This window comes from Halorubrum sp. LN27 (assembly GCF_016635065.1).
Classification (GTDB): Archaea; Halobacteriota; Halobacteria; order Halobacteriales; family Haloferacaceae; genus Halorubrum; species Halorubrum salipaludis.
This window is the reverse complement of sequence record NZ_JAEPET010000001.1, coordinates 2,677,686-2,732,992: the sequence shown is the minus strand read 5'-3', so window position 1 is coordinate 2,732,992 and position 55,307 is coordinate 2,677,686. Positions and strand designations below refer to the sequence as shown.

General features: G+C 69.1%; 57 protein-coding genes and 1 pseudogene (2 of these 58 cut by a window edge). 25 read left to right on the top strand and 33 right to left on the bottom strand.

The window, feature by feature from the left end:
* On the bottom strand, positions 1–882 hold the 5' portion of the coding sequence (locus JIN95_RS13445; RefSeq protein ID WP_095635782.1) for a succinylglutamate desuccinylase/aspartoacylase family protein. Its footprint begins 195 nt before the window's first position; the window shows 882 of its 1,077 coding nt (coding positions 1–882); the start codon lies at positions 880–882; its stop codon lies off the left edge, out of view.
* A gap of 78 nt (positions 883–960) precedes the next feature.
* On the opposite strand from JIN95_RS13445, the gene JIN95_RS13440 reads away from it, so the two are divergent.
* Together JIN95_RS13440 and JIN95_RS13435 are read left to right on the top strand one after the other, a co-directional pair.
* On the top strand, positions 961–1,899 hold the full coding sequence (locus JIN95_RS13440; RefSeq protein WP_200531806.1) for a hypothetical protein: 939 nt from the start codon (positions 961–963) through the stop codon (positions 1,897–1,899).
* 354 nt (positions 1,900–2,253) lie between these two features.
* On the top strand, positions 2,254–2,787 hold the full coding sequence (locus tag JIN95_RS13435) for an SRPBCC family protein (RefSeq protein ID WP_321169267.1): 534 nt from the start codon (positions 2,254–2,256) through the stop codon (positions 2,785–2,787).
* Positions 2,788–2,834: 47 nt separating this feature from the next.
* Here JIN95_RS13435 and JIN95_RS13430 read toward each other — a convergent pair whose 3' ends face one another.
* Both JIN95_RS13430 and JIN95_RS13425 read right to left on the bottom strand, forming a co-directional pair.
* Positions 2,835–3,317, bottom strand: coding sequence for a VOC family protein (locus JIN95_RS13430; protein WP_200531804.1), 483 nt, complete (start codon positions 3,315–3,317; stop codon positions 2,835–2,837).
* Between the two features lie 121 nt (positions 3,318–3,438).
* Entirely contained in the window at positions 3,439–3,888 is a 450-nt protein-coding gene (locus JIN95_RS13425) for a DoxX family membrane protein (RefSeq protein ID WP_095635785.1), read from the bottom strand.
* Between the two features lie 69 nt (positions 3,889–3,957).
* Between JIN95_RS13425 and JIN95_RS13420 the strand changes: the two genes are divergently transcribed.
* A complete protein-coding gene (locus JIN95_RS13420; protein WP_095635786.1) occupies positions 3,958–4,383 on the top strand; it encodes a helix-turn-helix domain-containing protein in 426 nt (141 codons plus the stop codon).
* Between the two features lie 4 nt (positions 4,384–4,387).
* Here JIN95_RS13420 and JIN95_RS13415 read toward each other — a convergent pair whose 3' ends face one another.
* Positions 4,388–4,600: a hypothetical protein gene (locus JIN95_RS13415; protein ID WP_095635787.1), complete on the bottom strand. Its 213-nt coding sequence runs from the start codon at positions 4,598–4,600 to the stop codon at positions 4,388–4,390.
* Positions 4,601–4,719: 119 nt separating this feature from the next.
* On the opposite strand from JIN95_RS13415, the gene JIN95_RS13410 reads away from it, so the two are divergent.
* Complete coding sequence (locus JIN95_RS13410) at positions 4,720–5,181, top strand: hypothetical protein (RefSeq protein ID WP_200531803.1); 462 nt, start codon at positions 4,720–4,722, stop codon at positions 5,179–5,181.
* 17 nt (positions 5,182–5,198) lie between these two features.
* On the opposite strand, the gene JIN95_RS13405 is transcribed toward JIN95_RS13410, so the two are convergent.
* Entirely contained in the window at positions 5,199–5,477 is a 279-nt protein-coding gene (locus JIN95_RS13405; protein ID WP_095635788.1) for an acylphosphatase, read from the bottom strand.
* A gap of 115 nt (positions 5,478–5,592) precedes the next feature.
* On the opposite strand from JIN95_RS13405, the gene JIN95_RS13400 reads away from it, so the two are divergent.
* The 5 genes from JIN95_RS13400 (at position 5,593) to JIN95_RS13380 (ending at position 12,583) form a co-directional block, all read left to right on the top strand.
* Positions 5,593–7,092 (top strand): phosphomannomutase, encoded by a 1,500-nt coding sequence (locus tag JIN95_RS13400; protein ID WP_200531802.1) that lies wholly within the window; start codon positions 5,593–5,595, stop codon positions 7,090–7,092.
* 197 nt (positions 7,093–7,289) lie between these two features.
* Positions 7,290–8,462, top strand: a complete 1,173-nt coding sequence (locus tag JIN95_RS13395; RefSeq protein WP_200531801.1) for a BMP family ABC transporter substrate-binding protein — start codon at positions 7,290–7,292, stop codon at positions 8,460–8,462.
* Positions 8,463–8,587: 125 nt separating this feature from the next.
* Positions 8,588–10,195 (top strand): ABC transporter ATP-binding protein, encoded by a 1,608-nt coding sequence (locus JIN95_RS13390; protein ID WP_095635791.1) that lies wholly within the window; start codon positions 8,588–8,590, stop codon positions 10,193–10,195.
* Complete coding sequence (locus JIN95_RS13385; RefSeq protein WP_200531800.1) at positions 10,192–11,538, top strand: ABC transporter permease; 1,347 nt, start codon at positions 10,192–10,194, stop codon at positions 11,536–11,538. Before JIN95_RS13390 ends, JIN95_RS13385 begins: the two co-directional genes overlap by 4 nt.
* Positions 11,531–12,583: an ABC transporter permease gene (locus tag JIN95_RS13380; protein WP_095635793.1), complete on the top strand. Its 1,053-nt coding sequence runs from the start codon at positions 11,531–11,533 to the stop codon at positions 12,581–12,583. The genes JIN95_RS13385 and JIN95_RS13380 overlap by 8 nt, the downstream gene beginning before the upstream one ends.
* Positions 12,584–12,614: 31 nt before the next feature.
* Here the strand turns inward: JIN95_RS13380 and JIN95_RS13375 are convergent, their stop codons facing one another.
* Positions 12,615–12,932 carry a hypothetical protein gene (locus tag JIN95_RS13375; RefSeq protein ID WP_095635794.1) on the bottom strand — a complete coding sequence of 106 codons (318 nt, stop codon included), beginning with the start codon at positions 12,930–12,932 and terminating at the stop codon, positions 12,615–12,617.
* 152 nt (positions 12,933–13,084) lie between these two features.
* On the opposite strand from JIN95_RS13375, the gene JIN95_RS13370 reads away from it, so the two are divergent.
* Positions 13,085–14,455, top strand: a complete 1,371-nt coding sequence (locus JIN95_RS13370; RefSeq protein WP_200531799.1) for a geranylgeranyl reductase family protein — start codon at positions 13,085–13,087, stop codon at positions 14,453–14,455.
* A 195-nt stretch (positions 14,456–14,650) separates the two neighbouring features.
* Here the strand turns inward: JIN95_RS13370 and JIN95_RS13365 are convergent, their stop codons facing one another.
* From JIN95_RS13365 to JIN95_RS13335, 7 genes are all read right to left on the bottom strand, one after another.
* Positions 14,651–15,205, bottom strand: coding sequence for a J domain-containing protein (locus JIN95_RS13365; protein WP_200531798.1), 555 nt, complete (start codon positions 15,203–15,205; stop codon positions 14,651–14,653).
* Positions 15,202–15,504, bottom strand: coding sequence for an HNH endonuclease (locus JIN95_RS13360; protein ID WP_200532159.1), 303 nt, complete (start codon positions 15,502–15,504; stop codon positions 15,202–15,204). Before JIN95_RS13360 ends, JIN95_RS13365 begins: the two co-directional genes overlap by 4 nt.
* Positions 15,505–16,503: 999 nt before the next feature.
* Positions 16,504–17,781 (bottom strand): amidohydrolase, encoded by a 1,278-nt coding sequence (locus JIN95_RS13355; RefSeq protein WP_200531797.1) that lies wholly within the window; start codon positions 17,779–17,781, stop codon positions 16,504–16,506.
* 86 nt (positions 17,782–17,867) lie between these two features.
* Positions 17,868–18,152, bottom strand: a complete 285-nt coding sequence (locus tag JIN95_RS13350) for a DUF6360 family protein (RefSeq protein ID WP_200531796.1) — start codon at positions 18,150–18,152, stop codon at positions 17,868–17,870.
* Between the two features lie 82 nt (positions 18,153–18,234).
* Positions 18,235–18,657, bottom strand: a complete 423-nt coding sequence (locus tag JIN95_RS13345; RefSeq protein ID WP_200531795.1) for a universal stress protein — start codon at positions 18,655–18,657, stop codon at positions 18,235–18,237.
* Positions 18,658–18,698: 41 nt separating this feature from the next.
* A complete protein-coding gene (locus JIN95_RS13340; protein WP_158224022.1) occupies positions 18,699–18,839 on the bottom strand; it encodes a hypothetical protein in 141 nt (46 codons plus the stop codon).
* Positions 18,832–20,637, bottom strand: a complete 1,806-nt coding sequence (locus JIN95_RS13335) for a ferredoxin--nitrite reductase (RefSeq protein ID WP_095635799.1) — start codon at positions 20,635–20,637, stop codon at positions 18,832–18,834. Before JIN95_RS13335 ends, JIN95_RS13340 begins: the two co-directional genes overlap by 8 nt.
* 756 nt (positions 20,638–21,393) lie before the next feature.
* Here JIN95_RS13335 and nasA (JIN95_RS13330) point away from each other — a divergent pair.
* From nasA (JIN95_RS13330) to JIN95_RS13320, 3 genes are all read left to right on the top strand, one after another.
* Positions 21,394–23,508 carry an assimilatory nitrate reductase NasA gene (gene nasA, locus JIN95_RS13330; protein ID WP_200531794.1) on the top strand — a complete coding sequence of 705 codons (2,115 nt, stop codon included), beginning with the start codon at positions 21,394–21,396 and terminating at the stop codon, positions 23,506–23,508.
* A 219-nt stretch (positions 23,509–23,727) separates the two neighbouring features.
* The gene (gene nasA / locus JIN95_RS13325) at positions 23,728–25,902 is read left to right on the top strand and encodes an assimilatory nitrate reductase NasA (RefSeq protein ID WP_200531793.1); all 2,175 of its coding nucleotides are present in this window, start codon (positions 23,728–23,730) and stop codon (positions 25,900–25,902) included.
* A 547-nt stretch (positions 25,903–26,449) separates the two neighbouring features.
* On the top strand, positions 26,450–27,799 hold the full coding sequence (locus JIN95_RS13320; RefSeq protein WP_321169266.1) for an MFS transporter: 1,350 nt from the start codon (positions 26,450–26,452) through the stop codon (positions 27,797–27,799).
* A 26-nt stretch (positions 27,800–27,825) separates the two neighbouring features.
* Here the strand turns inward: JIN95_RS13320 and JIN95_RS13315 are convergent, their stop codons facing one another.
* Positions 27,826–28,158 carry an uS10/mL48 family ribosomal protein gene (locus JIN95_RS13315; RefSeq protein WP_200531792.1) on the bottom strand — a complete coding sequence of 111 codons (333 nt, stop codon included), beginning with the start codon at positions 28,156–28,158 and terminating at the stop codon, positions 27,826–27,828.
* Between the two features lie 203 nt (positions 28,159–28,361).
* Between JIN95_RS13315 and JIN95_RS13310 the strand changes: the two genes are divergently transcribed.
* Both JIN95_RS13310 and JIN95_RS13305 read left to right on the top strand, forming a co-directional pair.
* A complete protein-coding gene (locus tag JIN95_RS13310) occupies positions 28,362–28,808 on the top strand; it encodes an NUDIX domain-containing protein (protein WP_200531791.1) in 447 nt (148 codons plus the stop codon).
* Between the two features lie 54 nt (positions 28,809–28,862).
* Positions 28,863–29,882, top strand: a complete 1,020-nt coding sequence (locus JIN95_RS13305; protein WP_200531790.1) for a DUF5787 family protein — start codon at positions 28,863–28,865, stop codon at positions 29,880–29,882.
* A 6-nt stretch (positions 29,883–29,888) separates the two neighbouring features.
* On the opposite strand, the gene JIN95_RS13300 is transcribed toward JIN95_RS13305, so the two are convergent.
* Complete coding sequence (locus JIN95_RS13300) at positions 29,889–32,966, bottom strand: FAD-binding and (Fe-S)-binding domain-containing protein (protein WP_200531789.1); 3,078 nt, start codon at positions 32,964–32,966, stop codon at positions 29,889–29,891.
* Positions 32,967–33,142: 176 nt separating this feature from the next.
* On the opposite strand from JIN95_RS13300, the gene JIN95_RS13295 reads away from it, so the two are divergent.
* From JIN95_RS13295 to JIN95_RS13285, 3 genes are all read left to right on the top strand, one after another.
* Positions 33,143–33,736, top strand: coding sequence for an LUD domain-containing protein (locus JIN95_RS13295; protein ID WP_200531788.1), 594 nt, complete (start codon positions 33,143–33,145; stop codon positions 33,734–33,736).
* The gene (locus JIN95_RS13290; protein ID WP_095635807.1) at positions 33,729–35,963 is read left to right on the top strand and encodes an LUD domain-containing protein; all 2,235 of its coding nucleotides are present in this window, start codon (positions 33,729–33,731) and stop codon (positions 35,961–35,963) included. Before JIN95_RS13295 ends, JIN95_RS13290 begins: the two co-directional genes overlap by 8 nt.
* A gap of 123 nt (positions 35,964–36,086) precedes the next feature.
* The gene (locus tag JIN95_RS13285) at positions 36,087–36,389 is read left to right on the top strand and encodes a PRC-barrel domain-containing protein (RefSeq protein ID WP_095635808.1); all 303 of its coding nucleotides are present in this window, start codon (positions 36,087–36,089) and stop codon (positions 36,387–36,389) included.
* A gap of 28 nt (positions 36,390–36,417) precedes the next feature.
* Here JIN95_RS13285 and JIN95_RS13280 read toward each other — a convergent pair whose 3' ends face one another.
* The 12 genes and pseudogenes from JIN95_RS13280 to JIN95_RS13230 form a co-directional block, all read right to left on the bottom strand.
* On the bottom strand, positions 36,418–36,741 hold the full coding sequence (locus JIN95_RS13280; RefSeq protein ID WP_200531787.1) for a hypothetical protein: 324 nt from the start codon (positions 36,739–36,741) through the stop codon (positions 36,418–36,420).
* 104 nt (positions 36,742–36,845) lie between these two features.
* Positions 36,846–37,262, bottom strand: coding sequence for a hypothetical protein (locus tag JIN95_RS13275; RefSeq protein WP_095635810.1), 417 nt, complete (start codon positions 37,260–37,262; stop codon positions 36,846–36,848).
* A gap of 22 nt (positions 37,263–37,284) precedes the next feature.
* Positions 37,285–37,977 carry a hypothetical protein gene (locus tag JIN95_RS13270; RefSeq protein WP_095636237.1) on the bottom strand — a complete coding sequence of 231 codons (693 nt, stop codon included), beginning with the start codon at positions 37,975–37,977 and terminating at the stop codon, positions 37,285–37,287.
* 91 nt (positions 37,978–38,068) lie between these two features.
* Complete coding sequence (locus JIN95_RS16495; RefSeq protein WP_200531786.1) at positions 38,069–38,665, bottom strand: amphi-Trp domain-containing protein; 597 nt, start codon at positions 38,663–38,665, stop codon at positions 38,069–38,071.
* Positions 38,666–38,722: 57 nt separating this feature from the next.
* Entirely contained in the window at positions 38,723–39,175 is a 453-nt protein-coding gene (locus JIN95_RS13260) for a DUF5804 family protein (protein ID WP_200531785.1), read from the bottom strand.
* A 73-nt stretch (positions 39,176–39,248) separates the two neighbouring features.
* Positions 39,249–39,479: an HU family DNA-binding protein gene (locus tag JIN95_RS16505; RefSeq protein WP_343124414.1), complete on the bottom strand. Its 231-nt coding sequence runs from the start codon at positions 39,477–39,479 to the stop codon at positions 39,249–39,251.
* 204 nt (positions 39,480–39,683) lie between these two features.
* Positions 39,684–39,872: pseudogene (locus JIN95_RS16500) on the bottom strand (HU family DNA-binding protein); the annotation flags it as partial.
* A gap of 232 nt (positions 39,873–40,104) precedes the next feature.
* Positions 40,105–41,307 carry a methionine adenosyltransferase gene (locus JIN95_RS13250; protein WP_200531784.1) on the bottom strand — a complete coding sequence of 401 codons (1,203 nt, stop codon included), beginning with the start codon at positions 41,305–41,307 and terminating at the stop codon, positions 40,105–40,107.
* 93 nt (positions 41,308–41,400) lie between these two features.
* Complete coding sequence (locus JIN95_RS13245; protein WP_095635813.1) at positions 41,401–42,522, bottom strand: aminotransferase class I/II-fold pyridoxal phosphate-dependent enzyme; 1,122 nt, start codon at positions 42,520–42,522, stop codon at positions 41,401–41,403.
* A 25-nt stretch (positions 42,523–42,547) separates the two neighbouring features.
* Positions 42,548–43,714 carry a DUF5821 family protein gene (locus tag JIN95_RS13240; RefSeq protein ID WP_234699209.1) on the bottom strand — a complete coding sequence of 389 codons (1,167 nt, stop codon included), beginning with the start codon at positions 43,712–43,714 and terminating at the stop codon, positions 42,548–42,550.
* Between the two features lie 45 nt (positions 43,715–43,759).
* Positions 43,760–44,500, bottom strand: coding sequence for a methyltransferase domain-containing protein (locus JIN95_RS13235; RefSeq protein ID WP_200531783.1), 741 nt, complete (start codon positions 44,498–44,500; stop codon positions 43,760–43,762).
* A 10-nt stretch (positions 44,501–44,510) separates the two neighbouring features.
* Positions 44,511–44,921 carry a nascent polypeptide-associated complex protein gene (locus tag JIN95_RS13230; RefSeq protein WP_200531782.1) on the bottom strand — a complete coding sequence of 137 codons (411 nt, stop codon included), beginning with the start codon at positions 44,919–44,921 and terminating at the stop codon, positions 44,511–44,513.
* Positions 44,922–45,070: 149 nt separating this feature from the next.
* Between JIN95_RS13230 and JIN95_RS13225 the strand changes: the two genes are divergently transcribed.
* Positions 45,071–45,844 (top strand): creatininase family protein, encoded by a 774-nt coding sequence (locus JIN95_RS13225; RefSeq protein ID WP_200531781.1) that lies wholly within the window; start codon positions 45,071–45,073, stop codon positions 45,842–45,844.
* Positions 45,845–45,865: 21 nt separating this feature from the next.
* Here JIN95_RS13225 and JIN95_RS13220 read toward each other — a convergent pair whose 3' ends face one another.
* Positions 45,866–46,573 carry a 6-hydroxymethylpterin diphosphokinase MptE-like protein gene (locus JIN95_RS13220; protein ID WP_200531780.1) on the bottom strand — a complete coding sequence of 236 codons (708 nt, stop codon included), beginning with the start codon at positions 46,571–46,573 and terminating at the stop codon, positions 45,866–45,868.
* A 174-nt stretch (positions 46,574–46,747) separates the two neighbouring features.
* The gene (gene folP / locus JIN95_RS13215; protein WP_200531779.1) at positions 46,748–47,974 is read right to left on the bottom strand and encodes a dihydropteroate synthase; all 1,227 of its coding nucleotides are present in this window, start codon (positions 47,972–47,974) and stop codon (positions 46,748–46,750) included.
* Positions 47,975–48,147: 173 nt separating this feature from the next.
* Between folP and JIN95_RS13210 the strand changes: the two genes are divergently transcribed.
* Positions 48,148–48,378 (top strand): hypothetical protein, encoded by a 231-nt coding sequence (locus tag JIN95_RS13210; protein ID WP_095635819.1) that lies wholly within the window; start codon positions 48,148–48,150, stop codon positions 48,376–48,378.
* A gap of 6 nt (positions 48,379–48,384) precedes the next feature.
* On the opposite strand, the gene JIN95_RS13205 is transcribed toward JIN95_RS13210, so the two are convergent.
* On the bottom strand, positions 48,385–48,984 hold the full coding sequence (locus tag JIN95_RS13205; protein ID WP_200531778.1) for a DUF192 domain-containing protein: 600 nt from the start codon (positions 48,982–48,984) through the stop codon (positions 48,385–48,387).
* Positions 48,985–49,080: 96 nt separating this feature from the next.
* Between JIN95_RS13205 and JIN95_RS13200 the strand changes: the two genes are divergently transcribed.
* The 5 genes from JIN95_RS13200 to JIN95_RS13180 all read left to right on the top strand — a co-directional run bounded on the left by JIN95_RS13200 (position 49,081) and on the right by JIN95_RS13180 (position 53,066).
* Complete coding sequence (locus JIN95_RS13200) at positions 49,081–49,665, top strand: hypothetical protein (RefSeq protein WP_095635821.1); 585 nt, start codon at positions 49,081–49,083, stop codon at positions 49,663–49,665.
* Positions 49,662–50,528, top strand: a complete 867-nt coding sequence (locus tag JIN95_RS13195) for a TrmJ/YjtD family RNA methyltransferase (protein ID WP_200531777.1) — start codon at positions 49,662–49,664, stop codon at positions 50,526–50,528. Before JIN95_RS13200 ends, JIN95_RS13195 begins: the two co-directional genes overlap by 4 nt.
* A gap of 107 nt (positions 50,529–50,635) precedes the next feature.
* Positions 50,636–51,277: an AzlC family ABC transporter permease gene (locus JIN95_RS13190; protein ID WP_233138850.1), complete on the top strand. Its 642-nt coding sequence runs from the start codon at positions 50,636–50,638 to the stop codon at positions 51,275–51,277.
* Positions 51,274–51,627, top strand: a complete 354-nt coding sequence (locus JIN95_RS13185) for an AzlD domain-containing protein (RefSeq protein ID WP_095635824.1) — start codon at positions 51,274–51,276, stop codon at positions 51,625–51,627. Before JIN95_RS13190 ends, JIN95_RS13185 begins: the two co-directional genes overlap by 4 nt.
* 800 nt (positions 51,628–52,427) lie before the next feature.
* Entirely contained in the window at positions 52,428–53,066 is a 639-nt protein-coding gene (locus JIN95_RS13180; RefSeq protein WP_200530785.1) for an IS6 family transposase, read from the top strand.
* 110 nt (positions 53,067–53,176) lie between these two features.
* Here the strand turns inward: JIN95_RS13180 and JIN95_RS13175 are convergent, their stop codons facing one another.
* From JIN95_RS13175 to pyrB, 3 genes are all read right to left on the bottom strand, one after another.
* Positions 53,177–54,037 (bottom strand): hypothetical protein, encoded by an 861-nt coding sequence (locus tag JIN95_RS13175; protein WP_200531775.1) that lies wholly within the window; start codon positions 54,035–54,037, stop codon positions 53,177–53,179.
* 378 nt (positions 54,038–54,415) lie between these two features.
* Positions 54,416–54,874, bottom strand: a complete 459-nt coding sequence (pyrI, locus tag JIN95_RS13170; RefSeq protein ID WP_050026268.1) for an aspartate carbamoyltransferase regulatory subunit — start codon at positions 54,872–54,874, stop codon at positions 54,416–54,418.
* A protein-coding gene (gene pyrB / locus JIN95_RS13165) for an aspartate carbamoyltransferase (RefSeq protein ID WP_095635827.1) crosses the window boundary here: on the bottom strand, positions 54,871–55,307 show its final stretch. The gene runs 505 nt beyond the window's last position; 437 of the gene's 942 nt are visible here — the last part of the coding sequence; its start codon lies off the right edge, out of view — the gene reads right to left on this strand; its stop codon occupies positions 54,871–54,873. The genes pyrI and pyrB overlap by 4 nt, the downstream gene beginning before the upstream one ends.

Here is a 55,307-nt window from a genome sequence, read left to right as displayed (position 1 = left end):
CGTCTTGAAGTGGTTCGTGATCGTACAGATCGTCTCGCCCTCGTAGACCAACGGGTACGGGCCCCACTCCATCTCGACGAGCCCGCCGGTGTCGGCGCGGAGCCACCGCTTCGTACTGTCTGCGGCGGTCGACTGATACCACCCCGGCCAGTGGACGGCCTCGCCGGGCGTGATCTCGTACTCGGCGAGGACGCTCTCGACGCCCTGTAACGCCTTCTCGATGAGCACCGGTTGGAACCGGTGGGCGCGCCCCATCTCGACCGTGACCGTCGGGATCCCGTCCGCGGTCGCAGTCGACCGGAGCGACCCCTCGTCGCCGGTCCCGTACAGCACCACGTTCGTCGCGAACGCCCGCGCGAGCCGCCGGACGCCGGGATTGTCGAGGTCGGCCCGGGCGTGGTAGATCGTCGTCCGGTTCTGCGTCGACGTGTGGAAGTCGAGCCCCAGGTCGCACTGCGCGACGAACCGCCGGTAGATCCGGTTGGCCATCCGCTCGGTGGTGTTCGAGCGCTCCTTTCCGGGGAACGACCGGTTCATGTCTTGGTCGTAGATGGGCGTGTCGCGGCGCTGCGCCTCGTAGGCCGGAACGTTACACACGTGGAGACAGACCAAGGTCCCGTGGAGGTCGCCGGGCGAGTAGCGGTCGGCGACCTCCTGGACCACCTTGACCCCGTTGAGCTCGTCGCCGTGAATGCCGGCGCTCAAGAAGAGGTTCGGGCCGCCGCCCTCCCCGTTGACGATCGTCACCGGCATCTCGATCGGGTCGCCGAGGTACGTCTCGCCGACCTCGTACCGGATCCGCCGCTTCTCGCCGGGCTCGACCTCGGCGTCGTACCGGAACGGCTCCGGTTCGGATCGCGCTTTCGGGTGCGGATCGCTCATACGTCGCCGTCGCGCGTCGGGACCAAAACCGTTCGGCCGCCGGTAGCCTTACGGCGTCCCTTCGAGAACACTCTCCGCATGAGCGACCGACGGGGGAGTACTGAGGGGCGCGACGACGCGCCGGACGGGGCCGGCGGCGCCGCGGCGTCCGATCACCCGGGCGAGCGGGTCGAGGACGCCGCCACCGAGGGTCCGGCCGGAACTGTCGGGAACGCTCCCATCGATCCCGCCGTCGCCGCGACCACCCGCGAGGAGCTGCGCACCACGTTCGACTACCAGGTCGAGCGGCTCCGCGAGATCGACAACAAGGCGATCGAGATCCTGAAGGCGAACCTGCTGCTCATCGGGATCGTCGTCACCGGCGGCTCCATCGTCGTCCAGACGACGGTGGACCTGGCCGCCTTCTTGAACCCCTTCACCGTGGTCGGTGGGCTCCTCCTGCTCGCGTCGACCGGGCTGGCCGCGGTCACCTACACCGCGTCGGACCTCCGCGGCGGGCTGGACCTCAAGGCCGTCGACGCCGTGGTCACCGCCGAACGGAACGGGGGGTCGGACTCTTCCGACGCCCCGGAGTTCGACGAGCGGCTCCTCCGGAGCTACGCCGAGTGGATCGATTACAACGCCCGGGTCACCGCCGTCAACGACCTGCTGGCGACGGTGACGGTCCTGCTGATCTTCGTCGCCTTCGTCTACGTGATCGCGGGGGTCGTCGTGGGGGCGGCGGGGCTCACGCCGGTCGAGTCGTGGACCTCGTTCCTCGTTCTCACGGCCTTCTCGGTCGCGTTCACGTGGGTCTCCGCCCACATGGACCACCTCGGTCCCGAGACCACCCATCCGGCGGCGTCGTTCGCCGGGATCCCGCTCTCGAAGGGCGGAGACAGGCGGCAGGCGTGGTCGTCGCTGCGCGCCATGCTCGGTCGGGCCCCCACCGAGGAGGAGGAACTCGGAATCGCACCGACCGAGACGGGTCTCGACGCGGATGGAGCGAGCCGCGACGACGCGGACTCGGAGCGGTAGTGAGAACCGGGGGCGGACGGTGCGGGGACCGATCGACGGTCCCGAGAAAACGCGATACCGGTCGGTACGCGAGCCGGGAAAGCAGAGAGAAACCCGCGCTTACTCGCCGGGCGTTACTCCTCTTCTTCCTCTTCTTCGACGGGGCCTCGTCCTCGTTCCCAGACGGCTTTCGCCGATGTGTCGTTCGGTGCCGTGTGCGAGACGTCTTTCATGGTGTCGCGATCGTTTGCCATCTTGACGCAGGATAGCGAGGATCCCCGTATTAACCCTTCGTGGAAAGAGATAATGAGACCTGATACCATTTAAGGAATTAATATGTGTCGGCTTAACTGCGACGAGACCGTTGGACGGATCGTGACTTTCCCGCCTCGTCTCGGATGCGAATCGGACGGACGTTTTGATCTCGGCGCGTGCGACGTGGGGTCGCCGTCGACGGTGGTTCGCGAGGGCGCGACGCTCGCCGTGGGCCGCGACGTCGCGGTCGCCCCGGCGGTCGCCGCCGAGCGCCTCCGCGACACCCGCGCGTGGCCCGACTGGGGACCGGCGATAGACGCGGTGGAGAGCGACGACCGGTACGTGACTCGCGGGACGACGGGACGCGTTCGCGTCGCCGGCGGGTGGGTCCCGTTCCGCGTGACCGCGTGCAACGATCGCCGCTGGGACTGGCGGGTCGCCGGGACCCCGGCGACCGGTCACCGCGTCGACCGCTACGCCGGCGAGCCCGACCGCAGCCGCGTCGTCGTCGAGGTGCCGCTGGTCGCGGCGTGGTACGTCCCCGTCTGTCGGCGAGCGCTCGACCGGTTCGCGGCGCTGGTCGAGGAGCGGGGGAGCGAGGAGTCAGGCGAGGGGTCGGGCGGGCGCGCAGCCGGCACCGATGTCGACGGCTGACGGACCCGTTCGCGGCCGACGCTGACGCTTCGGGTCCACGCCGCCGCTCAGCTCTCGTACCCCTCCGCGAACGGGTCGATCTCCTCGCTGCCGGGCTCCTCCTCGTCGAGGGTGAACCCCGGCCCCGCCGTCGCCAGCTCGAAGACGAGCCCGTCGGGGTCGCTGAAGTAGATGCTCTTGAAGTACGTGCGGTCCTTCACCTCGGAGACCCGCACGCCCTTCTCGCGGAGGTGCTCCTGCCACTCGCGGAGCGTCTCCTCGTCTTCGACGCCGAACGCGAAGTGGTGGCTCGCGCCCGGTCCCGGCGCCCCCTGCGAGTTCGGGTACTCGAAGTAGGTGACGTTGGTCCCCGGCTCGCCCGTCGGCGTGGGCGAGAAGTAGTAGTGGGGCGTCCCCGGGTCGTCGTAGTTCTGCGTCCGCTTGACCGTGTGCCAGCCGAGCACGTCCTCGTAGAACGCGACGGTCTCGTCCATGTCGGTGCAGATGTTCGTCACGTGGTGCAGCCCGGTGGTGGGTGGCGCGTCAGTCATTGTCTGTGAGATTGGTTGTCGGGCGGAAAGTTAGTGGTACGGGTCCTCGGGGCGTCGACGTTCGAGACGACGAGTCGGTCCGAGTCGAGGATACGAGTCGAGGGTCGTCAGTCGCGCCGGCTCAGAACAGCCCGAGGCCGGCCGCGTAGGGCCACGCGGTGCCGCCGACGGCCAGCAGCGCGAGCGCGGCGCCGGCGCCGTAGACGTTCTTGAGGAAGCTCGTCATCTCGCTCTGCTTCTCCTCCGGGTCGTCGACCGACCAGAAGTCGTGCATCGTCACGGCCGAGACGAGCAGGAAGGCGGCGAGGGCGCCGGCGGCGAGGACGGGGAACGCGCCGGCGGCGACGCCGAGCCCGCCGAGCACTAAGACGAGCCCGGAGGCGATCACGGAGAAGCGCGGCGCCGGGAGCCCCTTGAACTCGGCGTAGCCGGCCATGGTCTCGAGGTCCATGAAGTGGTTCAGTCCCATGAACGCGAGCGTGGCGCCGAACAGCAGGCGACCGAGCAGGAAGAGTTCGCCCGCGAACGGGGCGTCGAACTGAAGCGGTATCGTTGCGATTTCAGCTAACATCGTGTAACCACATGTACGGACGTAACCTATTTATCGCTTCCCGGACAATAGGGTAAGCAGGTAACACCCATGTCATCGCAGGATCTCGCCGGGTCGCCCCCGGCGGAAACGGCCGACGCGGAGTCCGGCACGGACGCGTCCACCGCCTCCGACGCCGCTTCGACCACAGACGCCTCCTCGGCCCCCGAGACGCCGTGTCCCGTCGTCGACTCGATCGAACAGATCGGCTCGAAGTGGCGCCTCGTCGTCCTCCACGAGCTGTTGAGCGGCGAGTCGCGGTTCAACGAGCTGAAACGCGAGACCGACGCCAACGCCCGAACCCTCTCGCGCGTGCTCGACGACCTCCAGGAGACCGGCTTCGTCGACCGACGGCTGGAGGAGGACTCGCCGGTGGCGACCTACTACAGCCTGACGGCCAAAGGCGAGTCGCTCGCGCCCGTCTTCGAAGAGATCGACGACTGGGCCCACGAGTGGCTCGCCGAGTGTAACGCGTAGGCGGTCACTCCCCGTCCGGGAGCGCCCGTCTGAACGCCGGCCAGAACGGAACGAGAAGCGCTCCCGAGACGACCGCGAGCGCCGGCACCGCCCACTCGATCGGCAGCCACACGCTCACGAGTACGGCCGTGAGACCGAAGGCGGCGACGAGGTAGACGGCCACCAGCACCTCGACGGAGCGAAATCGGTGGGAGACGGGAGAGGGGATGGGAACCATGACTGAGAGGGCGATGCGTTTCGGATCGGGACCCTCGAGGATACGTTTTGTGCCTCCGGCGGGTCGACGAATCCGATCCCACCGAAACCGACACGGCCCTCCGACCCCTACGGATCCCCGTGTACGCCGGACTGAAGAACACCCCCTGTTGCCTGTGTGGCCGCGACGACACTCACACACGGATCGCGGTGCCGCCGCGGGCGCTCACCCTCATGAAGAACGGCGGCCCGATCTCGTGGCGCGACGTGGTGGGCACGGTGACGCTCCGCTTCTGCGCGGACGACTGGGAGCTCGTGAGCGACCTCGCGATCGAGATGGACGTGCACCCGCTCTCGCGGTGTAACGCGGCGCACGTCTCCTTGGACCTCCGCGAGGACCACGAGGCGCTGCTGTCGGCGGTGAAAGGCGAGACCGACCAGACGGAACTCGAGGCGCGGCTCGAACGGGAGGCGGAGGCGACGCTCGACGCCGTCGACGACCCCTACACCGAGGAGCGCGACGTGGTCGAAGCGATCGTGGTGTTGCGCGCGCTAGAGGAGCTCGACGTGCGGGACCCGCCGGGCGATCCGGTCGCTCCCTGACCCCGCCGCGACCCCGGCTACCACCTGACCTCGAACCCGTCGAGCCCCTCCGGCGCCTCGTAGGTGGCGTCGACGTCGTCGACGTCGGCCGCCTTGCTCCCCGTCTCGCACCACGCGACCATCTCACGGACCGCCTCCTCCGGCCCCTCGAAGACGGCCTCGACGCGCCCGTCGTCGAGGTTGCGCACCCAGCCGTCGACGCCCGCCTCCCGAGCGGTGTCGCGCGTCGTCGCGCGGTAGTAGACGCCCTGCACGCGCCCCGAGACGTACACGTGTGCTCGCGTTCGGTCGGTCATCGGTGAGGGGTGCGGCCGCCGTCCTGTTAAGCGTCGCGGGGGATCGAGCCGCGACCGACCGTCCCGGCGACCCGCAACCGACGACTTCTAACGACCGCCGACCGACACCTGCGGTATGGACTTGTTCGGAACCGCGGGGATCCGCGGCAGCGCCGAGGGACGGGTCACGCCGGAGCTCGCGCTGTCCGTCGGGCGAGCCGTCGCGGCGGAGGTACGGTCGGCCGAGGAGGGAGCCGAGGGCGGGGCAGCGCCGACCGCCGAGGTCGTCCTCGCTCGCGACGGGCGCGTGACCGGCCCGGCGATCGCGGCCGCGATGGAGTCGGGGCTCGCCTCCGGCGGCGTCAGGGTGCTCCGCGCCGGCCGGCTCCCGACGCCGGCGCTCGCGCACGCCTCGCAGGGCCGGTACGGCGTGATGCTCACGGCCTCGCACAACCCGCCGGCCGACAACGGGATCAAGCTGTTCCGGGACGGCAGCGAGTTCGACCGGGAGGCGGAGCGCGCCGTCGAGGAGCGCGTCGCGGGCGAGGAGCCGCCCGCGGCGTGGGACGAGTGGACCGAGACGGAGCGCGTCGACACCCTCGGCGGCTACCTCGACGCGGTCCGCGCGTACGCGGAGGGGTTCGGCGACGACCTCGACGGTCTCCGGGTCGCGGTCGACTGCGGGAACGGGATGTCCGCGCCCGCGACGCCGACCGTCCTGCGGGAGCTGGGCGCCGAGGTCGTCACGCTCAACGGGAACGTCGACGGCCACTTCCCCGGCCGCGGGAGCAAGCCGACGCCCGAGACCCTCCGCGACCTCCGAGCGTTCGTCGCCGACGCCAACGAGGGCGTGGAGGAGCCGGGACGCCCCGACGCCGGCGGCGGGGGCGACGAGGGCGCCGGCGACGCCGAGGGGTTCGCCTTCGGGATCGGCCACGACGGTGACTCGGACCGCATCGTGATCGTCGACGCCGACGGCGACGTGGTCCACGAGGACACCGTCCTCGCGCTGCTCGCCGAGCGCTACACCCGCGAGAGCGACGCCGCCGACCCGGTGGTCGTGACGACGCCGAACGCCTCCGGCCGGATCGACGAGCGCGTCCGCGAGGCCGGCGGCCGGGTCGAGCGCGTCCGCCTCGGCGCGCTCCACGAGGGGATCGCGGCGGTGCGCGCGGAGGCGGCGGACGGCGACGACGGAATCGATTCCGACACCAGCGTCGTCTTCGCCGCGGAACCGTGGAAGCACATCCATGTCCGCTTCGGCGAGTGGATCGACGGGGTGGCGTCGGCCGCTGTGATCGCCCGGCTCGTCGCCGAGTCGGGTCTCGACGCGCTCCGCGAGCCGATCACGGAGCGCCCGTACCGCAAGGTCAGCGTCGACTGCCCGGACGCGGCCAAGCCCGGCGTGATGGACCGGCTGGGAACGACCCTGCCCGACGCCTTCCCGGACGCGACCGTCGACACCGACCACGGGGTCCGGCTGGAGTTCCCGGACGCCTCGTGGACGCTCGTCCGCCCCTCCGGGACGGAGCCGTACGTGCGGGTGTACGCCGAGAGCGACGAGGTCGACGAGCTGATCGCGGGCGTCGAGGCGGTCGTCGAGGACGCGGTGGCCGCGGTCGGCGGCGACGAGTAGCCCTCCGCTCAGCGGTCCGCGAGACCGGATCGCCCGCGATCCGCCTGATCGTTCCTGATACACCACGAACATGGGTACGATCTCCGGGCGATCGCGGCGAATAGGCGACGCGCTTTCCGCGGGATCGCGCGAACGTGCAACACTCAGGCGGGGAGAGCGACGAATTTATGCCGCGTAGCCGCCCCGTTGTAGGTGACATGGCATCCGACTTCGATCGGCGGCGGTTCCTCAAGGCGGCGAGCGCGGCGGGCCTCGTGGGCCTCGCCGGCTGTAGCGGCGGACCGAGCGACGACGGCTCCGACGGGTCTGACGGCTCCGACGGCTCCGACGGCGACGATGGCTCCGACGGTTCGGACGGTTCGGACGGTTCGGACGGGTCCGACGGGTCCGACGGCGACGACGTGCCCGCGACGGTCGGCATCGTCTACTCCGACGGCGGCCTCGGCGACAACTCCTTCAACGACGCTGCACAGCAGGGGCTCCTCGACGCGGAAGAGGAGTTCGGCATCGCGTACGACGAGTCGCAGCCGTCCGACACGGGCGAGTTCGGTCAGTACCAGCAGCGGTACGCGAGCTCGACGGACCCGGACTACGACCTGGTCTCCTGTATCGGGTTCAACCAGACGGACGCGCTCGCGGAGAACGCGCCGCAGTTCCCGGACGAGGACTTCATGCTCGTCGACTCCGTGGTCGAGGAGCCGAACGTGGCGAGCTACCTGTTCCGCGAGCACGAGGGGTCGTTCCTGATGGGCGTGCTCGCCGCGCGGCTGACCGAGATGGAGTTCTCGGCGGGCGCGGGGTCGACGGCCTCCGACTCGACGAACCTCGGGTTCGTCGGCGGCGTCGACAGCCCGGTCATCCGCCGGTTCCAGGCCGGCTTCGAGGCCGGCGTCGACTACGCCTCCGACGACGTCGACGTCATCACGAGCTACGTCGGCAGCTACGCCGACCCCTCGGGCGGTCAGGAGGCCGCGCTGTCGATGTACCAGAGCGGCGCCGACGTCGTGTACCACGCCTCGGGCGCCACGGGCGTCGGCGTCTTCCAGGCGGCACAGGAGGAGGGCCGGTTCGCGCTCGGCGTCGACCTCGACCAGTCGATCACCGAGCCCGAGTTCTCCGACGTGATCCTGGCGTCGATGGTGAAGCGCGTCGACACCGCCGTCTACGAGTCGATCTCGAACGTCATCGACGGCGAGCACCAGGGCGGCGAGACGGTCGCGCTCGGTCTGGAGTCGAACGGCGTCGAGTGCGTCTACGGCGACGAGATCGGCGGCGAGGTCCCGGACGAGGTCGTGACCGCGGTCTCCGACGCCCGCGACGCGATCATCGCCGGCGACATCGACGTGCCGGAGACCACCGACGGGAACTGAGCCGGCGCTCGGAGCCGCACCGCCGCGGTTCTCCGTGCTCTCGTCGTCCGGATTCGCCCGCCGATCGCCCGCGCCTCGCGGCAAAATCCGCGCTCTTTTAGGCTCCGACGCGGAGTTACGGGTGAATGAACCCGGCGGTCCACATGGACGGCATCACGAAGCGATTCCCCGGGGTCGTCGCGAACGACGACGTGGATCTCGCGGTGGAGCGGGGGAGCGTCCACGCCCTGCTCGGCGAGAACGGGGCCGGCAAGACCACGCTGATGAACGTGTTGTACGGTCTCTACGAGCCGACCGAGGGAACCGTGTTCCTCGACGGCGAGCCGCAGTCGTTCCGCTCGCCGCGGGACGCGATCGACGCGGGCGTCGGCATGATCCACCAGCACTTCATGCTCGTCGACCCGATGACGGTGTGGGAGAACGTCGTCCTTGGTAACGAGCCGAAGACGTGGGGCGGGCTCCGCGTCGACAGGGAGGCCGCCCGCGAGGCGGTCGTCGACCTGAGCGAGCGCTACGGCTTCGACGTGGACCCCGATGCGCGGATCGAGGACGTCTCGGTGGGCGTCCAACAGCGCGTCGAAATCCTGAAGGCGCTGTACCGCGGCGCCGACGTGCTCATCCTCGACGAGCCGACTGCGGTGTTGACGCCCCAGGAGGTCGAGGACCTCTACGGCGTCTTCGAGGAGCTCACCGATCAGGGAAAGACGATCATCTTCATCTCGCACAAGCTCGGCGAGGCGCTGTCGGCCGCCGACGAGATCACGGTCCTCCGCGACGGCGTCAACGTCGGCACGGTCGCGTCCGAGGACGTGACCCGCGAGGAGCTCGCGGAGATGATGGTCGGCCGCGAGGTACTGATGGAGCCGGCGACGACGCCGCAGGAGCCGGGCGAGCGCGTGCTGGAGGCGACGGACGTGCGCGCAGAGGACGACCGCGGCGTCGAGGCGGTGTCGGGGATCTCCTTCGAGGTCCGCGCGGGCGAGGTGTTCGGCATCGCGGGCGTCGACGGTAACGGCCAGTCGCAGCTCGTGGAGGCGATCACCGGGATGCGAGAGCCGACCGACGGGTCGATAACCTACCTCGGGGAGCCGATGGCCGGCGAGAGCCGCCGGGAGCACATCGACCGCGGGATGGCGTTCATCCCCGAGGACCGACAGGAACGGGGACTGGTGATGTCGTACGACCTGACCGAGAACGGCATCCTCGGGAGCCAGCACGACCCGCCGTTCGCCGAGGGCGGCCGGCTCGACTGGCGCGCCTCCCGCGACCACGCCGAGTCCGTGATCGAGCAGTACGACGTGCGACCGCCGAACGCCGACGCCGAGGCGGAGTCGCTCTCCGGCGGCAACCAACAGAAGTTCATCGTGGGACGGGAGTTCGAGCGCGACCCGGAGCTGGTCGTGGCGATGCATCCGACCCGGGGGGTCGACATCGGGTCCACGGAGTTCCTCCACGACCGCCTCCTCGAGCTGCGCGCCGAGGGGAAGGCGGTCCTCCTGGTCTCCTCGAAGCTGGACGAGGTACAGGGGCTCTCCGACCGGCTCGCCGTGATCCACGACGGGGAGTTCACCGGCGTCGTCGACCCCGCCACGGTGACCGAAGAGGAGATCGGGCTGCTGATGGCCGGCGAGACGCTCGACGGCGACTCCGTCGAGGGGGCCGCGGTCCACGACGCCGTGGGGGAAGCGGAGGCCGCCGGAACAGATGACGGCGACGCGGGGGTGGACGCGTGAGCCGATCCGACGCCGGGTCCGACGACGCGGGCGAGTCCGATCGGCTCCCCTCGATCGCCCGCCGCGTCGTCGCGCCGTTCGTCGACCGGACGGTCGCTGAGCGCCTCGTGATAAGCGTCGCTGCGATCCTGCTCTCGATCGTCGTCGGGTTCGCCATCGTGCTCGTCTCCGGCCGCGTCGCGCAGTGTGGCACCGCGGCGTGGACGATGCCGCTCACCGGGATCGGATTCTGTTACGACCCGGTCGAGGTGTACCTCGTCCTGTTCAACGGCGCGCTGGGGTACCCCTTCGCGGTCGGCGAGCCGGGGCTGTTCAATCCCAACTGGACCCCGTTCAACCTCTCGCTCGGGCTGACGCTCTCGGAGACGACGCTTCTGATCTTCACCGGGCTCTCCGTCGCGGTCGCGTTCCGCGCCGGGCTGTTCAACATCGGGACGCAGGGGCAGCTCGTGGTCGGGGCGCTGGCGACCGCGCTGACAGTGCTCGCCGCGGCGCCGTTCCTCCCGGAGGGCCCCGTCGCGGGCGTGGCGCTGATCGTCGTCGGCACCCTCGCCGGCGCGGTCGGCGGCGGGTTCTGGGGCGCGATCCCCGGCGCGCTGAAGGCGTACGCCGACGCCAACGAGGTGATCACGACGATCATGCTCAACTTCATTGCGGCGAACATCGCGTACGTCCTCGTGCTGGAGGTGTTCCGCGCCGAGGGGTCGTCGGTCGTCGCCACCGAGTACGTCCCCGAGCACGCTCGGTTCCTCCCGTGGTTCTTCCCGGAGTCGAGCGACTTCGCGCTGCTGGCGCTGCTCGTCGGGTTCGGCTTCATCGGCGGGCTCTACTACCTCGTCGAGCACACCTCGTTCGGCTACGACCTGCGCACCAGCGGGGTGCAGGCGGCCGCCGCCGAGTACGGCGGCGTGAACGCGAAGGCGACGACCGTGCGGGCGATGACGCTCTCGGGCGCGATCGGGGGCGTCGGCGGCGCGGTGTGGGTGCTGATGTCCGAGGGCCGGTGGCTCGAGTCCGTCCCAGCGCTCGGCTTCGACGGGATCACCGTCTCCATCCTCGCCGGGAACAACCCACTCGGCGTGTTGCCGGCGGCGTTCCTCTTCGGACTGCTGAAGGGCGGCGCCTTGGAGATCGGCTTCCGGACCGACGTGCCGACGGAGCTCGTCGGCGTGTTGCGCGGGCTGATCATCCTGTTCGTGGCCATGCCGGAGTTCTTCCGGATGGCCGGCCGGTACGCCGGCCTCGGCTCTCGGGGTCCGAAGGGTCCCGACGCCGGCGGGTCCGGAGAGACGGAGCCGGCGGACGACGCGGCCGCGGTCGAAGGGGGTGAGGCCGATGCGTAATCCGCTCGCCGACGTCTCGATACCGGTCCTCGACGACTTGGTCGAGTCCGACTACGTGCGGTCGCTGATCGTGGGCACGGTCGGCGTGCTCGGCGCGCTACTGGTGTTGGGGACGCTGTTCCCCGACTCCGTCGCGGGCGACCTCTCGGGGATCGTCTTCTCGACGAGCACCGCGGCGTCGACGGCGCGGCTCGCCGCCCCGATCGTGCTCGCCGGCCTCGGCGGCATCTTCGCCGAGAAGTCCGGCGTCATCAACATCGGCCTGGAGGGGCTGTTGATCATCTCGGCGTTCGCCTCCGTCTACGTCGCCTCGGTCGTCGGGATCGGGAACGCGGTGCTCGGCGTGCCCGCCATCTGGGTCGGCTTCCTCGCCGGGATCGCGGCGTCGACGGCGCTCGCGGCCGTGTTCGGGATCGTCTGTATCGAGTTCAAGGCGGACCAGATCATCGCCGGGCTCGCGGTCTGGCTCATCGCCCTCGGGCTCGCGCCGTTCATGTCGACGGTGTTCTTCGGCGGGGTCAACACGCCGAACCTCGGGGCGCGCGTGAGCTGGCGGTACTCCGCGGTGATGGTCGTGGTCGCGACGCTCGCGTCGTGGTGGGCCCTGAACCGGACCGCGTTCGGGAAGCACCTGCGGGCGGCCGGCGAGAACCCGAAGGCCCTCGACACCGTGGGCGTCTCCGTCTCGAAGGTGCGCCACGCCGGCGTGCTCCTCTCGGGAGTGCTCTCCGGCGTCGGCGGGTCCGCGCTCGCGCTCTCGATCGGCCAGTTCGTCGGCTCCGGCGAGACGATGGTGCAGGGCAAGGGGTTCATCGCCATCGTGGCGTACCTGTTCGGCAACTACAACCCGCTCGGGACGCTGGGGGCCGGCGTGCTGTTCGCCGGGCTCGACGCGATCCAGATCCGGCTCCAGCAGCTCGGCTACGCGATCCCCGACACGCTGGTCCAGACGATCCCGTACGTGGTCGTCATCCTGGTGCTCGCGCTGGTCGGTCGCACGCGGCTCCCGGAGGCGGCGGGCGAGCACTACGAGACCGAGGACTGAGCCGACCGATCCGAGCGGTCGATCCGGACGGTCACTCGGCGTGCTCGCGGATCACGCTCGCCGCCTCCCCGACCGGTCGATCCGACAGCTCGGCGAACGAGACGTCGACCGCGTCCACGTCGACCCCTTCGAGCCGGGCGATCTCGGCGACGTGGTCGGGCGAGTCGACGGCGGCAATCGTCTCCTCGACCGACTCGGGCGACCGCCCGTACCAGGAGGCCAGCTCGCCCGCGCCGATCCCCTTGTCGTAGGCGACGGCGAGCATCAGCGCGGCCACGGTCTCTCCCCGGCGAACCTCAGAGAGCCACTCTCGGAGGCGGTCCGTGTCGACGTGGTCGAGCCCCGTCATACGGGGTCTCACGGCCTCGACCGAATTAAAACGGGCCCCGAACGGGGGCCGATGGGGCGTCGCCGATCGGCGGTCCGGGTCGCACGTGTCGGTCCGAAAGCGACCGAATCGGGAACAAAGAGTTTTGCCACAGGGGCGACCACGCACGTGGTATGAGCATCGACGAGTACGACGTCGTCGTGGCGGGCGCCGGGACCGCCGGCTGTTACGCGGCCGCGACGATCGCGAACGAGGGGCTCGACGTCGTCATCGTCGAGCGGAAGGACGCGGAGGAGGCCGGCCACATCGCCTGCGGGGACGCGCTGAAGGGCGCCGACGCCTTCCCGGAGGCCATCCCGAAAGACCGGCTGGAGCCGGCGTTCACGAACACGGGCGTCGACCACGGTCGCTTCGAGATCCCGCAGGAGGACACGGTCCTCGAAATTCCCGTTCCGGGCGAGCTCGCCGTCATCGACCGGTGGGAGTACGGGCGACAGATCATCTCGGGCGCCGAGGACGCCGGGGTCGACTTCCACTACGACACCGTGATCAACGACGTGATCCAGACCGACGGCGGTCGGGTCACGGGACTGCGCGCAAAGCGCAAGGGCGACCCGGTCACCTACGAGGCGGACATCGTCATCGACGGCGCCGGGGCGCTGTCGCTGTTACAGGACAAGGCGGACTTCGAGGGGACGACGTTCGACACCAACGTCCGGTACTCGCAGTTCTGCTCGGCGTACCGCGAGATCGTCGAGGTGCCGGAGCCGGTCGAGTGGGACGACGCCCTCGTGTTCAAGGCGACCGACCGCGCCGCGGGCTACCTCTGGTACTTCCCGCGGACGAGCACGGAGATCAACGTCGGGCTCGGGTTCCAGATGAACGAGGAGCCGATGCAGCTCGTCGAGGCGCTGAAACGCGACCTCCGGAACCGCGACGAGTTCGCGGGCGCCGAGGTCAAAGACAAGCTCGGGGCCGCGCTCCCCACCCGTCGCCCGTACGACTCGGCGGTCGCGCCGGGGTACATGGCGGTCGGCGACGCCGCGGGCCACGTCAACCCGACCACCGGCGGCGGCATCGCCGGCGCGGCGTACGCTGGCAAGTACGCGGGCGAGCAGGCGGTGAAGGCGGTCTCCGACGGCGACGTGAGCGAGGAGAACCTCTGGCGGTACAACACCCGCGTCATGGACCACTTCGGCGGGCGATACGCCGGCCTCGACGTGTACAACGTGCTCTCGACCGCGGTCGACGTCGACGACCTGATGGGGCTGCTCGCGGCGCTCCCGGGCGAGAAGCTCGCGGAGGCGCTGTACGAGGGGTCGACCTCGATGTCCTTCGGGCTGAAGGTGAAGGCCGCGATCAAGAGCTTCGGGTACTGGGGGACGATCCGGAACTTCTACCAGACGAAGACGCTCGCGGACGAGCTGCTCGGCCACTACGAGTCGTATCCGACCAGCCCCGCCGCGATGGCGAACTGGACCAGCGAGCGCGACGCGATCATGGACCGGATCTACGAGACGACCGGCGCCGACGCGAAGTACTGAGTCGGGCTCCGATTGCTTCTCCGTGTGGTTCTCGGATCTTCGTCCCGATCGGTTTCGGCTTCTGAACCATTTGATGCGGTTAGTACTGTGACTCGATCACACGGTGGATCGAGTAGTACAGAGGGAGTCACACCTACTGCTCCGTGCCCCAACGATATCGACTACAGAACGGTTGGTAGAACGCTTGTCGGGAGTTTAGAGATCGACGATCTTGCGCTGAGTATTGGTGAACCGCTCGACTCCGATCAACAACACGAGGTAAGGCACTACGAGGAGCATGAAACCAGCGCCGTCGAACGGGGTGCCACTTAGAAGTGACGGGCTGTCGGTTATCATGCTCAGTCCCATCGTTCCGATTCCGAGACCCATGACACCGCCGGCAACGGCCATCACTATCCGCCCGATAACGTTCTTCGACGACGATTCGGTGATTTCGGGACCGGGAGGGTACACGGTCCGTGGATACTCTACGGTCCATATTGGGTCCGCTAAATCGTGTCCACGAACGTTATCACGCCACCCACCGATCGTTTCTGAGGGATCTGGTGGGTCTTCGTTCGAATCGTACGCATCTCGTGACTCCGGATCACCGAGAACGTCGTATGCTTGTTGGAGTCGCTTGAATAGTTGGACGGCATTCGGATGATCGGATTGGTCCGGATGCGTCACTTTTACTTGATGACGGTATGCCTCTTCGATTTCCTCTTGCGTAGCGTCCTCACTGACGCCAATGATCTCGTAGTAATTCATGATGCAAACAGCCGTGCGTGGCGAGCTTCGTGACAGTCTCGGCAGAGCGTCCGAAGGTTTTCGGGCTCGTTACCGCCACCGACGCTTCGCGGAATCTGATGATCGACGTGAAGTTCGGCGTTTCCATTTGGACCGCCTCCGGCCCCGCAGTTCCGACAGTAGTATCCGTCTCGTTCTCGCACGAACCCCGCTCGGATATGCCAGTCATCCGGGAGCGGTCCGGTCTGTTGCTGTCGATCTGCCTCTACCGGCGCGCGACCGGGAAGAAATGGAAATATCTGTGTCGCTGTCGGCCACATTGATGCTCGGAGATACAGCGTTCGCCGATTACTGTTGATCAAAAACTTCCATTTTCGAAGCTGAGTAAACAGAATACGCGCCCGTCCGCCCATTGTTCGGTGCCGAAATCGGTACGAAAATCGGAGTGCGTTCAACAACGCGATGAGGCTGAATAGCGGGAGAATAAAGCCTCTGAATATCCATTTGAACCCGACTCGAGCGGGTTTGCTCAATCCCGTCGAAAGGGGTACCGGTGAGAGGTCACTCTCTAGCGGTCGGCTTGACATGTCACCACCGCTTAGAACAGAAAGTGCATCTTGTACTCGATCGGGATCGACGTTCACCTCGTTGAGATGGCTCCGGGCATCGGGGCCATCCATGTACCTAGTGAGACTCTCGTTGATCGCTTCCCCTGAAGTCGCTTGTGAGGCGATCAGATCCGGTCGATGTAATGCGATACGAGAGAGAGCACCAACGGCGATAGCTCGCTCCTCTTCGGTGGCTCCATCTCTGACACTGTACTGTAGCAGTTCGGTCGTGTGCCCGAATGCCTGTGGGTACCATCGCGCAAGATTATACACGATAGCGATCGCTTGTGCTCGAACACCCGCATCCTCATCATCGAGCCGTGAGCTGATTTGTGGTACGAGATTACGGAGCTGATTTGGGTAATCTCCAGACATACTTATCAAGATGTCTGCGGCATCGTGCCGGACACCGACATCATCATGGAGCAGACCTTTTTCTATGATATCGAGATGCTCAACCCCACTGGTTGAACCCGCGATCCTCCTCTTCAGATCTTTAATTTGTGATCTGATAGTTCTTTGAGACATAGCTGCTATATAGTGCGAGTGTCTCATCCTACTATATTAATATTATCATTTAGAATAGGTGTATATGGTGACTTTTTGGGTTAATAGAGATCACAGAGATACATGCGCACTCTTTTTTGACCAGCTAATTCACTCAATTCACAGCTGAAAACAATATTCGCTTCTCGCCGCTCCTCTTCGCCGTCAGGGCCGCGTCTCGGCGACCCGGCGAATCGCGCCCGCGAGCACGTCGATCCCGACCGCGATGTCGCCCTCGACCACGTCGAACGTGCTCGTGTGGTGGCCGCCGGGGTGGTCGGTGCCGACGCCGACGTAGCAGGCGAGGCCGCCGCGCTTCTGGACCGACTGCATCAGGTACGTCGCGTCCTCGGACCCGCCCAAGTCGGCGCTGTCGACGATCTCCGTGACCCCCTCCACTCCGCTTGCGACCTCGCTGACGATCCCGGCGAGCGCGTCGTCGCTCGTCGCGCTGGGCGCCTCTCCCTTCGTGGAGACCGCGACCTCGCAGTCGTGCATCCCGGCGGCCGACTCTAAGACTCGGTCGGCGTGATCGGACATGTACTCGGCGAGCTCAGTCGTCGCGCCGCGGAGTTCGCCCTCGATGAGCGACTCCTCGGGGATGACGTTCGTCGCGGTCCCCCCGCCGACGATCCCGGCGTTCACCCGGGTCGGGCCGTCGGCGTGCCGGGGGATCGCGTAGAGGTTCTGGACCGCCGCGGCCATCGCCTGCACCGCGTTCCGGCCCTGCTCGGGACGCGCCCCCGCGTGGGCCGGCTCCCCGGTGAACTCCGCGAGGAAGTGGCGCACGGCGAGGAACCCGTCGACGCCGCAGACGACCTCGCCGGAGGGGTGATCTAAGCCGACGTGGACCGCGTAGAGGTAGTCCACGTCGTCGAGGTGTCCCGACTCCGCCATCGGCTTGCCGCCCGCGACCTGCTCTTCGCCCGGCTGGAAGAACACCTTGAGCGTGCCGGAGAAATCGGAGTCGAGCACCGCGTCGAGGATCCCGAGCCCCATCGTCGCGTGCGCGTCGTGGCCGCACGCGTGCATGTACCCCTCGCGCTCCGACCGGAACCCCTCGGCGGCGGGGACGTGGTCGGCGTCCGCGGACTCGGTCACCGGGAGCGCGTCGATGTCGACGCGAAGCCCGATCACGGGACCGGGCCCGCGTTCGGCGACCGCGACGCAGCCGGTGTACCCTCCGGAGAGCCGGTCGACGATCTCGGGGTCCGCGCCCGCATCGAGTGCGCGCTGTTCCCACTCCGCGAGCTCCTCGTCGTCGGGGACGTTCATGCGGTCGTCGGTCGCCAGCGCGTCCGGGCCGACGTGTAGCTCCGTGAGGTCGCGCTCGCGGAGTTCCTCCACGATCCGGGCGGTGGTGTAGAACTCGCGCCACGCGGGCTCGGGGTGGCGGTGCAGGTCGCGGCGGAACGCGCGGTACGCGTCGTCGAGAGCGCTCATACCGGTGGGAGGCCGCGATCGGGCTTAAACGATCGCGTGACGGTGCGACTCGCTCGTTTCGCGCTCCCCGCTCCGAGGTCGGCCTCTCAGTCGTCCTCGCCCTCCTCCACCCGGTCTGCGTACCGCGTCAGCGCGGCCGCGACCGTCCGGGCCTGCTCGGGCGTGAGGTCGACCCTGTCGGCGTGGTTCGGAAGGCGATCGATATCGAGGCCGTCGAGTTCGAACTGCAGTTCGACGCGGTCGGAATCGCCGTCCGATGCGGTGACGTTCAACACGCCTGGGCCCTCCTCGGTCCAGTCGTAGCCGACGGCCGCCCCGTCGACGAGGTCCAGCGTGGTGTACGCGGTCACCGACGTGATCCGCTCGTTCATGCCCGGCCGGATGGTGGGAAGCGACATGGGCCTTCCGGCCGGCGTGAGAAACGGCGGCCCCGAACTACTCGGGCGTCCGGAACTACTCGGGCGTTCGCACCGTGAACACGGGCACGTCGGCGGTCCGGACGACCTTCTCGGCGACGCTGCCGAGCAGGTACTTCTCGATCCCGCTGCGTCCCCGGGTCCCCATGACGATCATGTCGGTCTCGCTGTCGGCGTACTCGGTGATCTTCGCGTGGGGGTCACCATCTTCGATCCGCGTGACCACCTCTATGTCCTCGTCGCTCAGCCGCCGTTCGAACTCCTCTATCACCTCCTCGCCCTCGGCGCGGAGGGAGTTGACGTTCTTGCTGCCGCCGGCGCCGACGCCGGCGTACGTCGTGTTCACGACGTAGAGGACGTGGACCCGCGCGTCGAAGGCCTCCGCCTGACTCACCGCGTGGGGGAACGTCCGCTTCGATGCCTCGCTGCCGTCGGTCGGGAACAGAATTTCGTCGTACATCTATTGAACAGAAGTGGATTTACGGTCGCGTCGTCCCCGAGTTACCAGCCGAACAGCTCCGGCGCGACGTCAGCCGACGCGTGTTGGGCGCGGTCCCCTGCGGGGTCCTCGGTACCGGTCGTCGGCTCCTCGGTTGCGGTCGCGGCGTCGTCCGTCCTCGGACCGATCGCGTGATCAGTCATCCGACGAGGCCACCCCCGGATTCGCGGCCGTCGTGCCGTCCTCGGCGAACGGGTACCACGACTGCTTCGCGTCGGTGAGCGTCGGGTCCGCGTAGTCGGTCTCCTCGGGCTCGCACAGCGCCGCGAGCGTCTCGTTGTCGGTCGCGTCCGCCCACTCGCGGAACGTCTGTCCCGGCTCGCGGCGCTCCGCGAACGCCTCGATCAGGTTGCGGATCGCGCCGGGGGCCTCGTCGGCGGGCACCCGCTGTTGGACGTAGTCGACGAACGAGGGCTCCTCGCCCATGCCGCCGCCGACGCCGATGTCGACCGCCTCGACCATCTCGCCGTCCTTCCGCGCCCGCATGCCGAGCAGGCCGATGTCCGCCGTGTTTGCCTGGCCGCAGTCGGCGGTACAGCCGGAGAAGTGGATCTTCAGCTGGTCGACGTCCGCCGGCAGGTCGACGTTCTCCCGGAACCAGCGGAGCATCGTCGCCATCCGGGTCTTGGTCTCGACGAGCGCGATCGAGCAGAACTCGGTGCCGGTACAGGCCATCGCGCCGCGGACGAACGGGTTCGGCTCGGGGCGGTGCTTCGCGAGCAGCGGCTCCGCGAGGAGGTCGTCGACGTCGTCGGGCTCGACATCGACGATGATGGGGTTCTGCCGGCGGGTGAGCCGGACTTCGCCCGACCCGTACTCGTCGGCGAGGTCGGCGAGCTCGATCGCCTCCTCGGCCGGCAGCCGACCGACGGGGACGCTCAGGCCCACGTACCGCCGCCCGTCGCCCTGCTCGTGGACGCCGGTGAAGTCCTTCTTCCCGTCGTCGTCGGTCGCTCCGGCGTTGTACGTGTACTCGTTGCGGATGTCCTCGCCGGCGGTCCGTAGGTCGGCGTCGACGTACTCCTCCTCGAGCAGGTCGCGGATCCACTCGGTGCCGTGCTCGTCGACGAAGAAGCGCGAGCGGTTCTTCGCGCGGACCTGCCGGTCGCCGTGGTCGTGGTACAGCTCGACGAAGCCGCGGACGACCTCGTACGCCTCGTCCGGGGTCACGAACACGTCGAGCGGGCGAGCGACCCGCGGCTCGCGACCGCCGAGCCCGCCGCCGACGCGCACGTTGAAGCCGAGCGTCTCCTCGCCGTCGCCGGACTCCGTCCGGCTGCCCGTCGAGGTTCCCTCGACGCTGTCGATCTCCTTTTCGGCGGGTTCGAGGCCGATGTCGTTGATCGCGTCCTGCGCGCCGCCCTCGGGGGTCCCGGAGATGCTGATATTGAACTTCCGGGGCATGTTGCTGAGGGCGTCGTCGCCGCGGATCTCCTCCTGGAACCGTTCGAGCAGCGGGAGCGTGTCGATCACCTCGTCGGCGTCCTTGCCGGCGACCGGGCTGCCGGAGATGTTCCGCATCGTGTCGCCGCCGGACGACCGGGTGGTCACGCCGACCGACTCCAGTTTCTCCCAGATCTCCGGGATGTCCTCGAGCTTGATCCAGTGAAGCTGGATCGACTGCCGCGTCGTCAGGTCGATCCACCCGTCGCCGAACTCGGGGTTCGACACCGGCCCCGACGCGTAGTCGCGGGCGACCTCGGCGATCGCGCGGAGCTGCCCGGGCTCTAAGATCCCGTTGGCGTTCGTCAGCCGCATCATGAAGTACCCCTCCTGGCCCGAGCGCTGGTGGAACACCCCCCAGAACTTGAACCGGGTGAACCACTTCTCGCGCTCGTCTTCCGGGATCGACTCGAACCCGGTCTCTGCGAACTCCAAGAGCTTCTCCCGCACTTCGTCGCCGTACATCTCGGATTTCCAGTCCTCCTTTTTGTTGGCCATCAGCGATCGACCTCCTCGTTGGTCCGGAACCGTTTCGCATCTATATTGGCCGAATGGTGGGTCATCTCGGTTAGAAATTTATAGGACACCATAAAATAGTTCGGCTTTTATAAAATCACAAAATAAGGCTGATAACGGAGCGATCGAAAAGACGGCCGCCAGAGCGAGATATATTTCCATCTCTAAGGAGAGAAATTATATATGCGGTAGCGAAGGCAGACAGAAATTCACGAATGCAAATCCGGCCGCGGATCGACTCGGATCGAGGTTGCCTCGGCCCGGTTCGGAGGTGCGGATCGGGCGAACTTGTCGAGGTCGGTGTCGATCTCGCGGGCCGCGTTCGCGGCGAGGGTCGTTCGTCGGGGACGGGCGCCCTTCGAGGTGGGAAGCTGTCCGGGGTGGGAGCCCGTTCGAGAGGAGTGCCTCGATCTCGATCGAGGCGGGGATCGATCGGGATAGCCCCGCCTCGCGTGTGCTGGCGCCTGGCACCGCGTGTGCGTCCGACACTCGCTCGCACGAGCGTGTGCGTGTTTATTTAGAAATAAACCGAATAACTAGCCGTTCTTTTTTGAAACACCGCTAATTTATCCATACCAAAACAGTTATACTGGTAATCAGGTATGTAGTATTCAGAAAGCAACTGATGCCACACTACGTGTGCGGGCCACCTATTTCGGACCGGTCACGGATCGGAACCGCCGGCGGATCGGCCGCTTCGGCGCGGCGCGGAATCACCACAGCGGAGTCGCACCGCCGATGAGCGAGTGGACGCCGACGACGTGTATGCGGTGTGCGGTCGGCTGCGGGCACCTCCAGCAGGGGTACACCAACAACTACGGGCTCGACACCGTCCGCGGCGACGCGTCGCATCCGGTCAACCGCGGCCTCGCCTGTCACCGCGGGGTCAGCGAGACCGCGGACCCCGACGGGGACTGGCTGACGCGACCGCTTATCAGGGAGGACGGCACCCTCGTCCCCACCAGCTGGGAGACGGCGATCGGCACCGTCGTCGAGCACATCGAGGACGCGCTCGCCGAATCGCGTGACGGCGTCGCGGTGTTGGGGAGCGGGCAGCAGACGAACGAGGCGGCGTACGCGCTGGGGAAGCTGGCGCGCGGCGGCTTCGGCACCCGCTACTACGACGCCAACACCACCCTCTGTATGGCGTCGGCCGTCACCGCCTACTACCAGGCGTTCGGGAGCGACGCGCCGCCGCCGACGTACGAGGACATCCCCGACGCCCGGACCCACGTGATCTGGGGCGCGAACCCCGCGGTGGCGCATCCGGTGATGTACCGGTGGATCGCCGACAGCGCGAGCGACGACGACAGCGAGCTGATCGTCGTCGACCCCGTCGAGAGCGAGACCGTCGACGACGCCGACCTGCACGCGCAGGTCGACCCCGGAACCGACCTGGCGTTCGCCCGGGCGGTGTTGGCGCAGGTCGTCGCCGACGGCGGCGTCGACCGCGAGTTCGTCGCCGAGGCGACGACCGGGTTCGAGGCGACGGTCGACTCGCTGCCGCCGGTGCGGGAGGCGGCCGAGGCCGCCGGCGTCACGGTCGAGACGGTCGAGCGCGTCGCCGACGCCCTCACGGACCCGACGCTGGTGTACTGGGGGATGGGCGTCAACCAGAGCGTGCAGGGGACCGCGACATCGCGGGCGCTCATCGACCTCTGTCTCGCGACGGGGAACCTCCGGCCCGGGAGCGGCCCCTTCTCGCTGACCGGACAGGCGAACTCGATGGGGACCCGCGTCTGCTCGTCGAAGGGGACGTGGCCCGGCCAGCGCGAGTTCACCGATCCGGAACAGCGGCGGTTCATCGCGGACGCGTGGGGAATCCCCCGGGAGCGACTCCCGGACGACCCGGGGCCGGGACCGGTCGGCATCGTCGACGCCGTCGCGGACGGGCCGCCCGAGGTGTGCTGGACGGTGGCGACGAATCCGGTCGCGGGGATGCCGGACGCGAGCGAGGTCGAGAGCGCCCTCGAGGACACCTTCCTCGTCGCGCAGGACGCCTTCCGGACCGAGACCGTCGAGCTGGCGGACGTGGTGTTGCCGGCGGCGACGTGGGGCGAGTCCGAGGGGACCGCCACCAACATGGAACGGCGGATCTCGCGGGTCCGCGCCGCCACGGAGACCTCCCCAAAGATCAAACAGGACCTCGACATCATCGTCGCGATCGGCGCCGCGATCGACGGGGAGCTGTTCCCGCGGCACGCGGTCTCGCCGGAGTCGGTGTTCGACGAGCTGCGCGAGCTGACGGCGGGGACGGCCGCGGACCTGTCGGGGATCTCGTACGACCGGCTGGAGGCGGAGCTCGCGGTCCGGTGGCCCGCCCCGTCGCCGGACGAGGAGGGCGGCTACCGCTACGTCGAGGAGGACGGTTGGGAGTTTCCCACGCCGTCGGGTCGCGCGCGCTTCTCGACCGGGACCCACGACGGCCTCGCCGAGCCGACCGACGACGAGTTCCCGCTGACGCTGACGACCGGTCGCCAGGCCGACGCGTACAACACCGGCGTCCGGAGCCGCGGCGCCGAGACCGACGCGCCCCCGACGGCGCGGATCCATCCGGAGACGACGCTGGAGTATATCGAGGCGTTCGACCGGGGGACGACGGTCGTCTCGTCGCGGCGGGGGTCGGCGACGATCGCGGTCAACCCGGACGACGGCGTGCCGAAGGGAGTGGTGTGGCTGCCGATCCACCACCCGGCCGTGAACGCCCTCACGCTCCCGGTCGTCGATCCCGAGTCCGACGAGCCGAACCTCAAGCAGTGCGCGGTCGACGTCCGAGCTCCGCAACGGTCGAACCCGTTGGTCCACGAGGGGCAGCCCACCGTGGACGGCGAACCCGCCGCGACGGACGACTGATGGCCGACCCGTCGCCATTCAGCCGGCGTTCGGTCGCCCCGTCGGGCCGGGTTACCGGGCCGGCGCCGAGCGCCCGGCGACAGTATACTACACGGTTGTTCATGCGAAAAAAGAATTATCCCGGATGAGGGGAAACGGAGAGCCAGACCGATCCGAGAACAGCACACGAATGTCCGTTAACACCTGCTCGATCGAGACGATCACGCAGCGTACCCGCCAATGACTGATCGTAAGCCGACGACCTGTATGCGATGCGCGGTCGGCTGCGGCTACCGACAGCGCGCCGGCGACGGCGGGGATCTCGTCGAGGTTCGCGGCGACGACGACCACCCGACGAACGGGGGCGAGACCTGCAGCCGCGGGGTCCGCGAGACGGTCGATCCGAGCGGCGAACGACTGACCCAGCCGCTGATCCGGCGCGGCGGGACGCTCCGGCCGACCGACTGGGACACCGTTCTCGGAACCGTTTCGGTGCGGATCATCGAGGCGCTCAGGAACGGCAACGACAACGTCGCGGTGTTGGGGAGCGGGCAGCAGACGAACGAGGCGGCGTACGCGCTGGGGAAGCTGGCGCGCGGCGGCTTCGGCACCCGCCACTACGACGCCAACACCACCCTCTGTATGGCCTCGGCGGTGCAGGCGTACATGCAGGCGTTCGGGAGCGACGCGCCGCCGCCGACCTACGAGGACGTTCCCGACGCCGAGACCCACGTGATCTGGGGCGCGAACCCGAAAATCGCCCATCCCGTGCTGTATCGCCGGATCGCCGACAGCGCGAGCGACGACGGCGGCGAGCTGATCGTCGTCGACCCCGTCGAGAGCGAGACGGCGGCCGACGCCGACCTGCACGTCCGCCCTGAGCCGGGGACCGATCTGGCGCTGGCGCGGGCCGTGCTCGCGCGGGCCGTCGACGACGACCTCGTCGATCGGGAGTTCGTCGAGCGACACACCGAGGGGTTCGAGGCCGTGGTCGGATCGCTGCCCGACGTCGACGTCGCGGCCGAGACCGCCGGCGTCTCCGTCGATCGGATCTCCGAGCTGGCCGCGGCGTTCGACGCTCGGACCCTCGTCTACTGGGGGATGGGCGTCAACCAGAGCGTGCAGGGGACCGGAGCCGCCCGCTCGCTGATCGACCTCTGTCTGGCCACCGGAAACCTCGGGCCCGGCAGCGGCCCCTTCTCGCTGACCGGACAGGCGAACTCGATGGGGAACCGCGTCTGCGCGTCGAAGTCGTCGTGGCCGGGGTACAGACCGTTCGGCGACACGGCGCACCGCAAGGCGATCGCGAACGCCTGGGACGTTCCCCTGAGCCGGCTCCCCGACTCGTCCGGCCCGGGGTTCGTGCGGATCATCGACGAGCTGGCGCGCGACAACGTCGACGTCTGCTGGACGGTGGCGACGAACCCGGCCGCGGGGATGCCCGACGCCAACCACGTCGAGAGCGCGCTCGAGGACGCGTTCCTGATCGTCCAGGACGCGTTCCGCTCCGACACCGTCGAGCTGGCGGACGTGGTGTTGCCGGCGGCGACGTGGGGCGAGTCCGAGGGGACGGTGATGAACATGGAACGCCGGGTCTCGCGGGTCACGGCCGCCCGAGAGCCGCCGGACGGCGTTCGACAGGACGTGGACATCATCGGCGCCGTCGCCGACCGCATCGTCCCCGAGCTGTTCGAGTCGACGCGCCTCGACCCGGAGGCGCTGTTCGACGAGGTCGCCGCCCTGACGCGCGGCACGACGGCCGACCTCTCCGGGATCTCCTACGGGCGGCTCTCCGAGGACCTGGCCGTCCGGTGGCCGGCCTCGGACGAGACCGCCGAAGGCGGGTACCGGTACTACGCCGGGGGCTCCGAGGACGACGGCGACGCGGGGGGCGTCGGCGGCGCGGCCGCCGGCGTCCCCGACGGCGACGGCCCGTGGTCGTTCCCGACCGACTCGGGCCGAGCGCGGTTCTCGAACGCGTCCCACGGGGGGATCCCGGAGCCGATCGACGAGGCGTACCCGCTCACGCTCACCACCGGTCGGCGTCCGGACGCGTACAACACCGGGGTCCGGACCCGGCCCGACGGCGACGACGAGAGCGCGACGGCCGCGCGGATGCACCCCGAGACGATCGCCGACAACCTTCGGGCGTTCGACCGGGGCGAGACGGTGATCGAGTCCCGTCGCTCCGCGGTGACCGTCCGGGTCGCCCCCGACGCGGACGTGCCGCCGGGGCTCGTCTGGCTCCCGGTCCACAACCCGGCGACGAACCGGCTCACGCTGTCCGCCGCGGACCCCGACTCGGCCGAGCCGAACCTCAAGCAGTGCGCGGTCGCGCTGCGGGCCCCCGACCGCACGGCCGCCGAGATCGTCGGCGGTTCGGGCCAGCCGAACGGGACCGGCTCCCACCCCTGACCGGGCTCGCCCGCCGCCGATCGCGTTTTGCTACCCGTTCGCGTCGTCTCTTACCTCCATGCCTGGCGCCGTCCGTGACGAGCCGAGTCGAAACGCTCGTCTGACGACCGGGCCTCCCACCGTCGACCGGCGTGTCCGTGGGTCGTGTTCACATGCAATCGCGATTAAAGAACTAAAACAGATCAGCGAGCGGTCCGAGGTAGATTCGTTCTTCCGAGAATATGTGAATAACGTTCGGATTTTTTAATTTCATTTTCGTCTAAGAGAATAATTCCCTGTAAGCGCGCTTCTTGGGAATGGTACAGCACGCAGTCCTAAAAATAATTATTTGTCAACCGATTCGTTTATTAATATCTGGTATGTGTTGTTACCTTGTACGAAATACCATGTTCACCCAATTCAATCCGCAATTGGTGTGCGATCCGGGTTCCGTTTCGGTCGAACTCTCGTCGCGCGGTGTCCTCCGGGGCGAGGGCTCGGTCGATCGGGCGATCGTGTCCGGCGAGCGTGCCGGTACCTTGGACCGTTCGACCGGAGGTGACTCGCGGTGAAAGCGACCGACCTGCTGTACGGGAAGTACCGGAACCTCATCCTCGCGACGGCAATGTTCAACCTCGGGTTCGTGATCTGGTTCTCGTTCGCGCCGTTCACCGGCGGCATCGCCGAGGAGTTCGGCCTCTCGGTCCAACAGCTCGGGATCGTGGCGAGCGCGGCGGTGATCGCTGTCCCGCTCGGTCGGATCGTCATCGGACCGCTGACCGACCGGTTCGGGGCGAACGTCACGGGCGGCGTCACGCTCGTGACCGTCGGGACGTTCGCGATCGTCAGCGCGTTCTCCCAGACGTACGAGGTGTTCATCGGGTCGCGGATCGTCGCGTCGCTGTCGGGGATCACGTTCGTCATCGGGATCCAGCACGTCGCCGAGTGGTTCGAGGAGGAGAACCTCGGCACCGCCGAGGGGATCTTCGCCGGGATCGGCAACGCCGGGGCGGGACTGGGGGCGTACTTCACGCTCCCGCGGATCTTCGGGGAGGCCTACGCGGACCCGATCTTCGGCTCCGCGTTCCTCGCCACCTCGTCGAACTGGCGGGCGGCGTTCTTCTACACGGGCGTGCTCGCCGTGCTGCTCGGGACCGTCTACTACGTCTTCGGGGCGGCCGCGAAGAGCGAGGCGAAGCGGGAGGCGACGAAGGCGGGCGTGAGCTGGGACCAGTGGCGGTTCATCGCCACCCGCTACGGCGCCGTCGTCCTCTCCGTGGCGTACGTGATGACGTTCGGGCTCGAACTCGCGATGAACGGCTGGCTTGGGACCTACTACCGCGAGGCGTTCGGCCAGGGCGACGTGGTCATCGCGGCGACGTTCGCCGCCTCCTTCTCGGTCGCCGCCGGGCTCTTACGCCCCATCGGCGGGTACGTCAGCGACCGCGTGGCGCGCAACGAGACGGAGCTGCTCCCCTTCTTCGAGGGGCAGTACCGCAACCAGTGGACGTTCGCCACGCTGTCGTTCGTCGTGCTGTCGATGTTCGGCATGACGCTCGCCGGCCTGACCGGGAACATCTACGTCGCGGTCGGCGCCGGCTTCCTCGTGGGAGTCGGCTGCGCGTTCTCCGAGGGCGCGATCTTCGCGCAGGTGCCGGCGATGTTCCCCGACAACTCCGGGTCGGTCGCAGGGATCGTCGGCGGGATCGGCACGGTCGGGGGCGTCGTCTACCCGCTCGCCTTCTCCGCCGCGTTCCTCCCGAACCTCCACGTCGGCTACGCGATCGTCGGCGCGTCGATGATCCCGATTCTGGCGCTCACGGCGTGGGTGTTCCAGCCGAAGGTCGCGGAGCGCGCGAACGACGACGGGTGGCTCGTCTCCGGCGAGCGGATCGTCGCGACCGGCGACGACGACTGAGTCGCCGGCTTCGCGGGGGTCGAAACTCAGTCGCGACGGTGCCCGAGCGGCTTCTTCTGGTCGACCTCGACCTCGACGTGGATCGAGTCGGGGAAGTCGCGGGCGACGACCTCGCGGGCGATGTCGTCCGAGCCGTGGATCTCCATCGAGCGCTTGTACACGTCGTAGCTCCACGGGGAGAACTCGTCGCCGGCACGGAGCTGTTTATAAAGCGGAACGCGAACCGTCTCGGCCGGCGTGGCGTGCGGGCCCTTACACTCGGCGCCCTTGCGTTCGAGCGTCGATTTGAGCTCCTGGACGGTCTCGGCGAGCACGTCGCGGTCGCCGGACGCGAAGGAGAGTTTCGTGACGAAGGTCATGGCTGGGGGTTACCGGAGTATGGTCGCCCGAGGAGTAAAAACGCACCTACCGAGCGCGGGCGCTACATCCACCGCCGAGAACACTGTATAAAAACCTCGGCGCCGGAGTCTAACGCCGCGCAGATCGGCCGAAGAGGGCCGTAACGCCCGGTGCGTTCGCGACTCCGACACCCTCTTTAGGGGTGGTTGCTTACCTGACGCTAATGACGGTCGAAGCGACAAGCGCTGGAGCCATCCTCTTCCGCGACACCCGCGGCGAACGGGAGTACTTGCTCCTGAAGAGCCGGCCGGGGGACTGGGAGTTCCCCAAAGGCGGGGTCGAGGGGGACGAGGAGCTCCAGCAGACGGCGATACGGGAGGTCGGCGAGGAGGCCGGGATCGAGGATTTCCGGCTGATCGACGGCTTCCGCGAGGAGTACGACTACGTGTTCGAGGCGAACGGCAAGACCATCCACAAGACGGTCCACCTGTTCATCGCGCGCTCGTTCGAGGCGAGCGCCGAGATCTCGAACGAGCACCGCGACCTGCAGTGGCGCGACTACGACCAGGCGCTCAACACGATCACGCAGAACGGCCCCCGAGAGATCCTCGAGGACGCCCACGAGTACCTCGACGAGCGGAAAGACGAGGAGACGGGCGAGTACGTCTGACTCCGGGGCGACCGTGACGATTCGCTTTTCATCCGGGCGTCGACGACTCCGGCCGTGACTCCGGACGCCGAGTTCGGCTACGAGCTCCTGGTCTGTCGGTACGCCGAGCTGTCGTGGCACCCGAGCGACGGCCCCCGTCCCGCGGTCGTCGCCCGCCAGCTCGGCACCGAGGAGCGCCGCTGGGACACGGTCGTGATCGAGGTCGACCCGGCGGCGTTCGCGGCCCGGCGCGCGTTCGGGGACCGGGCCATCGACTCGGACCTCCTCCACGTCGTGCGCCACGCCCCTGCCGAGTGGGGGTGGTACCGCGACGCGCTCCCGCACCCCGGCTACCCGTGGCGCTACGTCCGGCAGGCGGTCCACCGGGCCGCGGGGCGGGACCTGATCGAGAAGCGCCGCCGGAACAACCGGATCCAGCTCCGCCGGAAGCGGCCGTACCCGGACTGGGTCGAGCGGATCGTCGCGGTCGAGAACAAGCCCGACTTGGACCGCTCCGCGGCCGATCGGCTCGCCGACCAGCTCGTCCACGACGTGGAGACCGGCCTCGCGGACGAGGCGTGGCTCGCCACCGAGACGACCGGCGAGCGCGTCGAGCCGGCCCTGCTCCGCGAGATGCCCGTCGAGGCCGGCATCCTCGCGACCGACTTTGCCGAGGGGGTCCACGCCGACGCGGCCGACGTGGCGTGGCACCCGAGCGATCTGGGTCCCGCGGGCGGCGAGCGCCGCGACCCCGAGACTGAGACGCTCCGGCTGGAGATCGCCGAGCGCGCCTACGGGAAGGGGTGGCGCTCCTTCGCCGACACGATGCGGCCGGACTGTCGCCACTTCGAGCTCCGGCGGGAGGACCGCGCGCTCGTCCCGTACTGCGCGGCCAAGGAGAAGGTGCCGACCGGGAGGGAGTGTTCGGGCTCCTGTCCGGAGTTCTCGCCCGAGCCGCCCCAGTGGCGCACGAAGGGGTGGCCGATCGAGGGCGGTCCCGGGAAGGGGGTCGAGCTGGTCTTAGACCGGCGGCGGGAGCGGGAGCGCGACCGGGTCGCCGACGGCGGCGGCGACAGCGACGGCGACGACGAGTAGGTCCGCCTACGCCAGCGCCGCCGCCAGCTTCTCGACCGGGTGCGGCGGCTCGTCGGCGGCGCCGTCGCGCTCCTTCAGCTGGCTCCGGCAGGAGGCGCCGGGGGCGACGACCTCGTCGCCGTCGCTCTCGTCGACCTGCCCGAAGAGCGTCTCGCCGATCGCCTTGCTCATCGAGTAGTGTTCGGCCTCGTAGCCGAACGAGCCCGCCATCCCGCAACACGAGGAGTCGAGCGGGTCGACGCCGTACCCCGCGCGCCGGAGCACGCCGACCGCGTGGTGGTCCTTCTTCGTCGCCTTCTGGTGGCAGTGGCCGTGGTAGGTGAGCGCCTCCGTGGGCGCATCGAGATCGATCCCCTCGTCGAGCCGGTGGGCGTCGACGTACTCCATGACGCCGTAGGTGTGCTCCGAGACCGTCGCCACGTCGGCGTCGGGCACGTCGCTGGCGTCGCCGTCGAGCAGGTCGTGGTAGTCGCTCTGGAGCATCACGGCGTCGGTGGGTTCGACGACGACGACCTCCCAGCCGTCCCTCACGTCCGGCGCGAGCGTCTCGACGGCGTCCCTCGCCGCCGCGCGCGACTTCTCCAACATCCCCTTCGAGTGGGGCGGGCGCCCGCTCCCGTCCACGTCCGGAATCTTGACGTGGCAGTTCGCGGCCTCCAACACCCGAACCGCGGCCTTGCCCGCGCCGGGGTTCGTGTAGGTGGTGTACACGTCGGGGAACAGCAGCACGTCGCGGTCGGCCTCGGCGCGGGGGACGCCGGCGCCCCCGCGGGCCTCGAACCAGTCGGTCAGGCTCTCCGAGCGGAACGTGGGGAGGTCCCGCTCCTTCGCGATCCCGAGGACCTTCTCCGCGAGGAGCCCGGCGCCGGGGAGCTTGTTCGGGAGGTTCGAGAGGGGCGCGAGCGCCGAGCCCAGCGGCGCCAGCCGCTCGAAGTTCCCGAGCAGCCGCGTCCGGAGGTCGATCCCGTGCTCCTCGTGGTGGGCGTGCTCGACTTCTGCCTTGAGCTTCGCCATGTCGACGCCGCTCGGGCAGTCAACCTTGCAACCCTTACAGCCGACGCAGAGGTCCATCACCTCGGTGACGAACTCGTCGTCGGTCGGGTCGTCCGGGAGCTCGCCGTTCATCGCCCCGCGGAGCATGTTCGCCCGGCCGCGGGTCGCCTGGATCTCCTCCTCGGAAGCGCGGTAGGTCGGGCACATCACGCCGCCGGTGGTCTCCTGCGGGCCGCGACACCCCCCGCAGCCGTGACAGAGCTCGACCATCCCCTGCATCCCGTTGTCGATCGCCCACTCCATCGCGGGGTCGAAGCCGGCGTCGTACTCGTACTCCGAGTCGAACCGGAGGTTCTCGCGCATGTCGAAGTCGCCGCAGACGTTCCCCGGGTTGAGGAGCCAGTCGGGGTCGAAGGCGGTCTTCAGCTCGCGGAACGACTCCCAGAGGTCGTCGCCGTACAGCTTCCGGTTCCACTGGGTCCGGGCGCGGCCGTCGCCGTGTTCGCCGGAGACCGACCCGCCGAGCCGGACCACGGCGTCGGTGACGCGGTCGGCGATGTCGACCATCGCGTCAACGTCGTCGACGTCCTTCGTGTTGATCAGCGGGCGGACGTGGAGCACGCCCGGCCCGGCGTGCGCGTAGAACGTCGCGAAGGTGTCGTTCTCCTCGAGGATCGACTGGAACTCGCGGGTGTACTCGGGGAGGTGCTCGGGCGGGATCGCGCAGTCCTCGATGAAGGAGATGTGCTTCTCGTCGGTGGTGCGCGACAGGAGGATCGGGAGCCCGGCCTTGCGCATCTTCCAGAACCGGTCGCGCTTCGCGGGGTCGTGCGCCTCCATCGCGTCGACCGCGCGGCGGGGCTGGCTCGTCGTCTCGGCGGCGCCCTCACGCGGGTCCGCCTCCGTCTCCGGGACGACCGCGTCCGCGTCGCCGTCCTCGCCCACCCGGTCCGCGACGAGGTCGGCGACCTTCCGTTTCCCCTCGGCGTCGCTGTCGGCGTAGAACTCGACGAGGAGCACGGAGTCGGTCCCCTCGGGCAGCATGCCGACGACCTCCTCGAACTCCGGCGTGTCGGCCGCGAGGCCCAAGAGCACGTCGTCCATCACCTCGACGGCGGCGGGGTCGTGTTCGAGGATCGGCGCCACGTCCTCCATCGCGTCCAGCAGGTCGTCGTAGGTGAGCAGCGCGACCGCCTTCGTCTTCGGGATCTCGACGAGCGAGACGGTCGCCTCGGTCACCGTCGCGAGCGTCCCTTCGCTGCCGGCCATGAGCCGCCCGAGGTTGACCACGCCCTCCTGGCCGTACTCGCCGCGGTGCTCGGCGAGCAGCCGGTCGAGGTTGTAGCCGGAGACGTTCCGCTTCATCTCGGGGTAGCGCTCGTCGATCGCGTCCGCCTCGTCGTCGAGGATTCGGACGATCTCGGCGTGGATCCGCGGGAGGAGATCGTCCGCGTCGGGGTCGGCCGACTCGCGCAGGTCGTCGACGGCGACCTCGCCGAAGGTCGTCACCGTCCCGTCGGCGAGGACGACCTCGACCTCTTCCACGTAGTGGTCAGTCTTTCCGTACTTCAGCGAGTGCGACCCGGTGGAGTTGTTGCCGATCGCGCCGCCGATCGCGGACTTGTCGCGCCACGCCGGGTCGGGCGCGAACTTCAGCCCGTGGGGTTCGACCGCGGCGTTGAGGTCGCCGACGTACGCCCCCGCCTGCGCCCGGGCGGTCCCGGCGTCCGGGTCCGTCGACAGCACCTCGTCCATCGAGTCGGTGAGGTCGAGGACGACCGCCTCGTTGACGGTCTGGCCCGCGAGCGACGTGCCGCCCCCGCGGGGCAACACCGGGATCCCCTCCTCGTAGCAGTACTCGTGGACCGCCGCCACGTCCGCAGTCGACTCCGGCATCACGACCCCGATCGGCGTGACCTCGTACGCCGAGGCGTCGGTCGCGTACAGCCGCTTCGAGTAGTCGTCGAACCGCACGTCGCCGTCGACCCGGGACTCCAGCGCGTCCACCAGCTCCGGGCGCTCGGTGCCGCCCCCGGTGTAGTCGAAGTCTCCCCCCTCCCGCGGATCCGGGTCCGGCGTGTTGGTTGCCATGCGAGACCTTCACGGTCGAACTATGAAAAATCTCCTGACACCGCAGTGACCGCCGGAAGGCGACACCGGTCGAGAGGGCGTTCGCCGGCGGCGGCGGCGAGAGATGAGAGAGACGACCTGTCCCGGCGCGCAAGAGCCGGCACAACACCCATATATATTCCGTTGAATGATGACGTATGTCAGTCGCCGACCGCTCGACGTTCAAGCGCCGTCTGGACGACCTCGGCGTGACCGTCACCGAGGGGGCCGCGAGCGAGTGCGCGGACCTGATCGACGAGGCCGCCGGCGACCCGGCGGTCGGCGTCGCGCTCGGTGACGGGGTAGCCGCCGACGGCGATGCGACGGACGCGACGGACGCGACCGTCGCGCTCCCCGACCGGATCGAGACCGATCCGACCACGGCCGAGCTCCGCGCGGCCCACACCGGCGTCACCGACGCGGAGCTCGGCGTCGCCGCGTACGGGAGCGTCGCCATCGAGGCCGACCGCGCCGGCACCGAACCGGTGAGCCTCTTCGTCGACCGCCACGTCGTCGTCCTCCGCGAGGCCGACCTCGTCCCGGACATGCCGGACGCATTCGAGTGGCTCGGCCCGAGGGCGCGCGACGGCTCGGCCGACGTGGTGTTCGCCACCGGGCCGAGCGCGACCGCCGACATGGGCGGGCTCGTCCACGGCGCGCACGGCCCGAAGGAGGTCCACGTGGTACTGTTGTGGGAGGACGGCGAGGACGATGGGAAACCGGCGAACTCCGAGGTGACCGGCGATGAGTAGCGACGCCGCGAAGGCCGATCGCATCCGGGAGCTGATGGCGACCGAGGGCGACGCGGTCGCCGAGAACACCCGCGGGTTCAACGAGGGGCGCTACGAGTCGACCGGGCGGCTCGACGACTACGAGGCGCTGAAAGAGCAGGCCCGCGCGATCAAGGAGGACGCGATCGGCCGGCTCCCGGAGCTGATCGACGAGGTGACCGAGGCGGTCGAGGCCAACGGCGGGACCGTCTACGTCGCCGACGACGCGGCCGACGCGAACCGGTACATCACGGAGCTGACCGCCGAGGAGCGCGACGCAGACCGCCTCGTGAAATCGAAGTCGATGACCTCCGAGGAGCTCGAGGTGAACGAGGCGCTCGAAGCCGAGGGCGTCGAGGTGGTCGAGACCGACCTCGGCGAGTGGGTGCTCCAGCTCGCCGACGAGGCCCCCTCGCACATCGTCGCGCCGGCGATCCACAAGTCCCGCGAGGGCATCTCGGAGCTGTTCGCGGAGCGGTTCGACCTCGACGACCCGCCCGAGACGGCGGAGGAGCTCACGATGTTCGCCCGCGAGCGCCTCGGCGAGCTGGTCGAGGACGCCGACGTGGGGATGACGGGGGCGAACTTCATCGCCGCCGACTCCGGCACCATGCTGTTGGTCACCAGCGAGGGCAACGCCCGGAAGTCGGTGACCGCGACCGACACCCACGTCGCGGTCGCGGGCGTCGAGAAGCTCGTCCCGACCGTCGAGGACTTCTCGCCGTTCGTCGAGCTGATCGGGCGCTCGGGGACCGGCCAGGACGTGACCTCCTACATCTCGACGCTGACCCCGCCCGTCGACTCGCCGGTGCCGGACTTCCAGGACGACGGGGAGCCGCTCGCCGACGGCTCGGGCGACGACCGCGACTTCCACCTCGTGTTGATCGACAACGGGCGCATGGCGATGCGCGACGACGAGGAGCTGAAGGAGACGTTATACTGCATCCGGTGTTCCGCCTGCTCGAACGCGTGCGGCAACTTCCAGAGCGTCGGCGGCCACGCGTTCGGCGGCGAGACCTACTCCGGCGGCATCGCCACCGGCTGGGAGGCGGGCATCGAGGGGCTCGACGTGGCCGCCGAGTTCAACGACCTCTGTACCGGCTGCTCGCGCTGCGTCCCGGCGTGTCCCGTCGGGATCGACATCCCGTGGATCAACACGGTCGTCCGCGACCGGATCAACCGCGGCGAGGTCGACTCCCGCCAGACCGACTGGCTCTTCGAGGAGCTGGTCCCCGACGAGGAGCCCGCCGGGCTCGACCTGGGGACGCGGGTCGTCGGCAACTACGAGACGGTCGCGAAGTTGGGGAGCCTCACCGCGCCGATCGCGAACCGCCTCGCCGACGCCGGTCCCCTCCGCGCGCTCGCCGAGCGCGTGACCGGGATCGACCGCCGGCGCGACCTCCCGGAGTTCGCGAGCGAACCGCTCGTCGACTGGTTCGAGCGCCGGGGCGGCCCGGCGGTTCCGGCGGACGAGGCCGCCAGAGAGGCGGTCCTCTACCCCGACACCGCGACCAACTACGTCGACGTCGACCGCGGCAAGGCGGCGGTGCGCGCGCTGGAGGCGCTCGGCGTTCACGTCGAAGTCCCGGACCTCCCCGGAAGCGGGCGCCCGCCGCTCTCGCAGGGGATGGTCTCGACCGCGACGGCGGCGGCCGAGGACGCGTACGCCGGGCTCGCCCGCCACGTCGACGCCGGCCGCGACGTGGTCGTGATCGAGCCGAGCGACCTCGCGATGTTCCGGCGCGAGTACGAGCGGCTCCTCCCGGAGGCGTCGTTCGAGCGCCTCGCCGACGCGAGCTACGACGTGATGGAGTACTGCTTCGGCCTGCTGGAGAACGGCGGCGACCCGGCCGCGCTCCGAGCGCCGGCGGAGGGGACGGGACCGGTGGCCTCGGGGAAGCGGGTCGCCTACCACCCGCACTGTCAGGCGCGGACGATCGGCGTCGGCGAGCACGCGACCGCGGTGATGGAGCGGCTCGGCTACGACGTGCGCGTCTCCGAGACGGAGTGTTGCGGGATGGCCGGCTCGTTCGGCTACAAGACGGACTACTACGAGCTGAGCATGGACGTGGGCGAGCCCCTCCGCGAGCAGTTCGGGGACAGCGACCGGACCGTCGTCGCGTCCGGCACGTCCTGCGGCGAGCAGCTGGACGCCCTTCTCGAGTCGTCGCCGATGCATCCGGTGGAGCTGATCGCGCCGCGGGAGTAAGCCGGATCGGCGCCCGAGAGGGGACCGCCCTGGCGCCCGCGACGCGGCCGCCCCGCCCGCCCCGTCTGACGGGCGTCGTTCGACAACGAACGCTTAATAGGCGCGCTCGTGACCGTATCGCATATGAACGCTGCTCCGGAGGAGATCACGTCTCTCGTCGGTCGCGAGGTGTACTCGAACAACGGCGTCTTCGTCGGCGAGATCGAGGACGTGCGCCTCGATCTGGACGCGCAGGCGGTGACCGGGCTCGCGCTCGCGGAACTCAATCACGAGCTGTTCGCCGGGCGCGTCGACGGGAACACGGGCGTCATCGTCCCGTACCGCTGGGTCCGCGCCGTCGGCGACGTGGTGCTGATAAACGACGTGATCGAACGGCTCGACACCGGGAGCGACGAGTCCGAGGCCGAGGCCGAACTGGAGGTCTGACTCCGCGCGCGTCTCCGGTCCCCGCCCGTCAGAAGGGGAGCGCGTCCCGCAGGCTCGTCAGGAACCCGCCGCCCTCCCGCCGCTTGCGGTCGAACACCGGGTACAGCGCGTCGAGGAACTCCGTCTCGTTCTCGAACCGGGTCTCCGGCACCTGATCGAGCGCCTCGCCGAGCGTGACCGTCCGCCCCTTGGCGTCGTACGGGATCTCGTCGTCGCCGAGGGCGTCGCGGATCTCCTCGGCCGTCGCCGGGAACGACACGTCAGCCTCCTCGATCCGTTCGTCGAGCACGGCGATGCCGAACTCGATCGCGTCCGGCTCAGAGGATCCGCCGCCGGGTGGGCGTGCTGCCATCGCGGGTCGGTACTCGCTCGGGACGTTTTAAACCCATGTTCGTCGACCGCGTCGGCCGGGGAGGGGGCGTCGGCGAGGCCTCCCGATCGGCACCGCGGACGCCGTCACTCCGGGAGCGACTCCTCCGGCGGCGCCGCGTCGAGGACCGCCAGTTCGATCCCGTCGCCGGCGCGGTCGAACGCGGCGACCGCGTCGTCGTCGTACGGCGGGACCGCCACGAGCACGACCGCCGCGAGGTCGTCCGTCTTCGACACGCCGAGGAAGCCGTCGGGGTGCGAGACGAACCGCGCGCCGCCCCGGCCGGCCGGCGTCCCGAGGTCGACGCCGAACACCGCGTTCACCGACCCGCCGACGCCGGCGGGCGTGAAGTGGGTCAACACCGGCGTCTCCGGGTCGAGGCCGGTCTCCTCGTCGAACTCACCTGCGCGCGTCGCCGAGAGCCGGAGGCTCGTCTCGTCGGGATCGTTCTCGGCGCCCTGTTCGAGTAGCACCGTCAACAGGTCGCGCGTGACGTGGATCACGGGCACGCGGGTTCCGACACGGTCAGATCCCGAGCGCCGACCGCAGGGTCTTCGCGTACAGCCCGGGCGCCTTGCGGCGCGACCCGGAGAGCGCGTCCTCCACGGCGAGCGCGGCTCGCTCGTCCACGCCGACGCCGTGGCCCACGCGGACTCGCTCCGGGTTCAGCCCGGAGAGCGCCTCCGTCGGCGGCGTCAACCGGAGCATCGGGTGGACGCCGAGCCGCTCGCGGTCGCCCCGGAAGTACGAGGCGGAGCCGAGCGACTCCGGGACGATCAGCGTCTCGCCGTCGAAGAAGCCGACCTCCTGCCACGGCGGGACCGTCGAATCCCGGATCCGGAACGCATCGAAGCCCGAGTCCGCCAGCCGCGAGCCGAACCGCTCGACCGGCGCGTCGAGCTCGTCCGCGACGCCGGTCATCCAGTCGGCGACGTAGACGGGGGCGTCGTGTCGGGCCGCGATAGCCGCGCTGTCGCGCTTGTGGCGGTCGAGGCCGATCGCGACGCCCGCGACCGTGCCGAGCTCGTCGAGCAGGTCGTCGACGCCGGGCGCGTCGACCGGGTCGAACACCCAGACGTCGTCCGTCTCGCTCTCCTCGTTCGGGACCGCGACCGCGTGGCTCGCGCGCTCCATCCCCTCGTCCGGGTACGCGATCCAGCCCACGCCGCTGCCGAAGCGATCGATCTCGTGGAGCGCCGCGTCGCCGTCGCCTTTCATTCCCATGGTACGTATTCGGCCCGGACCCATTTCAACCCGTCTCCGGCGGACCCCGGAACCGTCTCCGAGACCGACCGGTGGCGGGTTCCGTTTACGCTCCGGAGGCGTCCTCGAACTCATCGGCGACCGCCGCGTCAGGCGAGTTCGCCATCACGCTCCGGAGTCCCTTGAGGGCGTTGTGTTTGCGCGTGTACCCCTCGCCGCCGGTCGCGATGATGTTCCCGTTGCGATGGCGAAGGCGCCAGCGCCACTCCCCGTCTCTGCCCCGATAGACCTCGAACCGGGCCAGCGACTGCGTTCCGTCGGCCGCCTCCGCGAGCGCGGGATTCCCGTCCGCCTCGTCTGTGTCTTCCGTCTCGTCCGCTCTTTCCGTCCTTCGCGCCTCGCCCGCTTTTTCCGCCCTGCGCGCCTCGTCCGTCTCGTCGGCAGTCTCCTCGTCGGACGACACCGCGGACGCGTCGCTCGACGCGGACCACTCTAGCTCCAGTTCCAGGCTCGTCTCGTCGTCTTCGGTTTCGAGTTCGATCTCGAGCGTGAACTCGTCCGGCGTCTCGACGGTCACGGCGTCGTCGCCGTCGCCTATCCGAACGGCTCCCGCGCGAACCCCGTCGGCGACACCGCTCAGTATCGACGCGATCTCCTCGCGGTCGCCCGTCACTTCCCGTTCGTACTCGTCGCGTTCGGTCACAGCGACAGTCGACCGGGGAGGCGGATAACGTTTCGGCGACGGCGGAGCGCTCCCGACCTACCCCGAGAACTCCGACTCGCTCACCCGGACGATCACCGTCTCGTCGACGTCGCGGAGGTCGTACTCCGGCGTCTCGCCCTGCGTCCGGCGGACGTAGAGCGGTTCGACCGGGCGCCCGTCGACGAGGCCGAACACCTTCAGCCGCTGGTCGGTCTCTTCGGGGGGGACCGCGCCGTCCCGCACCTCGCGGGCGAGGTCGCGCGAGAGCCACTCGCCGGGGGAGACCGAGGGCTCGCGGACGAGCGCCTCGTCGACGAAGCGCACGAGGTACCAGTTGAGATCGTTCAACAGCGACACCGCCGCGCCGAGGCTCACGGTGTCGACGGCGACGCTGTTCTCGAAGGGCTCTTCGATCTCGTAGGTGGCGAGCGCGTCCCGGGCCGTCTCGCGGGACAGCAGTTCGTAGGTGAGGTTCACATCCGGATCGCCGAGGAGACACACCCGCGTCACACGCGAAGGGTCTCGGCGGGCGGTGAAATCGGTTGCGGTCGTGAGGGTGTCCCGAGGAACGCCCTACCAGCGATCAGTTGACCGCCTTGGAGAGTTCGGCGCCGGCCTTGAACTTGACCACGTTCTTCGCCGCGATCTTGATCTCCTTTCCGGTCTGCGGATTCCGCCCCGTCCGAGCGGAGCGCTTCGAGATGCTGAGCGAGCCGAACCCCTCGCCCAGCGACACCCTGTCACCCTTCTTCAGCGCCTTCGTCGTCGCGTTGATGAACGCGTCGAGCGCCCGCTTCGCGTCGGCCTCCGACAGCCCTCGCTCCGAGTCGCGTCGCGTTTCCCTCGCGACGTACGCCGCGTCGATCGTCGCGTCGGCGTCCAAGCACTCGGCGCTGGCCTCGTCACCCCTCCCGGGGTTGAGATCGAGGGCGGCCGCGAACGCCGGACACCAGTCGAACGTCACCGGCGAGCCGTCCGAACGCCCGTTTTCGGGGCGTGGACGCCCGTTTCCGGACCGCGGATTGCGTCCCGTTCGGGCGGCGCGCTTCGAGATGCTGAACGAGCCGAACCCGACCAGCACGACGCTTTCGCCCCTCGTCAGGGCCTTCGTCGCCGCGCCGATACACACGTCCAGTACCGCCCCTGCGTCCGACTTTCCGAGCCCGGACTCGCTCGCCATCGCCTCGATCAGCTCCGCCTTGTTCATCGCCGCCGCTTGGCCGGTCGTCGTCGCCAGAGCCAGTCCGAGGGCGGTCGAGAGGAGCGCGCCCCTTCGCAGCACGGTTCGACGCGAAAGCCCGCTTTGTGACGCCCCGTTCGTACCCATACCAGTGTATCGGGCCCTGAAGAGATAACCGTATTGTAAATTCAGATATTTATATCAGACGCGTCTGATATTCACACCGAGATCGGCGGCGAACCCCGCCGAAGCGGCCCGTTTAGAACGTCGACACGTCGCCGTCGATGACGCTGCGGGTCACGTCGGTGACGTCCGCCAGCTCCTCGTCGACGATGGCGACGACCTCTTCCTCGATGTCGGCGACATCGAGCCCCTCCTCGGTGACGAGCTGCGCGTCGGCCACGTGGGGCTCGTCGATCGGGCGCCCGATCTGCGAGAGCAGCCGGACCTGCAGGTCGCGGATCCCGTCGACCTCCTCGGTGACGGACTCGGCGATCCGGGTCGACAGGAGGTTGTATATTTTCCCGATGTGGTTGACGGGGTTCTTCCCGGAGGTCGCCTCCATCGACATGGGGCGATTCGGGGTGATGAGCCCGTTCGCGCGGTTGCCGCGCCCCACGGAGCCGTCGTCGCCCTGCTCGGCGGAGGTGCCGGTGACGGTGAGGTAGACGGAGCCCTCGTCGTAGTCGTCGGCGGTGTTGACGTCGACGTGGACCTCTCGGTCGGTGCGGGCCTCGGCCAGCTCGGTGACGAACTCGCGCACGTCGCCGACGGCGGCGTCGTACTCCTCGAGGCCGTCGAGGTACCGGTCGACCATCGCCGCCGCGACGGTGATGTCGATCCGGTCGCCCTCGCGTTTGCCCATGATCTTCACGTCCGGGCCGAGCTCGGGGTGGTCGTCGTGGTAGGTCGTGTTGAGCTCGCGCTCGGCCTCGTAGACGATCTGCTCGGTCTCTGTCAGGGGCGCGTGGCCGACGCCGAAGGAGGTGTCGTTGGCCATCGGGACCTGCTGGGTCTCCTCGCCGAAGACGCCCCGGAGGTCGCCGGAGCCCTCGCCGAGCTTCGCGTCGACGATCACGTCGGTGCCGTACTCAAGCTCCGGGATCGCCTCGGCGAGGTAGTCGCGGGCGGCCGCGAGCGCGGTCGAGTCGACGGGGAGCTGCTCGCCCTCGTACTCCTTCGTGGCGCGGCCGACGATGAGCACGTAAATCGGCTCGACGACCTCGCCGCCGCCGTACGCGGGCGCGGCGCGGCCGGCGACCAGCTGCGTCTCGTCGGTGTTGTAGTGGAGCACCTTCCCGACGCGGTCCAAGTAGAGCTGCGAGAGCGCCCGCGACACCGACTCCGCGATACCGTCGCAGATCGAGTCGGGGTGTCCGATACCCTTCCGCTCGACGATCTCGACCTCCTGGTCCTCGACCGCTCGGCGATCGAGGCGACTGACCTGAATGTTCCGGTCCATTACGCCTCGGTACTCCGCCGGCGGCAGTATAACTTGCGGAAACCTCCTGCGACCGGGTAATGCCCCCCGGTTATCGTTTGGCAGAAATTGACACTACTTAGCCGCCTCGTAGGCCTCGGCCATCACGTCGAGCGCCTCCCGGAGTTCGCTCTCGTCGGTCGCGTACGAGATCCGAGCGTGGCCGCGCCCGCCCTCGCCGAACGCCTCGCCGGGCACGACGACGACGCCGCGGTCCAGGCACTCGTCGACGAACCCCTCGGGCACCCGCGGCATCGCGTAGAAGGCCCCCTGCGGCGTCGGGCAGTCGATCCCGATGTCGTCGAACCCCTCCAAGAGGAGGTCGCGCCGGCGCTCGAAGGAGGCGGTCATCTCGTCGACGACCCCGCGGTCGCCCCGCAGCGCGGCCTCGGCGGCGTACTGGGCGGGCGCCGACGCGCAGGCCTGCGCGTACTGGTGGACCCGCAGCATGCGGTCGACGCGCTCTTCGGAGCCGTACACCCAGCCGAGCCGCCAGCCCGTCATCGAGAATAGCTTCGAGGCGGAGTTGACCACGACGACGCTGTCGGTCTCGGCGAACTCCATCGGCGAGTGGTGGTCCCCGTCGAAGACGGTGTACTCGTACACCTCGTCCGAGACGCAGAGCACGTCGTGCTCGTCGGCGATCCGCGCGAACTCGCGCACGTCCGCCTCGGTGGAGACCGCGCCGGTGGGATTGCCGGGGGAGTTCACCACGAACGCCGCGGTGTCGTCGGTGATCGCCGCCTCGATCGCGGCCGGGTCGATCGTGAGGTCGTCCCGCAGCGGGACCGGGACCGGCTCCGCGCCCGTCAGCTTCGTCAGCGCGTCGTAGGAGACGAACCCGGGGTCGGGGATCAACACCTCGTCGCCGGCGTCGACGTGTGCCTCTAGGGCGACGTGGAGCGCCTCGCTGCCGCCCGCGGTGGCGATCACGTTACCCGGGTCGAGGTCGACTCCCTGGTCCGTCCGGTGCTTCTCGGCGATCGCCTCGCGCAGCGACCGGGTCCCCTTGTTCTCGGTGTAGGCGTCCGCCTTCCCGGCCTCGATGGCGTCGACCGCCGCCCGCCGCGCGTGGTCCGGCGTCGGGAAGTCGGGCTGTCCGAGCCCGAGGTTGATCGCGTCGTCGCCGGCCGCCTCGAACACCTCGCGGATCCCGCTGATGGAGATCCGCTCGACTCTGTCGGAGAAGTTCGGCATGTCCGTTCGGGGGCGCCGCCGGGAGTTAGTTCTTGTCACGTCGCGTCCGCTCCCACACCGGTCGCCGCCCGTCGCGTCCGGTGGGATCCCGGACCCGTCCGTCCTCGTCGACCGGGAGCGAAAACCGCCCGCGGAGCACGCTGAGGACCTCTTCCGGCGTGGCGCGGAGCAGCGCGTCGTCGACCGCGCGGAGCCGGAGCTGCGGCCGGCCGTTCCCGGCCGGCACCTTGATCGCCTCGATCAGCCCGCGCCGCACGAGCGCGCGCCGGTCCGCGGTGAGCTCCTGGCCCGCGGCGATGCCGACGCCTTCGTCACCCTCGTCGCCGATCCACCGCCTGAGGTCCCACAGCAGGTGGTCGTGTCGCGCCGCCAGCGCGACGAGGAGCGTTCGATCGGTGACCTCGCCGGTCCGCCCGACCGCGCCGTACGGGAGCGCGTCGAGCGCCGCCGCCAGGTCGTCGGCGAACCGATCGTCGAGCGTCTCGCGAGCGCCGGCGACCAGCCGGCTCCGCGCCGGCATCCCGACGCTCGCGGGGGTCGCCGCCGCGAACCGTTCGCCCACCGCCCGGGCGGCGGACCCCACTCGCTCCGGCGCCGCTTCGCCGACGAGCGTCCGGTTCCCCGCCGGGCCGGCGACCGCGTCGACGCGGTCTTGGGACGCGAACAGGGTCCGTCCGGGGTCGACCTCGCCGGCGGTCGCCTCGAGCTCCCTGCCCGTTTCGTGCCCGCCGTCCGCCCCGAGCCCGCCGTCCGCCCCGAGCCCGCCGCCCGTCCGAAGCTCGATCGCTCCCGCCGCGGCCGCCTCGGCGACCGCGGTGCCGAGGACGAGCGCTCGACCGAGCGCGTCGACGACGCCCGGCCGGCAGGCCACCCGCCACGGTGCGTCGTCCTCGGTCCGGTCTCGCGCGGCGAGTATCGGGGGAAGCAGCGCGAGCGGGACGCCGACGGCGACGACCGCGGACCGACCGGCGAGCGCCGACTCGACCGCGTCCGCGAGCGCCTCGTCGGCTTCGGCGAGCGCGACGGCGACTTCGGAGGGGTCGTCGCTAAGGGCGTCTTTGCGGTCGTCGCCGGGGTCGCCGGGGTCGCCGGGGTCGTCACCAGAGCCGTCGCTATGGCCGCCGCCGTCGGTGATTGCGCGGTCGCCGCCGTCGGAGAGGGCGTCGCCGTCGCCGGCCGTCGGTGGGACCATACGCTCCGTGGCGGCGGAATCGGAAAGAACGTTGCGGCGGTCCGGCTACGGCGCCCGGCCGAACACCAGGTACCCGGTGTGGCCGACGCCCGCGGTGGAGGGGCGGGAGCCGCGGTCGGAGAAGTCCATCTCCCGCTGTATCGTCTCGAGGGTCTCGACGCCCTCGAAGCCGGCCTCGCGCGCGGCGAGGGCGGCCTCGCGGGTCCCCTCGACGAACGGCGAGTAGACGGCGAGGCGCCCGCCGGACGCGAGCAGGTCGTCCGCGCGCTCGACGACCGCCGGGGCGTCGCCCGTGTCGAGCGTCAACACGTCGAAGGACTCCTCGTCGGCGAGCGCGTCCAGCTCCTCGGTGAGGTCGCCGGTGTGGACCTCGACGCGGTCCGCCACGCCGGCGGTCGCCATGTTCCCGCGGGCGACCTCGGCGAAGTCGGGGTCGACCTCGTAGGTGGTCACGTCGGCGCCGGCGCGGCCGAGGTACGCCGCGAGGATCCCGGTCCCCGTGCCGGCGTCGAGCACGCGGTCGCCGCCGGACGCGCCGGTGTGGCCCATCACGAGCCCCACATCGCGGGGCATCATCGGGGCGCCGGTGCGTTCGAGGTGGTTGAACAGGTCGGGGCCGCGGAGCTCGCGGACATCGAAGACGGTGCCGAGGTGCGTCTCGACGGTGTCGCCGCCCTCAACGTCCTCGGGGACCTCCAGCACGCCGAGGTCGGTGCCGAACTCCTCGCCCGGCTCCAGCAGGTACTCCCGGTCCTCGTGGACCAGCAGGTACGCGGCGTCCGTCACGCCGGATCAGTCACTCCAGCTCCGCGATGGCGGCCGCGAGGTCGCCGTCGGCGTCCTCCAAGGCCTCGCGGGCCCGCGACTGCGGCACCTCGGCGCGCTCCGCGACGAGCGCCACGTCCTCGTCGGGGATGCCGGCGTCGTCCGCGTCGTCCTCGATCGCCGCCGCGCCCGAGTCGCCCTCGACCGCCGAGGCGCTCTCGCCGGCGCCGGCGTCGGCGACCGCGTCGGGAGAGCCCACGATCTGGTAGGTCTCCTGTCCCTGGGCGTCCATCTTGGTCACCTGGGCGCCGTCGAAGACGAGGTCGTCGCCGTCGGCCGTCTCGATGACGACCCGCTCGGCGTCGAGCTCCTCGACGTCGATCCCCATCTGTTTCATCATCTGTTTCATCTTTCGCGGGTTCATGCCGCCGCCTCCGAACATACGCCGGAATTCGGCGGGACGACACAAAAAGGGTGGCGACACGAAACGGCGGGGTCGCTCGGGATTTCTCACTCGGGGTCGGATCCGGTGCTCCCGGCGAACGCGACCGAGAAAGCGGGTTTCATACGTCCCCGAACCGGAGGTCGGGTATGTATCTCGCCGACCACACGTGGCCGGAGATCGGGGCGGCGCTGTCGGACGAGTCCGTCGCGCTCGTCCCCCTCGGCTCCACCGAACAGCACGGTCCCCACCTGCCGTTAGCGACCGACCACCTGATCGCCGAGGCGCTCGCGACCGCGGCCGCCGAGGAGACGGACGCCGTCCGGACGCCCACGGTCACCGTCGGCGTCAGCCCGCACCACCGGCAGTTCCCGGGGACGATGTGGGTCGATCCGCCGGAGTTCCGCGACTACGTCGAGTCGTTCACCCGGAACCTCGCGTACCACGGGATCGACCGGGTCGTGTTCGTGAACGCGCACGGCGGCAACGTCCAGCACCTCCGGGAGGTCGGGCGCCGGCTCCACGAGGACGAGACGGCGTACGCGATCGAGTGGATGTGGGACGAGTCGATCCCGGAGCTCGTCGACGACCTGTTCGAGCACAACGGCCCCCACGCGGGGCCGAAGGAGACCGCGATGATCACCCACATCGCCCCGGAGCTGGTCGACGCGGAGCGGCTGGAGGACGCCCGCGACGACGGGCTCGTCCACCTCGACGAGTCGGACGCGGTGGTCCACGGCGCCCGGACCTACTACGACTCGATCGACAACTCCGCGAACGGGGCGTTCGGCGATCCGACGGACGTGACCGAGGAGAAGGCCGAGCGGCTGTTCGAGGCCGCGAGCGACCAGCTCGTCAAGCTGGTCGAGTGGCTCGACGCCCGCGACCGCGCGGAGCTGCTGCCGAAGGGGCGCGTGGAGTAGGTCGCGGCCCGCCGCCGCCGGTCACTCCTCGCACTCGCCGAGAACCGGATCGAGCGCGCCGTCGAGTTCCTCGCGGCGCCCGTCGAGCACGCCGAACCGCTCGTCGCGCCGGCGCTCCAGCCACCGCAACAGCCGCGCGGCCCAGTCGAGCTTCCGCGCCTTCATCGGCTCTACGTCCGGATCGTCGAAGTCCCAGCCGGGAAAGACGAGGCGCCCGGCGCCGACGTGGTCCGCGAGGAAGGCGGCGCGGTCGCCGTCGGTGAACCCGCCGAGGTTCCGGACCGGACCGACCGGCGCCGCCTGGGTCGTCGCGAGCGTCGCCCCGTCCGCGAACCGGGGGAGCCACTCGCGGACCGCGGGGAGGTTGTCGCCGTGCGCGTGGGCCGCGACCGGGACGCCCTCGCGCGTGAGCGCCGCCGCGGTCTCGGGGTTCTTGTCCAGGTCGGTCACCATGCAGTCGACGGCGACGCCCCGGTCTCGGAGGACGTCGGCGGCGGTGGACGCGGCGACGACGACGTCGGCGTCGCGGGCGACCTCGACGTCCTCGGAGAGACGGGGAGCGGCGCCCGCGACCGCCACGGTCTCGCCGCGCCAGTCGCCGAGCCGGTCGAGGGGGAACGGCGTCGCGAGCTCGGCCGCCACGTCGCGGGCCCGCTCGTCGGCCGCCCGGTCGAAGCCGAAGTCGGCGAGGATCGCCTCGTAGACGGGTTCGAAGGTCTCGAAGTTCATCTCGGATCCTCCGCTACCGAGCGATCGACGGTACGGCCCGACCGTGACGCCGAACGGCGCGGCCGCTGGCGGGCTGGAATATGGTATGGGCCGGAGTGGCACAGAGTACCCCTACCCGCGTGCCCCTCCGGCGTCCACTGAACCGGTTGTCTACACGACGGCATAAACTTTCTCTTACCTCGGGGTGTCGGCGATCGGCTCCAGCGCGTCGCCGAGAGCGCCTGAAACGTCCGAGACCGCCGATCGAACCGCGGACAGTCCGGCCGGCGTTCCGACGAGGAGTCCGGACCCGCCGTCGCCGGCGCGGTCGGGCGCTCCGCCGTCGGTGGCGGAGGGCCGGGAGGCGGCCTCGGGGGCGTCGGAGCCGGCGAGCGCGAACGCCGCGGCGACGCCGGGCTCCGCGGTCGCCGCCCGGAGCGCGCCGACGGCCTCGTCGGTGAGTCCGCGGAGCTCGTAGGTGCGGGCGACGGCGTCGCCGGCGACGGACCGGTCGGCGGCGAGCCGGGCGAGGTGGCGCTCGGCCTCCCGGACGGTCGTCACGTCGAGTTCCTCGACCGTGGTGTCCCCCGCGTCGCGGCCCGAGCGGACCCGATCGCGGGTGAACTCGGCGCCGACCAGCGCCGCGTCGCGCGTCTCGGCCACGTCGTGGGTGCGGACCACGTGAGCGCCCCGTTCGACCGCCATCGAGGTGGCCGCGAGCGACACCGGAAGCGCCTCCTCGGTGGTCCGTCCCGCGATCGTCTTCAGGAAGCTCTTGCGGTTGATCGAGACGAGCAGCGGGCGGCCGTACCCGCGGAACTCCCGGAGCCGGCGGAACGTCTCGCGGTCGTCGGCGTGAGTCTTCTCGACCGACCAGCCGCCGAACGCCGGATCGAGGATCGTCTTGTCGGTGAACCCGTTCATCGAGAGCGCCTCGTAGATCTCGTCCACGTCCTCGATCGCCCCCGGCCGCTCCAAGTCGGACGGCGAGGCCATCTTCGAGACCGCGGCGTCGTGCTCGCGGCAGACCCGGGGCATCTCGGGGTCGGCGAACCCGCAGATGTCGTTGACCATGTCGAACCCCCGGGAGAGCGCCTCGTCGGCGACCTCGTGGTACCGGGTCTCGATCGACCAGACCGCGTCGCCCGAGGTCGACTCCAGCGTCTCGACCGCGGTGTCGAGTCGGTCGAGCTCCTGTTCCGCGGAGAGCACGTCCAAGTCCTTGTTGGCCGACTCGAGGCCGATGTCGACGATGTCCGCGCCCTCGCCGATCAGCTCCTCGTCCACGTACTCGGCCGCCTCGCCCGGGTCGTCGTACACGCTCGGGTCGTACGGCGACTCCGCGGAGACGTTGAGCACGCCCATGATACGGGGCGGGTGGTCGTCGCCGATCCCGAGCCCCGCGGCGTCCACATTTCGCATACGATTACCACGGGCGCGAGCGACATAAACTGGGTGAGTCCCCGACGTACTCGCCGGCGGATCGGCGCTCGACGGGCTCGGCGACACGCGTGAGGCGTGACGGATGTGGTAGTGTGAGACGTGACGGCAGGCTTCGCGCACGCGTTAACCCCGTCCGGCACCAAAAGGTGAAAATGACGACGAAAACTGAAGATCGGTTGCTCGGACTCGCGGTGGCGGCCATCCTCGCGACGCTCGGCGGCGAACTGCTCGGGAGTCAGCTCATCATCACGGCCGGCGTTGTCGCGTTCGTCCTCGCGCTCGCCGCGCTGTTCGGGGTCATGAGCGTCGTCCTCGCCGTGAGCGTCGCTCGAACGTCGGATCTGAACGCTCCCGATCCGACGGCCATCGAGAGCGCTCGATAAGCGCGGTCACAGGTCGAACGAAAGCGAGTCCCCGACTCCGACCCCGTTTCTGTCCGTCCACTCGTAGGGCACTTCGAGCACGTACTGGCCCGATCCGGGATACCGCTGCTCGCTCCCGTCCTCGTTCGGTCCGGGCTCCGGGGCGTTGTGGATCCGGGTGATCGTCCGGTCGGCGTCGACGTAGACGATGTCGATCCCGAAGTCCATGTCTGGCATGATGAACGTCAGCGACTCTTGCGGGGAGTCGTAGACGAAGAGCATTCCGGCGTTCTCCGGGAGCGTCGGGGCGGCGCTGAGGCCGAGGACCCGCTTGTCTCGCGTGTCCGCGACCGCGGCCCGTACCGCGCCCACGTCGTCGCCCTCGGCGGTCCGAACCGCGACCGTGGTCGCGTCGTAGTCGGCGTATTCGCCGGCCGGCCAGTCGGTCGGGAGTTCGTCGGTGGCGGTGTCACGGTCGTCGGTGCCGGCATCGCCGCCGCCGTCGCCTCCCCCGTCCCCGGCGCTTTCGCCGCCGCCGTCGTCGGCCGTCGGAGCGCGCTCGCCGCAGCCCGCGAGCCCGCCGACCGACGCGGCGCCGACCGCAGCGAGGAGTCGTCGCCGTCGCATTGGCGCGACTACGCACTACGCCCGTATATGCCTCGCGAACGGGGCGCTCGTCCCCGGAAGGACGCGCTTTTATCCGCGACACGCGTAGCGTCGCACATGGCGAAAGTGAGCGTCGGCCTCCGCGGATGGCGGTTCGACGAGGAGGAGATCTTCACCGACGACGAGGAGCTGAAGCCCCTCGACGAGATTCCCGAGGAACCCCGGGAGCGTCTCGTCCGGCTCGTCGGCCTCGTCGAGGAGCCTTGCGACGTCTGTTACCTCGACTACGGCGAGAGCGAGATCCACCGGTGTAACCAGGCGGAGATCGTCTACGGCGAGCCCAACGGCGAGGTGCTGCTCTGCCCCGAACACGAGCGGGACCTGCTCTACTGGTTCCGCGAGGAGGGCGGCAGCGACCACGCGGGCTCGCTGGAGTTCGGCGACCGCTTCCACGAGTGGGTCGCCGCGGGCAACGAGGCTCCCGAGGGGTACGGGTCGGTCGAGCACGTCGAGGAGGACCCCGACGGGCTCCCGGACCTACCGGACCAGCAGGACATTCAGGAGCGCGTCGAGCAGGACTTCGACGGCGACCGGATCGACATCCTCGAGCTCGCCGGCGAGAGCGACGACGGGGGAGACGAACTGAACGAGGACGACCTCGAGGACGTCGACCTCTCGACCGACTACCCGTCGAACCGATGAGCGGCGGAGCAGACGAGGCTGGCGACGACGCCGTGGATGCTGACGCCGACACCGACGCCGACACCGACGCCGACACCGACGCCGACCCGCGGACCGCCCGCGAGCCGGTCGTCGTCGTCGTCGAGCCGGAGACGCCCGGCAACGTCGGCACCATCGCCCGGGCGATGAAGAACTTCGGGCTGACGGACCTCAAGCTGGTCGATCCGCCGGAGCTGAAGGAGGACGGCGAGGCGTACGGCTTCGCGGGCCACGCCCGCGAGGACGTGCTCCCGAACGCCGACGAGGTCACCTTCGACGAGGTCGTCGCGAACTACCACACGGTCGGCACCACCGCGATCACCGGCGAGGACGACCGGAGCCACGAGCGGTTCCCGTTCAAGACGCCCGTCGAGCTCCGGGAATCGCTGAAGACTGTCGACGCACCGACCGCCATCGTCTTCGGCCGCGAGGGCCGCGGGCTCAACAACGAGGAGCTCTCGCGGCTCGACGAGGTCTGCTCGATCCCGGCCGACGACGACTACCCCGTGTTGAACCTCGGGCAGGCCGCCACGGTCCTCCTGTACGAGCTCCGGGAGCTCACCGTCGAGGAGACGCAGCTGCCCGACACCGAGGTCACGCGCGCCCCCGAGGGCGACCTCGAGCGGTTCCACGAGTTCTTCGGCGAGTTCCTGAAGGCCACCGGCCAGCGCGAGCACGTCCGCGAGAAGAACGCGCTGCTGATGCGCCGGCTGCTCGGCCGCGCGCATCCGACCGAGCGGGAGATCCACTCGCTGCTCGGCACCTTCCGGAAGGCCAACGCGAAGCTGGAACACGCAGATCACCTCGCGACGAAGTACGACGAGCCTGTCTACCCGCGAGAGTGACCGTGGACGGAGACCTCTTCGACGGCGACTCTTCGGACTCCGACGACGCCCCCGACACCGCCGACCCCTCCGACTCCGCCGGCGACGTCTGGGCCGGGGTTCGAGACGTGTCGCCGCTGCTGCTTGGGATCGCCCCGTTCGCGCTGGTCGCGGGGATCGCCGCGGTCGACGCCGGGCTCGGGCTGGCCGAGGCGGTCGGGATGTCCCTGATCGTGTTCGCGGGCGCCTCGCAGCTCGCAGCGATCGACCTGATCGGGTCGGGCGCGCCGATCGCGGTCGTGGTCGGCACCGCGGTCGTGATCAACCTCCGCGTCGTGATGTACTCCGCCTCCATCGCGCCGCACTTCGCGGACTACGGTCGCCGGCTCCGCGCCGGACTCGCGTACGTGCTCACCGACCAGGCGTACGCGGTCGCGCTCGCGGAGTTCGAGTCGAACCCGGAGCGGAGCCGGTGGCGGTACTACCTCGGCGCGGGCGTCGCGCTCTGGGTCGTCTGGCAGATCGGAACGGTGGTCGGCGTCGTGGTCGGCGCCGGCGTCCCCGACGCGTGGGGGCTGACCTTCGCGGTCCCGCTGGTGTTCCTCGCGCTGCTCGTTCCCACGCTGAAGGACCGCCCGACCACCGCCGCGGGCGTCGGCGGCGGCGTCGTCTCGGTCGTCGCGGCCGGGGTCCCCCTGAACCTCGGGCTGATCGTCGGGGCCGTCTCCGGAATCGCGGTCGGCCTGCTGACGGAGGTGTTCGCCGAGTGACGGGGGCCCCGCTCGTGGGCGGCTCGCTCGACGTCTGGATCGCGATCGTTCTCATCGGGATCGCGACGTACGCGTTCCGGCTCTCCTTCATCCACCTGTTCGGCCGGATCGACGAGGTGCCTGCCCGGATCAAACGCCCCCTCCGCTACGTCCCGCCGGCCGTGCTCGCGGCGCTCGTGCTCCCCGACCTGGTGACGATCCGGCCCTCGGTCGCCGCGACGCTCGCCGACGAGCGGCTGATCGCGGGCGCCGTCGCCGGCGCGATCGCGTGGCGCACGGAGGACGTGACGGCGACCATCGCGGGCGGGATGGTCACGCTGTGGCTGTTCCGGTTCGTCGTGTTCGCCTGAGCGCGAGACATCTCGGCTTTTCGGCTCCGCTGAAGCGCGATCATTCAGCTATATTTCTGCCTGAGATGGATGGACGCTGAAGAGTGCGTATTGAACGTAGCTCCCCTACCGTGGGCCAAGGATTACCTCGGGAGCGAAGATAGTGAGGCTGATTAGACCGAGCAACAGGAGAATCGCGGTGAGACGCAATCCGCCCGCCATCCGTTGTCGCTCTGTCGAAAGGGACTCGGCGAATCCGGACAGAGCAAATCCGATTGCCATAATGAGCGAACTGATAGAAGAGCCATCGTGTATAATGTCGAAGTAGACGTAGATACTCAGCATAGCGAGTGAGCCAGCGAACATGACGAACGCGGTCGGTCTGCCGGAGGGTTCACTGAACACAACATCTTCGATCCTGGAGGGCATGGACCAGCCAATTCACTTGATACTGTAAATAATCACGGTAAAATGAAAACGCTCAAGATGTGATTTCTCCGTGGCACGGAACAGTACGTCTCCCCCCTTCGCTGACCGGTTCTTTCGACCGGGAACCTCTCTGACCGAGCTGATCGGGACGGAGTCGTATCCGGCACGTCGGAGAATCGATCGACGAGCCGTCGGCTCGGGACTGTAGGATGACCGCCGCTACGGTGCGGACGTTGAAAGGTGGCCGCCCCACGCGAACGCGAGACGACCAGTGGTGTCGCACACCGGCGGCCGGTCGAGTGAACGTCGGCCGCTCCGGTACTTAAACCCTCGTTCGTGCGGCTCCGGCGATGTTAAGTTAAGAACGAGGCGGTCGGTGTTTCGAATGGTCTATGTCCGAATCCAACCGCCTCGGCGGCTCTACTGATTGGATCGACTTGGAGTTTGTGGAGCGTGAGCGGACACCCCACGAGATCATTGAAACCGGTATTCAACTCCATCTTGCTGGACTATCACTTTCGAATACCAAACAGTATCTTGAAAGGTTGGGTGTCGAGCGGAGTCGAACAGCAATTCACAACTGGATTCAAAAGGCCGATTTACAGCCAGTTGACGGTACGAGCCCGAATCGCGTTGCGGTCGATGAGACTGCGATTCAGATCGATTCGGACAGATACTGGCTGTATGCCGCCGTCGATCCTCGGACAAATGAATTCCTTCACGTTGACGTATTTCCCGTCCAAAATCAACAATTTACGCTGGTGTTTCTCCGCGATCTCAGAGAGAAACACCACGTTGAGGACGCGCTATTTCTCGTTGATGCTGGCGGACACCTCACAGCAGCACTCTCACGAACCTCACTTCGATTTCAAATCACTCGCCATGGAAATCGGAATGCCGTCGAACGTGTCTTTCGAGAAATAAAACGACGAACTTCTTCATTTTCAAACACGTTTAGAAATGCGGAGCCGACGGCGGCAGAATCATGGCTCCGAGCCTTCGCCGTCTGCTGGAACCGATGCTTAAGTTAACACGACCTGCGGCTCCGGCCGGGCCCACCCGTGAGTGCGGGTCATCCGGATGCGGGCCGATCCGGGAACGCGGGCCGATCCGGGAACGCGGGCCGATCCGAGAGCGCGGGTCACTCCGGTCGGTGGACCTCACCCTCGCGCGTGTCCGCGTCCTTCCGGCGGAGCGCGGCGGCGGCGTTGTTGGCGTCGTAGCCGAAGAACACGTCTTTCGCGTACGTCTCCGCGACCTCCGCGGCGTGGATCAGGTCGTCGACGTCGACCTCCACCGCGTACAGCTCCAGCGAGAACGGCGTCTCCGGCGGCGCGCCGTGCACGTCGTAGTCGCCGCCCAGCCGCGAGCGGAACCCCCGGGCGATGGTCTCCAGCCAGTAGGTCGTCGCGTACTCGGTGTCGTACACGGGGACCACGAACTCGTCGACGTGCTCGGCGAGCCGGTCGAGGTCGAGCCCGGCCCGCGCCCGCAGGTGGCCGGGATAGGGGTCCGGATACAGCGTGAGCAGGAGTCGGCCCGGGACCCGGTCGGCGGCGTCGGCGACGAACTCGGAGATTACGTCGGCGCGCCAGTCCGCCCACTCGTCGCGGTCGCTCTCTTCGAACAGCCGCTCACACCGGTCGCAGCGACAGAACCCCTCCCTGGGGAACCCCACGTCGTCGAGGCGCACGTCCTCATTCTCCGCGGCGCAGTCCTCGACGATCTCCAGTAACCCCTCGCGGTACTCCGAGTGGGTCGGACAGATATACGCCCAGTCGAAGTAGTCGCGGTCGCGGGTCGCCGGCTCGCCGCGCTCGTCGACCGGGACGAGGTCGGGATTCTCGCTCGCCGCGGCGTTGTCGCCGAAACACGACACCATGTTCACGGCGTTCGGCAGGGGCGCGGCCGCCCGCCCCGTGACGTCTTTCACCTCGTAGAAGCCGAGGTCGAACGGCTCCATTTCGACCTCGTCGGCGTTGCGCGTGACGACCCCGTACATGGGCACCGCTACGGGACTGACGGGTAAAAACGGCGGGCATCCGCCCGCGTCGACGATCAGAAAACGGTTCCACGGGAGCGGTCGGGGACGGCCCGGCCGAAGGCCGGCGCGTCGGTTTCGCTATTCGACTTCGACCGGCTCCTTGTCGCCGGCGAACAGGAAGTACGCGAGGGCGACCAGCGACAGGACCAAGACGAGCTTCAGTTTCTTGCTCATGACTGATGTGTCGGGCGGCGGGCGCTAAAATCTACCGGAGCCCTCGTCGATCGCCGCCGCGGTCGCCGACCGGAGCGCCGTCGTGGTCGTCGGCCGATCCGACGGGAGCGCCCCCGCCACACGTCGATGTGGTCGCCCGTCACACATCGATGTGACCGGCCGTCACACGTCGATGTGATCGGCGATGTCCGCGCGCAGGATCGTTGAGCAGTAGTCGCAGCGGACGCCGTCGGCGACCACGTCGAACCGGGTGTCGACCGGCTCGTCGGCGTTCGTGATACAGTTGCGGTTCGGACACGAGAGCACGCCGGTCACGCTGTCGGGGCGGGTGACGCGGTTCTTCTCGACGACCTCGAAGTCGCGGACGATGTTAATCGTCGCCTCGGGCGCGATGAGCGAGAGCACGTCGACCTCCGACTGCGAGAGCTCTCGCTCTTCGACCTTCACGATGTCCTTGCGACCGAGCCGGTCCGAGGGGACGTTCATCCCGACCGAGACGCCGAACCCCTCGGAGCCGTCGATGCCGAGGATCGCGAGCACGTTGAGCGCCTGCCCGCCCTCGACGTGGTCGATCACGGTGCCGTCGCGGATCTTCGAGACGCGGAGCTCGTGTTCGCTCATCGGCCCACCTCCATTCCCTCGGCGGCCTCGGCGTTCTCCAGGAGGGTGTCGAGCAGCGCCATCCGCACCGGGACCCCGTTGTGCGCCTGCTCGAAGTAGGTCGCGTGATCGGTCTCGTCGACGTCCGGCGCGATCTCGTCGACCCGCGGGAGCGGGTGCATCACGGTCAGATCGTCGGAGGCGGCTTCGAGCGTCTCGGCGTCGATCCGGTACTCGCCCGCGACGCGGTGGTACTCGTTCTCGTCCGGGAACCGCTCCTTCTGGATTCGGGTGACGTACAGCACGTCGAGCTCCTCCAAGACCGGGTCGAGCTCCTCGTGTTCGCGGATCTGCGCGCCGGTCTCGTGGAGGTCGAAGCGCACGGAGCGCGGGAGCCGGAGCGACTCCGGGCTGATGAAGTGCTGGTTCACGTCGAACTCCGTGAGCGCGGCCG

What these genes read in the sequence shown, in the direction of transcription:
- JIN95_RS13440 (WP_200531806.1), top strand. Translation starts at nt 961, where the DNA reads ATGAGCGACCGACGGGGGAGTACTGAGGGGCGCGACGACGCGCCGGAC.
- JIN95_RS13430 (WP_200531804.1), bottom strand. Translation starts at nt 3,317, where the DNA reads ATGACTGACGCGCCACCCACCACCGGGCTGCACCACGTGACGAACATC.
- JIN95_RS13425 (WP_095635785.1), bottom strand. Translation starts at nt 3,888, where the DNA reads ATGTTAGCTGAAATCGCAACGATACCGCTTCAGTTCGACGCCCCGTTC.
- JIN95_RS13420 (WP_095635786.1), top strand. Translation starts at nt 3,958, where the DNA reads ATGTCATCGCAGGATCTCGCCGGGTCGCCCCCGGCGGAAACGGCCGAC.
- JIN95_RS13415 (WP_095635787.1), bottom strand. Translation starts at nt 4,600, where the DNA reads ATGGTTCCCATCCCCTCTCCCGTCTCCCACCGATTTCGCTCCGTCGAG.
- JIN95_RS13405 (WP_095635788.1), bottom strand. Translation starts at nt 5,477, where the DNA reads ATGACCGACCGAACGCGAGCACACGTGTACGTCTCGGGGCGCGTGCAG.
- JIN95_RS13400 (WP_200531802.1), top strand. Translation starts at nt 5,593, where the DNA reads ATGGACTTGTTCGGAACCGCGGGGATCCGCGGCAGCGCCGAGGGACGG.
- JIN95_RS13395 (WP_200531801.1), top strand. Translation starts at nt 7,290, where the DNA reads ATGGCATCCGACTTCGATCGGCGGCGGTTCCTCAAGGCGGCGAGCGCG.
- JIN95_RS13390 (WP_095635791.1), top strand. Translation starts at nt 8,588, where the DNA reads ATGAACCCGGCGGTCCACATGGACGGCATCACGAAGCGATTCCCCGGG.
- JIN95_RS13380 (WP_095635793.1), top strand. Translation starts at nt 11,531, where the DNA reads ATGCGTAATCCGCTCGCCGACGTCTCGATACCGGTCCTCGACGACTTG.
- JIN95_RS13375 (WP_095635794.1), bottom strand. Translation starts at nt 12,932, where the DNA reads ATGACGGGGCTCGACCACGTCGACACGGACCGCCTCCGAGAGTGGCTC.
- JIN95_RS13370 (WP_200531799.1), top strand. Translation starts at nt 13,085, where the DNA reads ATGAGCATCGACGAGTACGACGTCGTCGTGGCGGGCGCCGGGACCGCC.
- JIN95_RS13365 (WP_200531798.1), bottom strand. Translation starts at nt 15,205, where the DNA reads ATGAATTACTACGAGATCATTGGCGTCAGTGAGGACGCTACGCAAGAG.
- JIN95_RS13360 (WP_200532159.1), bottom strand. Translation starts at nt 15,504, where the DNA reads ATGTGGCCGACAGCGACACAGATATTTCCATTTCTTCCCGGTCGCGCG.
- JIN95_RS13355 (WP_200531797.1), bottom strand. Translation starts at nt 17,781, where the DNA reads ATGAGCGCTCTCGACGACGCGTACCGCGCGTTCCGCCGCGACCTGCAC.
- JIN95_RS13350 (WP_200531796.1), bottom strand. Translation starts at nt 18,152, where the DNA reads ATGAACGAGCGGATCACGTCGGTGACCGCGTACACCACGCTGGACCTC.
- JIN95_RS13345 (WP_200531795.1), bottom strand. Translation starts at nt 18,657, where the DNA reads ATGTACGACGAAATTCTGTTCCCGACCGACGGCAGCGAGGCATCGAAG.
- JIN95_RS13340 (WP_158224022.1), bottom strand. Translation starts at nt 18,839, where the DNA reads ATGACTGATCACGCGATCGGTCCGAGGACGGACGACGCCGCGACCGCA.
- JIN95_RS13335 (WP_095635799.1), bottom strand. Translation starts at nt 20,637, where the DNA reads ATGGCCAACAAAAAGGAGGACTGGAAATCCGAGATGTACGGCGACGAA.
- nasA (WP_200531794.1), top strand. Translation starts at nt 21,394, where the DNA reads ATGAGCGAGTGGACGCCGACGACGTGTATGCGGTGTGCGGTCGGCTGC.
- nasA (WP_200531793.1), top strand. Translation starts at nt 23,728, where the DNA reads ATGACTGATCGTAAGCCGACGACCTGTATGCGATGCGCGGTCGGCTGC.
- JIN95_RS13315 (WP_200531792.1), bottom strand. Translation starts at nt 28,158, where the DNA reads ATGACCTTCGTCACGAAACTCTCCTTCGCGTCCGGCGACCGCGACGTG.
- JIN95_RS13310 (WP_200531791.1), top strand. Translation starts at nt 28,362, where the DNA reads ATGACGGTCGAAGCGACAAGCGCTGGAGCCATCCTCTTCCGCGACACC.
- JIN95_RS13300 (WP_200531789.1), bottom strand. Translation starts at nt 32,966, where the DNA reads ATGGCAACCAACACGCCGGACCCGGATCCGCGGGAGGGGGGAGACTTC.
- JIN95_RS13295 (WP_200531788.1), top strand. Translation starts at nt 33,143, where the DNA reads ATGTCAGTCGCCGACCGCTCGACGTTCAAGCGCCGTCTGGACGACCTC.
- JIN95_RS13290 (WP_095635807.1), top strand. Translation starts at nt 33,729, where the DNA reads ATGAGTAGCGACGCCGCGAAGGCCGATCGCATCCGGGAGCTGATGGCG.
- JIN95_RS13285 (WP_095635808.1), top strand. Translation starts at nt 36,087, where the DNA reads ATGAACGCTGCTCCGGAGGAGATCACGTCTCTCGTCGGTCGCGAGGTG.
- JIN95_RS13280 (WP_200531787.1), bottom strand. Translation starts at nt 36,741, where the DNA reads ATGGCAGCACGCCCACCCGGCGGCGGATCCTCTGAGCCGGACGCGATC.
- JIN95_RS13270 (WP_095636237.1), bottom strand. Translation starts at nt 37,977, where the DNA reads ATGAAAGGCGACGGCGACGCGGCGCTCCACGAGATCGATCGCTTCGGC.
- JIN95_RS13250 (WP_200531784.1), bottom strand. Translation starts at nt 41,307, where the DNA reads ATGGACCGGAACATTCAGGTCAGTCGCCTCGATCGCCGAGCGGTCGAG.
- JIN95_RS13245 (WP_095635813.1), bottom strand. Translation starts at nt 42,522, where the DNA reads ATGCCGAACTTCTCCGACAGAGTCGAGCGGATCTCCATCAGCGGGATC.
- JIN95_RS13240 (WP_234699209.1), bottom strand. Translation starts at nt 43,714, where the DNA reads ATGGTCCCACCGACGGCCGGCGACGGCGACGCCCTCTCCGACGGCGGC.
- JIN95_RS13230 (WP_200531782.1), bottom strand. Translation starts at nt 44,921, where the DNA reads ATGTTCGGAGGCGGCGGCATGAACCCGCGAAAGATGAAACAGATGATG.
- JIN95_RS13225 (WP_200531781.1), top strand. Translation starts at nt 45,071, where the DNA reads ATGTATCTCGCCGACCACACGTGGCCGGAGATCGGGGCGGCGCTGTCG.
- JIN95_RS13220 (WP_200531780.1), bottom strand. Translation starts at nt 46,573, where the DNA reads ATGAACTTCGAGACCTTCGAACCCGTCTACGAGGCGATCCTCGCCGAC.
- folP (WP_200531779.1), bottom strand. Translation starts at nt 47,974, where the DNA reads ATGCGAAATGTGGACGCCGCGGGGCTCGGGATCGGCGACGACCACCCG.
- JIN95_RS13210 (WP_095635819.1), top strand. Translation starts at nt 48,148, where the DNA reads ATGACGACGAAAACTGAAGATCGGTTGCTCGGACTCGCGGTGGCGGCC.
- JIN95_RS13205 (WP_200531778.1), bottom strand. Translation starts at nt 48,984, where the DNA reads ATGCGACGGCGACGACTCCTCGCTGCGGTCGGCGCCGCGTCGGTCGGC.
- JIN95_RS13200 (WP_095635821.1), top strand. Translation starts at nt 49,081, where the DNA reads ATGGCGAAAGTGAGCGTCGGCCTCCGCGGATGGCGGTTCGACGAGGAG.
- JIN95_RS13195 (WP_200531777.1), top strand. Translation starts at nt 49,662, where the DNA reads ATGAGCGGCGGAGCAGACGAGGCTGGCGACGACGCCGTGGATGCTGAC.
- JIN95_RS13180 (WP_200530785.1), top strand. Translation starts at nt 52,428, where the DNA reads ATGTCCGAATCCAACCGCCTCGGCGGCTCTACTGATTGGATCGACTTG.
- JIN95_RS13175 (WP_200531775.1), bottom strand. Translation starts at nt 54,037, where the DNA reads ATGTACGGGGTCGTCACGCGCAACGCCGACGAGGTCGAAATGGAGCCG.
- pyrI (WP_050026268.1), bottom strand. Translation starts at nt 54,874, where the DNA reads ATGAGCGAACACGAGCTCCGCGTCTCGAAGATCCGCGACGGCACCGTG.